Here is a 56,568-nt window from a genome sequence, read left to right as displayed (position 1 = left end):
CGCGGCGTCGTTCGGCAACGTGGCTGCGTTCTCGCCGACCGGCGAGGTGCTCGGCGTCGTCCAACTGGGTGCGTACCCGTCCGGCCTGGAGCCGGTCATGATCCAGCCCGCGATGGACCACGGGGGCATGGACCACAGTGAGATGGACCACGGCTCGATGGATCACGAGGGCATGGACCACGGCGACATGTAGGCCGCCGCCCGCCTCGGTCGTTCTCCCGGCCCCTCCGCCGCCCCGGCGAGGTGGGCCGACCCGCTGACTCTGCCTGACTTCATGCGCTTTCTCGTTCTCGCCCTCCTCGTCGCCACGCCGCTGGCCGCCCAGACGTTCACCCGGGAGGCGACCCCGTTCCCCGTCATGCTCGATGGCGTGGAGGTCGAGTCGCCGTTCGTCGGTGGCTTCTTCGAGCCGCGCCCGACGCTCCTCGACATCGATGCGGATGGCGACGCGGACCTGATCGTCAACGTCGGGGGGGCCGGGCTGCAGGTCTTCCGCCGCGACGGCGACCGGTGGGTCTGGCAGACCGACCGCCTGGGCGGCATCGAGCCCGGCAACTGGTCCACCTTCGCCGACCTCGATGGCGACGGCGACTACGACCTGCTGACGCGGGGCGACCCGGGGCGCGTCCGCTACTGGCGCAACGTGGGGACCCCCCAGGCGGCTCAGTTCGAAGTCGGCGCGGCGCTCCTGCGCGACGCGGCCGGCGAGCCGGTCAACATCGAGGACTCGTCCATCCCCGCGCTCGGCGACATCGACGGCGACGGCGACGCGGACCTGTTCGCGGGCAAGGCCGACATCGGCACCATCACGACCTACCAGAACGAGGGCGTCGACGCGAACGGCGTGCCGGTGTTCAGCTTCCTGACCGACCGGTACCAGGACATCGTCATCTACGAGGAGAACCCGCAGTGCGCCCCGGCGGCGGGCCGCGCCACGCCCAGCCGGGAGGCCGGCGGAGCCGACCTCCCGCAGCGGGGCTCCATGCACGGCGCCAACGCGATCGCCCTGGCCGACCTCAACGGCGACGACGCACCGGAGCTGTTCTGGGGCGACTTCTTCGCGCCGAGCCTCTTCTACTTCCTCAACCGCGGCACGCCGACCGACCCGCAGCTCACGCTCGCGTCGGAGCGCTTCCCGGTCGGCCAGCCGCTCTCGTCCGGCGGCTACAACGCGCCGACCTACGGCGACCTCGAAGGCGACGGCGACCTCGACCTGCTCGTCGGCGTCCAGCGCGGCCTCTGCTTCCAGGCGCGGACGGCCGTCTCCAACCTGATCGCGTTCGAGAACGAGGGCACGGCCGAGGCGCCCGACCTCCGGCTCCGCACCGACCGCCTGATCGACGGCCTCGACCTCGGGCAGCGCACCACCGTCGCGCTCGCCGACCTCGACGGCGACGGCGACCTCGACCTGGTGCTCGGCAACGAACTCGACCCCGACGACACGTCGCGCGCCAACCTCGTCCGCTACGAGAACGTCGGCACGGCGTCCGCTCCGGCCTTCGAACTGGCGGACGACGACTGGTTGGAACTGGCGTACGACTTCGGCGCCTACGCGCCCGTCTTCGGCGACCTCGACGGCGACGGCGACCTCGACCTGCTGGTCGGCGGCTTCAACGGGCGGTTCGCCTTCCTACGCAACACGGGCTCAGCCCGCGCGCCTGCCTTCGATCGCGAGGACGACCGCTTCGAGGGCGTCGACACGGGGCAGTACGCCCGCGGCACGCTGGGCGACCTCGACGGTGACGGCGACCTCGACCTGATCGGCGGGGCCTCCAGTGGACGCGTCCGCGTGTACCGCAACGTCGGCACGTCCGCGGTCCCGAGCTTCGCCACGGAGTCGAATGGCGCCCCGACCGCCGACGATGAGGCCTTCCGCGTCGCCGTCGGCATCCCCGAGCGCCTCGATGGCGACGCTGCGCCGGCGCTGTCCGACCTCGACGGGGACGGCGACCTCGACCTGCTGCTGGGCACGGCTCAGGGCGAGATCCTGGTGTATCAGAACGTCGGCACCCCGACCGCGCCCATGTTCGAGGCTGCCGAGTCGGTCGTCGCCGGTCGGCGCCGGACCACGCCCACGCTGGGCGACCTCGACGGAGACGGTCGGCCAGAGATCCTCGCGGGCACGTCGGCCGGGGGCGTTCTCTTCTGGCGCGGCAGCGGGGGGACGTGGGCCGAGCCCGCACCGTCTCCCGACCTCGGCCTGCGTGTGACCCCGAACCCCTCCACGGGCGCGGTCTCGTTCCGGGCGCCGTCGGCGCAGGGGGAGGTCGTCGTGTACGACGTGCGTGGGCGGCGCGTGGCGGACGTGCTCCTCTCGTCCGGCCAGGCGGCCTGGGACGGCACCGAGGCGGACGGCCAGCCCGCGGCCTCGGGCGTGTACCTGGCCCAGTTGCAGACGCGCCAGGGCGTCCAGACGGTGCCGTTCACGCGGGTGCGGTAGAGGAGAGAAGACGAACGAGACGAGGACGGCCCCGATGGGGGCCGTCGTCGAGACGTACGAGCCCTGATCCCTAGATCCACCCCTTGCGGCGGAAGTAGGCCAGCGTGCCGACGGCGATCAGCGCCATCACGCCGAGGAGCGCGAAGTAGCCGTAGCGCCAGTGCAGCTCCGGCATCACGTCGAAGTTCATTCCGTAGAGGCCCGTCAGAAAGCCGAGTGGGAGGAACAGCGTGCCGACGACCGTGAGCACCTTCATGACTTCGTTCTGGCGCATTCCGAGCGACGACAGGTACAGGTCCGACACGGAGCCGAGCACGTCGCGGAGGGACTCGACCACTTCCACGATTTGCACCAGGTGGTCGTAGGCGTCGCGCAGGTAGGGGCGTGTGGAGGGCTGGACGTACGGGACATCCTCGCGCTGGAGCGCCGCCAGCACCTCGCGGAGCGGCCAGATGGCGCGGCGCAGCACCGCGACCTCCCGGCGCAGGCCCGAGAGCGCAGCCTGGACCTTCGGGGAGGGGGTGTCGAGGGCGCGCTCCTCCAGCGTCTCGATGGCATCCCCGACGCGCTCCAGCGTCACGAAGACGTGGTCCACGATCAGGTCGAGCAACGCGTAGAGGAGGTAGTCCGCCCCGACGGTGCGGACGCGCCCGGCGCTCGTGCGGAGACGCTCGCGGAGCGGCTCGAACACGTCTCCCGTGACCTCCTGGAACGAGAGCACCCAGCCAGGGCCGAGCACCAGCCCCACCTGTTCGATCACGTGCCCGGCTGCGCCGGAGTCGACGTCGCAGTACGCCTCTGTCACGTCCGTCTCGGTCGCCTGGATCATCTTGGCGACGACGAACACATGCGTCACCTCGGGCGCCGCGGGCGAGTCGTAGAGCTCCAGCTTCGGGCGCTGCCCCACGTGGACGAGGTCCTCGATCACCAGCGGGTGCAGCCCGAAGGCGTGCCCGACTGCGCTGACCGTCTCCGCGTCCGCGACGCCGTCCACATTGAGCCACGTCACGCCGGACCCGTCGGCCAGCGCGCGCGCCTCGGCAGGCGAGAGGTCGTCGAACGCCTCGACGCGGTCGGCGTCGTAGCGGAAGGCCGAGAGTCGCGCCGGGGGAGTGTCCGGGTGGGCGGGGACCGGGACGCCGGGTGCGCGACCGAGCGTGTGCGAGGCCCGGTCGACGAGGCGGCTGCGGACGCGCGGGCCGGGCGGCGGCATCAGACGGTCGGCGGCGGCGGCGGGTTGGTCTGCTGGACCGCCTCGGTGCGTCGGGCGACCTCGTCGGCGAGTCGCTGCATTTCGTCCGCCTCGGTGGGCGCGGTGCCCTTGCGGGCCGTCGGCGCGGGCGACGCGGCGCCGCTCGCGGTCGGCGTGACGGTGCTGGTCTTGGGGAGTTGCTTCTCCAGCTTGCGCGCCTTCAGCGACGCGCCGACGCGGCCGGGCAGAGCGACGAGGTAGCCGAGCACCAGGCCCGCCCCGAAGAAGCCGCCGATCATCCACAGGACCGGTCCGGTCCAGTCGACATCGACGAAGGGCAGCGCGAGGCGGACCTCGTTGGTCAGGTTGGCGTCCTGCGTCGCCAGCAGGACGCCGAGGATGACGAGGAGGAACAGGAGGGCGATCAGCGTACGCATGACGGGCGGGCCGGGGTAAGGGGCCGCAGTCTACGCCGCGCCACGCGCCGGGTTGTGCCCTATGCGCCGTCGTTCATTCCCGCGGTCGGGTAGTAGAACCGCTCGTGGACCACCTTGCCGCCTTCCCAGCGCTGGACGGCGACCTCGTCGAACTGAGTCCGGGGCGCGCCCTTGAACGTCACGTCTGTGGTCGTCTCGGCGAACACGACGCCGGTCCCCTCGGCGGTCTCGTGGGCGGCGATGGCGGTCAGGCCGCCGCCGTGGATGGCTTCGACCGACTCGATCCACTCCTGGACGCGGCCCGCCTGGGTCTCGCGGCCGTGAAAGGTCTCGCCGGTGGCTTCGACGACTTCGACGTCGTCGGCGTAGTAGGTGTCGATGGCCTCGAAGATGGTCTCGCCGGAGGAGGCGAGGTCTTGGAGGTGCTGGGCGCGTTCGAGCAGAGTCATGGACGGGTGGGGGGTGTGGATCGCCAAGCTCGGGTGGCGTGGTGACGGCCCCGGGTCATGGGTGAGGAGCATGTGTTTGTTGGGATTGTCCACGAGCGAGAAGCGTGCGCGGAGGGCGAACCGCGACGCGGCGTCCCGGCGTTGACGGACAGGACTTCCCCCCGGCATCGTGCGTACCGCTCTCCTGCTCGCCCTTCTCCTCCCGGCGCTCTCCGCGTGCTCCGACGCGCGCCGTCCCGTGGGCGCGACCGTCTCCGTCGCCGAGGCCATGTCCGGCGACACGACGGGCTACGATCGGGCCGAGTTCGTCCGCGAGTTCGTCTTCCCCCAGGACCACGGCCCGCACCCGGGCTTCAAGGCCGAATGGTGGTACGTGACCGGCAACGTCCGCGCGACCGACGGCACGGACCGGCGCTTCGGGATCCAGTTCACCGTCTTCCGCTCGGCGCTGTCGCCAGACACCGTCGCCTCGGGCCGCGCGTCGGGGTGGGCGGCCGACCAACTCTACATGGCCCACGTCGCCGTCGGCGATGTGTCCGGCGAGCGGTTCTACGAGCAGGAGCGGTTCGCACGCGGGGCCGCCGGGCTGGCGGGCGCGTCCGCCGACCCCGTCTCGGCCTACCTCGGCCCGGTCCGCCTGACGGGCGTCGGCGACGCCACCGGGGCGGTGCCGCTGCGTCTCACCGGCAGCGCCGACGGCGCGACGTTCGACCTCACCGCGCGTCCCACCAAGCCGGTCGTGCTCCAGGGCGACCGCGGGCTGAGCCAGAAGGGCGTCGGCGCGGGCAACGCGAGCTACTACTACGCCCAGACGCGCATGGCGACGACGGGCACGATCACCCTCCCTGGGGGCGAGGCGGTCCCGGTGGAGGGCCTGACGTGGTTCGACCGCGAGTGGTCCACCTCGGCACTGGGTGCCGGGCAGGTGGGCTGGGACTGGTTCGCGCTCCACCTCGACGACGGCCGCGACCTGATGCTCTACCAGCTCCGCCGGGAGGATGGCTCGAAGGACCCGCTCTCCGAAGGATCCCTGGTCGCCGTGGACGGGACCAAGACGCGCCTCGACGCGGCCGACTTCGAGTTGACCCCGCTCGACACGTGGACGAGCCCGCGTGGCGGTGCTTACCCGACCCGCTGGCGCGTCCGCGTGCCCGAGGCGGGCATCGAGGTGGAGGTGACGGCGGCGTTCGAGGCGCAGGAACTCGACGCCACCATCCGGTACTGGGAGGGCGCGGTCGACGTGACGGGCGCGACGCCGGGCGTCGGGTTCCTCGAAATGACCGGCTACGCGGATGGGCAGGAGGGATCGGCACGGCCGACGCCCGGCGCCTAGTCTGCCAGTCCGACGGTCTCACGGACCCAGGCGACGACGCCCGTGTACAGCTCTGGCGGCCTTGTCCAGAGTCGCGTCCATCGCTGCGGCCAGTCGCCCTCGCCGACGACCGCTCCGGTCCGTCCGAGGGAGTGGTTGGCGCCCTCGAGCAGCACGACTGTGAGGTCCTCGTTGCCCGCCTCCGCGAAGGCCGCCCGCAGCTTGGGGATGTTCTCCGATGGTTTGACGATGAAGTCGTCGGAGGCGTAGACCGCGTACGTCGGGGCGGTGATGCGAGCGAGCGCGACGTCGGTCTCGTATGCTGCGTGGAGTCGGTAGTAGCGCAGGTCGGCGTCGTCGGGGCCCTCGGGGAGCAGGGCGAACTCGGCCCACGGCTGATCGCGGGCCTCGGCCACGAGGGGCTCCATCTCGGTCCACGGAGCGTCTCGCCACGCGAGGCGGACGAGGGCCGACTGGAAGTCGAACGCCGCCTGATAGTCGGCCTCGGAGAACGTCTGGTCCGACCGGCGCATCAGGCCCGTCGTGGTGTGCCCCTGCTGGTCGGCCAGCGACTCGGCCGGGCCGACGAGCGAGACCCAGAACGCCACGTCGTCGCGACCTGCGAGGGCGAGAGGCGTGACCCAGCCGCCCGCGCTGTTGGAGAGGACGCCGACGGCATCGGGACGGATCTCTGGACGTGCCCGGAGGAGGTCGAGCGCGGCGCTGAGGTCCTCGACGCGCTGGGCGCCGGTCGTGAGCGAGTCGTCCCCGGTCGAGGCGCCGGTCCCACGGGCGTCGAAGACGAGCGCGGCGATGCCGTTGCGGGCCAGTATCGTGCCCCAGGCAGCCCCGGCACCGCGTGTCTGCCCGAAGCCCCGGCCGGGGACGATGACGGCGGCCGGGTAGGGGGGCGGCGCGTCCGGCAGGATGAGAGCGCCCGCGAGGGTGTCGGCCCCCGCCACGAACGAGACCTCAGCGAGCGTGTACGTCGGCAGGTCGTAGTCGAGAATCCGCTGGAGGAAGACGGGCGACGCCGCCCCGTCGTCGGCGGTGACAGTCCCCCGAAGCGTCCCCTCGTCGAGATCGACGAGCAGGCGCATCTCGCCGAAGAGCCCGCTCGTGAGGACCCCGTCGAGCGGGCCCTCGGCAGCGAACGTGAAGTCGTACCCGAAGCGCTCGTGGCCGTTGTACGTCATCGTCAGGACCGTTTCGAGGCGGTCGCCGTCGACGGCGAACTCGAGGTCGAAGAGGCGCGGGGTGGTTCCATCGTAGATCGCGGCCCCGGACCAGCGCCCCGCCAGGCCGTCGGGTGGCTGGGCGGCTGCGGCTGAGGCGAGGAGAACGAGGAGAAGCAGTCGGCGCATGAGATGGGCCGTCGAAAGGAAGGAGGAGGCGACTCGAACGCCGTTCTGATGGCTTGCCAGGGGTGCTGCAGGTCGCGGGTGGGGACTGCGTCGTCCCTTCGGTCACGCCGTTGAGCCAGTGGGCGGAGGTGACGTAGCGCGCTCCCGCCCGCCGTGACGAGTGTATCGAGAACCCCACAGAGAAACCGCGGGACTCTCCCTACCGAGAGAGCCCCGCGTCGACGGGCCGAGGGGCCAGGGTCAGTGGTGCGAGGACCGGCGGCGGGCCGGGGCTGGCATCTCGCGCGGCATCAACACCCGGTCGATGACGTGGACGATGCCGTTCGACGCCCGGATGTCGGTCGCGACCAGTTCCGCGTCGTCGACCCGGACGCCGAGCGACAGCGACTCGCCGTTGACCGTCTCGAGTTCGTCGAGGGCGGAGATCCGATCCGCCGTGAAGCGGCCCGGCACGACGTGATACGTCAGGATGGCCGTCAGTTGGGCGCGGTTCTCGGGGCGGAGGAGCCGCTCGATGGCGTCGTCGCCGAGGCGGGCGAAGGCGGCGTTGGTCGGCGCGAACACCGTGAACGGGCCGTCGCTTTTGAGCACGTCGACCAGGTCGGCGGCCTGGACGGCGGCGACGAGCGTCGAGAAGTCGTCGTTGGCGGAGGCGATGTCGACGATGTCGTCGTGTTGGGCGGAGGCCGCCAGCGGAAGAGCGAGGAGGGCGAGGAGGAGACTGCGGAGGCGCATGGCGAAAGAAGGAGAGGGGAGAGGAGTCGGCGGGTGCCGAAGGTGGGAGCTCAACCGTGTGTCAGGGGCGGTTCGGTCCTTCGAATCGGCGAGCGGTGGGACGAGGCGGCCGAGCGGTGGCGTGGGCCGGTGACTCGGGGCAGCTCGGACCGGCCGGGTGCCGCTTCCAGCACCGTGTCGGCCCCGGCACCGAGGCGGGCGGGGTGGGGCCGTGCTCACGCCGGCTTCCTCTTGCCCCCATCTGGAACCGGGGCCAGCGGCCGAACATCCTGTGGCCATGGCGCTTCCGGCCTCCGCTCCGTCCGTCTCTGTCGCCCGCACGCTGGAGGAGCCACGTGCTCCGTGGCCCTACACCCGCGCGGCGGTGGTCGTGGCGGCGTTGTGGGCCGTCCCCGCCGTCATCGCGCTCGGCCAGATCTCGATCGAGCAGACGCTCGCGGGTGAGCCCGTCGCGTGGCGCCTCGCGCTGTGGACGACCCTCCCCAACTGGCTCCTCTGGGCGCTGCTGACGCCGCCCGTGGTGTGGCTGGCGGCTCGGGTCGGACCCCAGGAGCCAGTGTGGCAGATCGTCGCGGCTCACGTCGCGGGCGCCGCCGTCGCGCTCGGCGTCCACGCGGCCGGCAACGTGGCCGCGTTCCGATTCGCGGGGCTCCCGAGCGACTGGACGCTCGCGACGTTCGAGACGCACTACGCCTTGCGGTTTCCCGTCAACGTGGTCGCCTACGGGCTGATCGTGGCCTCGACGTGGGTGGCGTTGGCGATGGCTCGGGCCCGCGAGCGGGAGCGCCGCCAGGCCGTCCTCGAAGCCGACCTCGCGCAGGCCGAACTGCGGGCACTCAAGATGCAGGTCCGCCCGCACTTCCTGTTCAACGCCCTGCACGCCGTCGGCGCGACGGTGCGGAAGGGGGAGGCGGACCAGGCGGTCACGATGCTCGGGCAACTCGGCGACCTGCTCCGGTCGAGCTTCGAGACCGACGGCGCGACCGAGGTGCCGCTGGCCCGCGAGGTGGACATGCTGGACCGCTACCTCGCCCTGGAGAACGTCCGCGTGGGCCCGCGGCTGACGGTCATGTGGGAGGTGGACGAGGCCGCGCGCGCCGTCCGCGTGCCGGCGTGGACGCTCCAGCCGCTGGTCGAGAACGCCGTGAAGCACGCCGTCGCATCGCACTCGGGGGCGGCGCGCATCACGGTCCGCGCGGCCGTCGAGGGCGGGCGCCTCCGGCTGGCCGTCGAGGACGACGGGCCGGGGGCGGAGAGTGAGGCGAACATCGGGCTTCGCCCCTCCACGGGAGTCGGCCTCGCCAACACCCGCGCGCGGCTCCACGCGCTCTACGGGGACGCCGCGACGCTCATCCTCCGTCCGCGGGACGGGGGCGGGATGGTCGCGGAGGTCGTGCTGCCCATCGACCCGTGAGCGCCCTCCGCGCCCTGGTCGCCGACGACGAGCCGCTCGCCCGCGAGACGGTCCGGATGCTGCTCGACGGCGTCGCGGACGTGGACCTGCTGTGGGAGGCGGTCGATGGCCGGGCCGCGGTCGATGCCATCCACCGGCTCTCGCCGGACCTCGTGTTTCTGGACGTCCAGATGCCTCACCTCGACGGGTTCGGCGTGGTCGAGGCCGTCGGGCCGGACAAGATGCCCGCGACGGTCTTCGTGACTGCCTTCGACGACCACGCGCTCCGGGCCTTCGACGCGGCGGCCATCGACTACCTCGTGAAGCCGTACGACGACGCTCGATTCTTCCGGGCGCTCGATAAGGCCCGCGCGCACTGCGGCTCTCGGGAGCCGCTCCCGGAGCGCCTCCGCCAGTTGCTGGACGAGCACGCGTCGCCGGGCATCGACCGGCTCCTCGTCCGGACGGGCGACAAGCTGGTCGTGGTGCCGACCGAGGCCCTCGACTGGGCCGAGGCGGCGGGCGACTACGTCGCGCTCCACGTCGGCCCGCGCGAGCACCTGCTGCGCGACACGCTCTCGGGGCTGGAGGCGCGGCTCGACGGGCGTCGCTTCGTCCGCATCCACCGCTCGACGCTGGTCCAGGTGGACCGCGTCCGCGACGTGCGGCTGACGGCGGCGGGCGACGCGAGGGTCCGTCTGCGGGATGGGACGGAGCTCAGGGCGTCGCGCCGCTACTGGAAGGACCTCGAGAAGCGGCTGGGGGGGTGAGGCCTCCTCGCGCTCGACGGGAAAGGCCCGTGACATCGCTGGGACGAGGGGACCGTTATCTTGCGTTCGTACGCTCCCGACCTCATGGCCTCCCGCTCCACGCGCCGCTCCCCCTCCCCGACGCCCCGCACCACCACGCGCGGCGTCACGACGATGCCGTTCGACCGGCTCAACTACCGGATGCTGCTCGGCGCCGTCGGCCTGATCGTGCTCGGCTACGCGCTCATGATGGTCGACAACGCCACGAGCGCCAACCCGGTCGACAGCGCGCTCTCGCTGATCGTGGCGCCGCTGCTGCTGCTGGGCGGCTACCTGGGCGTGGCCGCGGCCGTGCTGTGGGGCGTTCCACGCGACGTGGCCCCCGAGCCCGCTGCTTCGACGGAGCCCGCCGAGGCGTGACGGTGCCGCGCGCCCTCCTCGTGCTGGCCGCGCTGCTCCTCGGCGGTTGCGGAGGCGACAAGCCGCAGGGCATCGAGGTCACCGAGGCCCCGGCGGATTCCGAACTGCTGCCCGGCGCGCGCCGAGGGGCGCCCCTCGACACCGTCTACGCCGACTCCGGCCTGTTCTCGGACCCACGGCTCCATCCGGACAGCCTCCGGGCCGACTCGCTCCGTCGCGACAGCCTCGCCCGCGACAGCGCCCTCCAGGCCACCGCGGCCCCGGTCGCGCCCGACTTCCGGACGGCCTTCCCGGCGTTTCTCGCGGCCGTCCGCGAGGGCCGGTCTGCCGTCCGGGCCAGGACGGCCTTCTCCGACGTGCTGCCCGAGGCGGACTTCCCCATGCTGTACGACGCGGCGTTCGGTGAGGGCCCCTTCCGCGACGGCATCCTGGCGCTGACGGCGCGGGACTTCCGCCGGGAGGGGACGGCGCGCGTCGCCACCGTCACGGTGGGGTACGACGGCGACGGCAACGTCGTGCGCGAGGACGAGGCACTGACCGAGTCGGCCGTCATCCTCACGTTCGACGTGGTCGAGGGAACCTATCGGCTCGTCCGGATCGACCTCGCGGGCTGAGCGCGGTTAGTCGTAGAGCCGGTACGGTGCCGCGGTCTGGTCGAACAGCGCTGCCTCGGTGCGCCACTGGGCGACGACCTCGGCAGGCGGCGTCCCGGACTGGAGCGCGCGGCGGAGGCGATGCGACCCCGTCAGCTTCGCCATCCAGTCGGCCTTGAAGAAGTCGCGCCGGGCTGACGAGCCGGCCTGCCGGTAGATCGCGTCCACGACGTAGACGCCGGTCGCGAGGGGGAGGAACGCCTCCGGGTCGGTGACGATGAGGCGCACGCCGCCGATCTCGCGGCCCTCCCACTTCGGGTTGGTCGCCTGGCCGGGGAGGTCGACCGGCGTGAAGCGCGCGGGCTCGAAGCGGACGCCCGCCAGGCCGGCACCGTTCAACTCCGCTGCCAGCACGTCGGCGTCGGCCCACGGGGCGCCGACGTGGGTGAACGGGACGCGCGTGCCGCGGCCCTCGCTCGCCGTCGTCCCCTCGAAGAGCGCCGTGCCGGGGTAGACGCGCGCCGTCTCCACGTCGGGGATGTTGGGCGACGGCGGTACCCACGGGAGCCCGGCGTCCTCCCAGGCCATCCCGCGGGCATAGCCCGCCATCTCGACCACGCGCAGGTCAAGGTCGCGGACGCCCCCGATCAACTCCTCGCCGACGATCATCCGGGCCAGCTCGCCGACCGTCAGCCCGTGCGTGACCGGGATCCGGAACAGGCCGACGAACGACTCGTGGGCGGTCTCCATCAGGAACCCCTCGACGCGGTCGCCGATGGGGTTGGGTCGGTCGAGCACGACGAACGGGATGCCCGCCTCGGCGGCCGCCTGCATGGCGTAGCCCATCGTCGAGATGTAGGTGTAGAACCGCGCGCCAACATCCTGCATGTCGAACACGAGCACGTCCAGGCCGCGGAGCTGCGCCTGGGTCGGCTTTTTCGAGCGGCCGTACAGGCTGTAGACCGGCGCGCCCGTCGTGGCGTCGACGCCGCCCGAGACGCCTGCGCCCGCCTCGGCGTCGCCGCGGATGCCATGCTCCGGCCCGAACAGCGCCCCGACGGTCACGTTCGGTGCCGCGTGGAGCCGGTCGATCAGGTGCCCCGGCCCACCGTCCGCCGTATCGACCCGCGCCGTGTGGTTCGTCACCAGCCCGACCCGCATCCCGTCGAGCGTCCCGAATCCATCGTCCACCAGCCGCTGGGCGCCGGTCGAGACGGGGGGGCTGGGGACGACGGACGGGGGGCGGGGGGACGGCTGGGGCGCGTCGCCGAGGCAGGCGGCCAGCGAAAGCAGCAGGAGGAGGGAGGAGAGCGTCATCGTCCGGCGTGTGGTGGTCAGCATGGACGGGCAAGATGCCGCATCCCTCCCGTCCTCTGCATCCCGCATCCCGCCCTAGTTCCGCAGCCGCGCCGTGTAGCGGACCGTCACGGTCTCGTCAGGCGCGAGCGGGACCGTGAACTGGGCCGTGCGGGCGTCGAGGCGGGTGGCCTCAACGTTCGAGTCAGTGATCTCCCAGTCGCCCCAGAAGACGCGCTCGACCACGTCCACCTCGGTGGCGGTCTCCTTCCGGTTGCGGACCTCCACCTCGACGGTGATCTCGCGCGTCCGGTCGTTGATGCGGCGGTTGCCCATCTCGCGCCGCGTGCCGACCACGTCGAAGGCGTCGCCCACGTAGAGGCGGACGGTCTCGTTGCGCGGCGTGTGGTCGATCTGGTCCTCGCCGAGGAACTGCAGGTTGCCGCGCCGGTCCGCCTTGTAGACGCGGACGATGCCCGCCGGGAGCGGCATCCCCATGTTGTTGGTCTCGGCGTTCTCGACCTCCAGCACGACGGCCGCGCTCATCTCGTTGCCGACGGCGCCGGGCCGCGGGGCGCGGTAGAACGGGAAGTACTGTCCGCTGCCGTCGAAGATGAGCCGGCGGCTCACGCCCACATCGGCCGCCGAGAGCAGCTCGAGCTGCTTCGTCTCCCGGTCCGCGATGGTGGTCGGGTTGGGGAAGCTGTACAGGTGGTACTCGAAGAAGGCCTCCTGCTGCGGGGCCGACTGCATGCGGGCCATGACCGGTGCGGCCTCGGCCATCGCGTCGTACATCATCTCGGGACGGTTGGGCTGGACGCGGCGCACGTCGCCCGCGATCAACTGGAGCGTGGCGTCCGGGTAGGTCGCGCCCGAGTTGTTCTGGAGCGTCACCCAGCCCGTCAGGTCGACCCGGTTCTCGGCCTCGTTGACCACAGCCACGTAGTCGGCCTTCCAGGTCATGCCGTTGGTGAGGTAGCGCGCCTCGACGCGCTGCTCGCCGGCGCGGTCGGACTCCAGCCGCCACAGGAGCGACGGGCGGCTCAGCAGCCCCTCGGGCAGCGTCAGCAACTCGATGGTGCCCTCCGGGTTGACCAGCACGCGCCCGTCGTCGGTTCGGATGATGCGGCCCTGGTTGGGCTGGCTCAGCAGCACGCCCGTGTCCACGACCGTGCTCTCGCCGACCTGCCGGATGATCCGGATGCGCTGCCCGACGGCCGCGTCGAGGACGGAGTTGGTGCCGATCAGGTTGTACTGGTAGTTCTGCTCCAGCACCGACAGCGAGCCGGGGTCGGTGAGCGAGGCCAGCGACAGGCTGGTCGCGTCGATCTGGGAGGGCACGCCCTCGAACCGCAGCGTCGTCACGCCCCGGCTCAGCATGAGCGGCCGGACCTCGCGCACGACGGCGAAGCCGCCGTTGTAGACGGTCAGCGAGACGGCCTCCCGGCTCTCGGGCGTCGAGATGACGGGCGACTGGGCGTCGGCAGGCACGGCAAGGAGGAGGGCGAGGGCGAGGAGGACGGGGCGCATGGGGGAGGGGGAAGGTCGCTCTACAAGACGCGCGGACCGGCCGAAAAGTCTCTCCGGGAGTGCGGGGCTCAGAGTTCAGGGTTCATGGTTCGGAGTTGAGGGAGCGGGTGACCGATCTTCTCCTACCCGACCCCGATCTCGATGAAGCCGCTCGCCGCCCGCACCGACGCCCTCCGCCAGTCCGACATCCGGGCGGTCACCTTCGAGGTCAACCGCGTCGGAGGCATCAACCTCGGGCAGGGGATCTGTGACCTGGCCACGCCCACGCCCATCGTGGAGGCAACGGTGGCGGCGCTCCGCGACGGCTCGCAGATCTACACGGCCTACAACGGAACGCAGGCGCTCCGCGAAGCCATTGCCGACAAGGCCATGTCGTTCAACGGCATCCCGGTCGAGGGGCCCGAGTCGGTGGTCGTGTCGACGGGCTCGACGGGCGCGTTCCTGGCGACTGTGCTGACGCTGTTCGAGCCGGGCGACGAGGTGATTCTGTTCGAGCCGTTTTACGGCTACCACGCAGGCATTCTGCGGCTCCACGGCATCCGCCCCGTGGCCGTCCCGCTGACGAAGGGCGGGGGGCGGTGGACGTTCGACCCCGACCGGCTGGCCGATGCCATCGCCGACCGCACCAAGGCCGTGCTCGTCTGCACGCCCGCCAACCCGTCGGGCAAGGTCTGGTCCGAGGATGAACTGGCCGCCCTCTACGCAGAGGTGGAGCGGCACGACCTGTGGGTGCTCACCGACGAGATCTACGAGCACATGGTCTACGACGGGCGCCGCCACTTGTCGCCCGCCTCCCGCGACGGCGCCTACGAGCGGACGATCACGCTGTCGGGCTTCTCGAAGACGTTCAACATGACCGGCTGGCGGCTGGGCTACGCCGTGGCCCCCGCCGAGGTGGCCGAGAAAATCGGGCTGGTCAACGACCTGACGACGATCTGCGCCCCGGCCCCGCTCCAGCACGGCCTGGCCGCCGCGCTCCCGCTGCCCGAGGCCTACTACACCCAGATGCTGGCCGACTACACGGCCAAGCGGACGCGCATGGTGGACGCGCTCCGCGCCTGCGGCTTCGACGCCGATCCGCCCGAGGGGGCCTACTACGTCTTGGCCGGCCTCGGCGACCGCCTGGGCACGCCCGGCTTCGAGAACGCGCGCACGGCCACGACGACGCTGATCGAGACCGCGGGCGTCGCCTGCGTCCCCGGCCCGTCGTTCTTCGCCGACCCGGCCGACGGCGACGGGCACCTGCGGTTCTGCTACGCCAAGGAGGCCTCCGTCCTGGACGAGGCCTGCGACCGGCTGGTCGACGCCTTCGGGTAGCCGGCCTCGGTGTCGAGGCGGGGGCAGTCAGCGAGTGATCTCGACGCGCCGTCCTTCCCGGAGCGACACGCGCGCGGCGTCCAGCACGCGGACGACCTCCAGCCCGTCGACGCCGTCCGTGCGGGCCGGGCGGTGCTGGCGGATGGCGGACAGGAACTCCTCCATCTCCAGCCGCAGCGGCTCGGCGGGGGGGAGGAAGGGGACCGCGATCTCGCCCGTGCGGACTGCGAGCGTCCCGGCGAGGTCGGCCGACCCGGCCACGGTGTCGACGCCCTTGTCGTAGACGCGGAGCTTCTCGGCCGGCTCCATGTCGTCCACGACGGCCATCTTCTGGCTGCCGACGAGCGTCGTCCGGCGGACCTTGTGGGGGTCGAGCCAGGAGGCGTGGATGTGGGCGAGGGTGCCGCCGCCGTACTCGACGGTCGCGAACACCACGTCCTCGACGCCCTCTTGGAGGAACGCCCGGCCCTGCGCCGTCACCGCGGTCGCCTCGCCCAGGAGGGCCCGCGCCACGGCCAGGTCGTGCGGCGCCAGGCTGTCGAAGGCGTTCTCCTTCTGCCGTACCACGCCCAGGTTGACGCGGACGCTGTAGAGGTAGCGCAGGTCGCCCAGGGCGCCCGCCTCGGCCAACTCCTCGACGTGGCGGAACGCCGGGTGGTAGCGCAGCAGGTGGCCCACCATCAGCGTCCGGCCGCGCTCGTCGGCCAGCGCCACCAGCCGCTCGGCCTGCGCGACAGTCTGGGCGAGCGGCTTCTCGACGAACACGTGCTTGCCCGCGAGGAGCGCCGCCTCGGCCATCTCGAAGTGGAGCGGCGTCTCGGTCGCGATCACGACCGCCTCGATGGCGTCATCTCCCAGGACAGCGTCCGCGTTGCGTGTGGCGCGGGCGTTGGGGACGAGCCGGGCCGCCTCGGCGAGGGCGGGGTCCGACGGGTCGCACACGGCGGCGACGTCGGCCGCGGGCAGCGCCGCCAGGTTGCGGAGCAGGTTGCGCCCCCACCGGCCGACGCCGATCTGGCCGAGGCGGACGGAGTCGGTGAAGGCGAACGAGGACACAGCGGGAGGGGCTAGGCCGCGACGGCGGGGAGGACCGACGCCAGCGACGCGCGGACGGCGTCGGCGACGCGCGTCACGTCGGCGGGGGAGAGGTGGGGGTGCATCGGGAGCGAGAGCACCTCGGCGCACGCGCGGTCGGTCTCGGGCAGGTGCACGTCGGCACGGTACGGCTCCATGACGTGGAGCGGCTCCGGGTAGTAGATCATCGTCGGCACGCCACGGGCTCTCAGGTCGGCCGCGATCGCGTCGCGGGCCCCGGCGGGGACGCGCAGGGTGTACTGGTGGAAGACGTGCCGCGCCTCGTCCCGGCGGACGGGACGGACGACCTCGTCCACCTCGGCGAACGCCTCGTCGTACAGGGACGCCGCCGCGCGACGGGCGTCGGTCCAGACGGGCAGGTGGCGCAGGTGGACGGACAGGATCGCGGCCTGCATCGCGTCCAGCCGGCTGTTCACGCCCACCGCCGTGTGGTGGTACTTCTTCGCCGCCCCGTGATTCGCGATCTGGCGGACGCGGTCGGCCAGCGCGGCGTCGGTCGTCAGGATGGCGCCGCCGTCGCCGAACGCACCGAGGTTCTTGGACGGATAGAACGAGAGCGTCCCGAGGGCGCCGAGCGTGCCCGCCGGGCGTCCGCTCCACGTCGCGCCGACCGCCTGGGCCATGTCCTCGACGAGGGGGAGGCCGTGCGCGTCGCAGACGGTCCGCAACGCCGTCATGTCGGCGCATTGGCCAAACAGGTGGACCGGAACGACGGCCTTCGTGCGCTCCGTGATCGCGGCCTCGACGCCCGCCGGGTCGAGGTTGAATGTGTCCGGGTCGATGTCCGCGAAGACGGGCGTCGCGCCGAGCAGCGCGGCGGCCTCGGCGGTGGCGACGAACGTGAACGCCGGGCAGATCACCTCGTCGCCGACGCCCACGCCGAGCGCCATCAGCGCGATCTGGAGCGCGTCCGTCCCGTTGGCGACGCCCAATGCATGGACCTCGTGTTCGGCGCCGAGCCCGGTGACGTAGGCCGCCAGTTCCTCCTCGAAGGCAGCGACGAAGGGGCCGCGGACGAAGGCGCCTCGGTCCAGCACGGCGGCAAGGGCCGCGTCGATCTCGGGGCGGGTGGCCTCGATCTGCGCGCGCAGATCGACCATCTGGAGGGACATTCCGTGGGGGGGCGGGTGGCGTCGGCTCGAAGGTAGCCGGTGCTCTGGGGACGCACGGTGAAGCGCGCCGGGGCCGCTCGGAATGCCCCCGCGTCAGCCCCCGTTCTCGCGCAACTGCTCCGGCGCGACCGCCCGCACGTCGCGGGCCGGGACGCCGACCGACACGCGCCCCCCGGGCGCCGTCCCCGTCAGCACCGCGCCCGCGCCGACGACGGCCTCGGCCTCGACCTCGCGGCCCGGCAGCACGACGGCCCCGACCCCGAGGCGGGCGCCTTGGCGGATCGTCGGCCCCGCGAACGCCGCCTTGCGCGCCTCCGTCCGGCCGATGTAGTCGTCGTTGCTCGTGAGCACGCCCGGCGCCACGAACACGTCGTCCTCGACGGTCGAGTAGGCTGTGAGGTAGGCGTTCGTCTCCAGCTTGCACCGCGCGCCGACCGTCGTGTCGTTCTCGATGGCGACGCCGCGCCCGACGATGGTCTCGTCGCCCACCGTGACCCGTTCGCGGACCGTCGCGTAGTCGGCCACGAGAACCCGAGCGCCCAGCGTCGCGCCCCGGTAGACGACCGCGCCCGTCCCGATCAGCGAGCCCTCCCCGACGACGGCGGGGCCGATCTCGGCTGCCGAGGTCGTCGCGCTCCGCAGCGACCGCATCGGCCGCTTGCCGATCACGGCGTGGTCGTCCACGCGGACGCTCGCGCCCACCCGGCTGCCGTCGTGGATCACGACGTGGTGGCCGATCACGGCCCCACCTCCGATCTCCACGTCGGCCCCGATCACGGCGAAGTGACCCACCTCGGCGTCGCCGGCGACCTGGGCGGTGGGGTGGATCTGGGCGGTAGAGGCGATGGACACGGCGGATCGTTGGCGGAGGTGGGGCGTAGCTTCTCCTCAAGCTACCCCCCTGCACCGATGCCCCTTCTCCTCGCCCTGCTCGCGCCCACCCCCGAAGGTTACGGGGTCGGTCTCGAATGGATGGTGATCGTCAGCTTCATCGCGCCGGTCTTGCTGCTGGCGGTGATCTGGTGGCTCGGCAACCGCCGGATCGTCTGAGCACTCCCTCCTGAACGACCAGCGCCGCGCCGGAGAGATCTCCAGCGCGGCGCTGTGGTGTTGAGCGGGTCGGTTCAGCCCTCAGCGTCGAGCTGACCGATGTAGTGCTGCGCCCAGCCGTGCCAGGACTGGCCCTCGGTGATGGCCTCGAAAGCGGCGCGGGCCTCGTCGCTGTTGCCGGCGCCCATGTGCGCGAGACCGAGCTGGATGTAGAGCCCCGAGTTGTCGCCGGTCGCGTCGGCGCTGTCGATGGCCGTCTGCGCGTAGGGCACGGCATCGGCACCGCGGCCCATGGCATTGAGGGCCTTGGCGTAGTAGAAGGCGACGAGGTTGGCGTCGTAGCCATCCATGCGAGCCTGCTCCAGGAGGGCGTACGCGTCGGTCGCCTGCGCCTCGGTGATGTCATTGCCCGAGAGCATCTGGGTCGCCTGCTGGACCTTGTCGGCCGTGGCCTGCGCACCGGCGGCGGCGGCGTTGGCCTGCTCGGCCGCAGCAGCGGCGGCGGCACGAGCCTCCAGCGCAGCGTTCACCTGCGCGAGTTGACGCTCGGCCGTCGACCGGACGTCGGCAGCCGTGGAGGCGCTCGAAGCGTTGGCCATCGCGATGGCCTCCTCGAAGGCGCCACGCGCCTCCTCGAGCCGACGCAGAGCGGCCATCGACTGGGCGCGGCCCAGACCCGCAGCGGCGTACGAGGGGTTGTAGACGAGCGCCTCCTCAAACTTGAGGAGCGACGCATCGTAGTCCTGACCACGGAGGGATGCGACGCCCTCGTCGTATAGCTCGCGGGCGCGCTCCGGATCGAGCTCGATGACCGCCTCGGTCGAGTCAGTGGCGACCGTGTCGACGGCCGTGGCAGGCACCTCCATCGGGTCGGTCTGGGCCGAGGCTGTGGCGGCGAAGCCGAACGCGAGGACGGCGAGCAGAGCGAAACGAGACATTCTAAAAGGGGGTGAGTGGCGGGGGGAGAACCAGTCGGGAAGCTACAGAGGCCGTGCCAGGCTGTGGGAACGGCAATGCGGGACGATTCGTGCGCCCCGGCGTCCGGCGGAGTGGACCTCACTGTCCGCCAGAGGCCGCGGTCCGACGGGTCAGAAGTTGGTCGAGATCCCCGCCTCGGCGCAGAATCGGTCGATCACGTCGACGGCCTCCACCGGGTCGTCGGTGAGCACCATCAGGTCGGGGTCGTCAACGGAGATGTAGCCGCCCTCCAGCAGGGTGCCGCGGATCCAGTCCAGAAGCCCGCCCCAGTACGCGGAGCCCATCAGGACGACCGGGAAGTGGGCCGTCTTGCGGGTCTGGATCAGCGTCAGGCTCTCGAACAGCTCGTCCATCGTCCCGAAGCCGCCCGGCAGCACGATGTAGCCCTGGGCGTACTTCACGAACATCGTCTTACGCGCAAAGAAGAACTCGAACGTGATGTCGTGCGCCGGGTCCACGTACGGGTTGACGTGCTGCTCGTGGGGGAGCGCGATGTTGAGGCCGACCGAGACGCCGCCCGCCTTGTGTGCGCCCTCGTTGGCCGCCTGCATGATGCCCGGCCCACCCCCCGTGATGACGGCATAGCCGCGGTCGGCGAGCTCCTTGCCCACTGCGATCGCGAGGTCGTAGTAGGGCGTGCCCTCGGGCGTCCGGGCGGAGCCGAACACGGACACGCTCGGGCCGATGGTGCCGAGGCGCTCGAAGCCCTCGACGAACTCGCTCATGATGCGGAAGACCCGCCACGTGTCTTTGATCCGGCTCTCCTGCCAGCGCGCCATGTCGCGAGGCGACATCGGGCGGTCGGCGGAGAACGGGGTGTCGGTGGGGGTGGAGTCAGGCATCGGGGCGGGAGGGCTGAAACGGACGCGGCCCCCGACGCCGGAGCATCGGGGGCCGCGAAGCTAGCGCCGGGGGCGTCGGGGACGCCCGGACCGGCCGGCCGAAGCCTACTGGAGGCTCTGGCGGTACGACTCGCTCGGGTAGATGGCGATCTCGACGCGGCGGTTCTCGGGCGACTCGCCCGGGATGCCAGCGAGGGGCTCGTTCTCACCCCGACCGTAAGCCTGCAGGCGGACGGCAGAGACGCCCTGGCCGACCAGGAAGTCCTCGACGGCCGCAGCGCGGCGCTCCGAGAGGCTCATGTTGGTGGCAGCCGAACCGTCGGTGGACGCGTGGCCCACGATCACGGCATCGTGATCCGGGTAGTTGCGGAGGCTGGACGCGAGGTCCGTCAGGTCCGCACGGACGCCGGAGCGGAGCGTGGCCTGGCCGAGGTCGAACAGGAGCGCGTTGTCGAAGCGGATGGCGATGCCAGCCGTCTCACCGTCCTCGCCCGGGATGGGCGTGACGTCGGCGTTCTCGAGCTCGTCGTCGAGTTCGCCCGCCTGCTTGTCCATCTGGCGACCGATGATGGCACCAGCAGTGCCGCCGACGGCCGCACCGATGATGGCGCCGCGCGCCGTGTTGCCGGTCGCCCGGCCGATGACGCCGCCGACGACGCCGCCGACACCCGCGCCGCCGACGGCGCCGCGAGCGGTGTTGTTGCAGCCGGTCGTGGTCAGGCCGAACGCGAGCATCAGGCCGGCGGCCAGCGTGTATTTGAGAGAAGAGAGCTTCATCGTGGTGGGGGAGTGAGAGGGGGGACGGGGACGGGATCGAGTGGAAGCCCGTGTACTGCTCCCAGTCCCCGTCAAGTTCCGTTCCGAGCCGTTCTGAACCGAAAATGGGCCTTCCGAGGCAGCACGGCGGAGACTTTCCTAGACGGAGCGTCGCCCGCGGTGGGCGTTTCTCAGGCCGCGCCTGCGCGGCGCGAGGTCACACCGCCTCGCAGGCTGGGCGCACGTGCATGGGATCGAGAGCGCGTGCGCCTCGTAGGTAGACCCTCGCCGCCGTCCTCGGCGGACTCCTCCTCACTCGTTCGACTCCCCCCGATGAAGCTGATCGTCCCCATGGCTGGCCGCGGCACACGCCTGCGCCCCCACACCCACGTCACCCCGAAGCCGCTGCTCCCCGTCGTCGGGCGGACGATGGTCGAGCGCATCGTCGAGACGTTCGCTGAGGCCATCGGTGATTTCGAGGAGGCCGTCTTCGTGCTCGGCCCCGACTTCGGGGACGAGGTCAAGGACCAACTGACGGCGATCTGTGAGCGGTTCGGCATCGCGGCGTCGTTCGGCGTCCAGGACCGCGCCCTCGGTACGGCCCACGCCATCGCGCAGGCGGGCGACAAGCTGGACGGCGAGTGCGTGCTCGTCTTCGCCGACACCCTCTTTGTGATGGATCAGGCCCCCGACCTCGACGCGGACGCGGTCGTCTGGGTCATGGAGGTCGACGATCCGTCCCGCTTCGGGGTCGTCGTGAAGGACGGCGAGCGGATCACGGACTTCGTCGAGAAGCCGGACACGCCCATCTCCAACGAGGCCATCGTCGGCATCTACTACGTCAAGGAGGGCGAGCGGCTCGCGCGCGAGATCCAGTACCTCATGGACAACAACATCACCGGCAAAGGCGACGAGTTCCAGCTCACCGACGCCCTCGACCGGATGCTGAAGGACGGCGCGACGTTCAAGACGGCGCGCGTGACCGAGTGGCTCGACTGTGGCACCATCCCCGCGATTCGCGAGACGTCCCAGATCGTGCTCGGCAAGGAGGGCGAGAACCGCAAGGAGGGCACGTTGGAGAACAGCCAGGTCATCGAGCCGGTGTTCATCGGCGAGGGCGCGGTGATTCGCGACTCGGTCGTCGGGCCGTACGCGGCCATCCACGCCGGCTCGACGATCTCGGAGTCGGCCGTGCGCAACACGATCGTGTTCCCGGATGCGTCCATCGAGGGCTCGGCGCTGGATGGCTCGCTGGTGGGCCACCATGCGGACGTGCGTGGCTTCGCGGGCATTCTCAACATCGGCGACCACGCGACCGTCGGACCCGAGGTGTAGGCGCCGACAGCCAGCGAGTCGGAGGGCCCGCCTCGATGCCGAGGCGGGCCGGGTCGGCAGGGCGGTTTTGGCGTGAACGCACCCGCCTCGGCGGCACCGCGGACCGACTCGCGCGTTGGCTCGCCCATGCCCGATGTGCTCCTCACTCCGCCCGACGCCGACCGACGGCTCGGCTTCGACACCGTTCGCGACCGCCTCGTGGGGCTGGCGCGCACGCCCTACGGCCGCGACCGGCTGACGACGCTGGCCGCCTCGTCCGATCCCGAGATCGTCCGCGGGCGGCTGGGGCGGGCAGGGGAGATGACCGACCTCGTCCGCTCCGGCGAGGCGCCGCCGGTTCGCGAGATCGACCGGCTGGAGGGCGTGCTGCGACGCGTCCAGCCCAAGGACGCCGCCGTCGACGGGGACGCGCTGCTGGCCGTTGCCCGCGTGCTGGAGGTCGGGCGGGGGCTGCACGACCACCTCCACCGCCGCCGCGCCGAGGCCCCCGCGCTCTGGGGCATCGCGGCGCGCATCTCCGTGTTGAAGGCACTGGAGGACCGCATCCGCCAGGCCATCGGCGACGACGGGCACGTCCGCGACGACGCGAGTCCGGAGCTGCTCCGCATCTCGCGCGAGCTGGCCAGTCGCCAGGGACGGTTGCGGTCGACGGTCCAGGCCGCGCTCCGGGAGGCGATCTCGCGGGGCTACGCGACCGAGGAGCAGCCGACCATCCGAGGCGGGCGCGCGGTGATTCCGGTCCGCGCCGAGGCCAAGCGGAAGGTGGAGGGCTTCGTCCACGATGTCTCGGCGACGGGGCAGACGGTCTACATCGAGCCTGCGTCGGTGCTGGCGCTCAACAACGAGATCCGCGAGATCGAGCTGGAGCGGGGGCGCGAGATCCAGCGCATCCTGCAGGGGTTGAGCGGTCACGTCCGCCACCACCGTCGCGACATCGAGCGGTCGCTCGATGCGGTCGGCCATCTCGACGCGCTCGCGGCCGTCGGCCGCCTCTCCGCCGACCTCGACGCCATCGTGCCCGAGGTGGGCGTGGGCGGCGCGCTCCGGCTCCTCCAAGCGCGGCACCCGGTCCTCCAGCTCCGCGTGGCCGAGGCTGCTCGCCTCCCCGAGGCCGAGCGCCCGGCGGGCGTGCCCCCCGCGGTCGTGCCGCTGGACCTGACGTTGGGCGAGGAGGCCCACACGCTCGTCATCACCGGTCCGAACGCGGGCGGCAAGTCGGTCGCCATGAAGACCGTCGGGCTGCTGTCGCTGATGGTGGCGCACGGACTGCCCGTCCCCGCCGCGCCCGGCACGCGCCTGCCGCTGCCGACGGCGCTGTTCGTGGATCTGGGCGACCAGCAGTCGATCCAGGACGACCTTTCGACCTTCACGAGCCACCTCACCAACGTCCGCAAGATGATGGAGGCGGCCGACGACCGCTCGCTCTGCTTGATCGACGAGGCGGGCACGGGCACCGACCCGGCCGAGGGCGGCGCGCTGGCTGAGGCCGTGCTCGCACGCCTCACGAAGCGGAAGGCGCTGACCGTCGTCACGACCCACATCGGCGCGCTGAAGGCGTTCGCGCACGACACCGACGGCGTCGCCAACGGGTCGATGGAGTTCGACCGCGCCGAGCTCCGCCCCACGTACCGCTTCCGGGCGGGCGTGCCGGGCTCGTCGTACGCCTTCGAGATCGCCGACCGCGTCGGCCTCGACCGGCCCGTCGTCGCCGATGCCCGGCGTCTGGTGGGGGAGGGCAAGAGTCGCCTCGAAGACCTCATCGCCGAGTTCGAGACCCGGACCGCCCAGGCGACCCGTCGCGCCACCGAGGCGGAGGCCAAGCTCGCGGAGGCCGAGCGCATCCAGGCCGACTACGCGCAGCGGCTCGACCGCCTCCGCGCCGACGCTGAGAACCGCCGCGCTCAGGCGCTCGCCGAGGCCGACCGCATCCTCGCTGACGCCAACGCGGCGGTCGAGAACACCGTCCGCGAGATCAAGGAGGCGGGTGCGGAGCGGGAGGCGACCAAGGAAGCACGCGAGAAGCTGGAGGAGGCCCGCGAGGTCGTCCGTCGGCGCAAGAAAAAAGTTGAGCGCAAGGTCTCCGGCCGCGCCCGCCGCCAGTCCGGCGACGGTGCCACCGAGGCGGGGCCGATCGCGGTCGGCGACCATGTCCGCCTCGACACCGACGGCCCGGTCGGCGAGGTGCTCGCGCTCGACTCCGGCGAGGCCCTGATCGCGCTCGGCGCGCTCCAGAGTCGCGTCGACGCGAAGCGGCTCACGAAAGTCGGGGGGCCGATGAAGCCCGGCAAGGCGTTCGCGCGGACGCCCGGCAAGGCGCGGCACGGCGAGTCCCGGACGGCCGCCGTCTCGACGGCTCGCATCCGCATCGACCTGCGCGGCCAGCGCGTCGACGAGGCGCTGTCGGAAGTCCAGCGGTTCGTGGACGAGGCGCTGGTCGGTGGCGTCCCGTCCGTCGAGATCCTTCACGGCAAGGGAACGGGCGCGCTCCGGGCGGCCATCCACCGGCAACTCGCCGGGCGTCCCGACGTGGCAGCCTACGCCGTCGCGCCCCCCGACCGCGGAGGCGATGGCGTCACGGTGGTCGACCTCGCGTGACCACCGCACGCGACAGGGTGTCCGGCTCCGGCGTCGGCGCTGGCGGGCGACCGGCTTCAGGAAGGGCGTTGGCGGGGGCACAGCGCGCGGCCTACCTTTTGCTTCGTCCGGTCGTCGGGTCCCCCTTGTCCGCGTCTATGCGATTCGCTCCCCTGGTCACACGCGCCGCCGCGCTCCTCCTGCTGACCGTCTTCCTCGGCGGTGGTGCCCCGGTGCCTTCTCAGGACGATGTGCTGGAGCGAGTCGTAGCGGGCCTCGAGCGCGCCGACCCGGACGCCGTGCTCGTGGACGCGCCCGGCCGGGTCGAGATCGTGCTGTTCGGGCAAGGCGGCATGTTCCGCCGGGCCCAGGCCGAGCACGTGCTGCGCGACTTCTTCCGCCGCTACCCGCCGGACCGCGTCGCCTTCTCATCGCCCTCGTCCAGCGACGACGGGCAGAGCGCGACAGGCCGCTACTGGCCTCGGTCGGGTGGTGCCCCGCTCAACGTGCGGGTCCTGCACCGGCTCGTGGGTGAGGACTGGGAGCTGTCCTCGATCCGCATCGACCAGCGGCCGGTCGTCCGCACGAGTGGGCGGTAGGCACACGTGAGGCCGGACGTGCGGGCCGACTGGCTCTAGCTTCGCGGCACCTCCCGCCTCGTCCTTGGCCCGTCCTCGCGTCCGCTCCCGCCGCCTCGTCGTGTTCGTCGGCGTGGCTCTCGTCCTCGCGGCGTTGCTGGCCGCGACGCTGGGCGTCGGCGAGATCCGCGCCACCTCCGTCGGACCGTCGGACGTCGCGCGGGCACGGGCGGAGACGGCGACGTACGTGCGGGGCGAGATCGCAGCGCTCGTCGACGGAATGCGGCGGCAGGCAAACGCCGTCGCGGCCCGCCCCGAGGTGGTCGCGGCGCTGACCGAAGCGGGGGTGGACCCCGCGGCCCTCGACGCACTCGCGCGCCAGCGCCGCCCAGACCGTGTCTCGATCGAGGTCGTCGCCCTCGACGGCCGCGTCGTCGCCTGGGACGGTCCCGACTTCCCCCGCCTCGGTGGCGTCCCGCCCGACACGCTGCGGACGCGCATCGTCCGGGACGACGCCAACCGGAGCGCGCTCGTGGTGTGGGTGCCCGTGCGTGTCGACGGCGCTCTCGCGGGCGCCGTGCGCGTCGTCCAACTCGTCCAGGCGGCCGTGCCTGTCCGCAACCGGTACCTGCAGGATTACGACATCGCGGACTCCTGGAGGGCCTCGGCCCCCGTTCCGTTTCTCGTCCGCTTCGGGAGCACCCCGCCGGGAGCGGTGCTGACCGGTCCGGATGGGACCCCTCTCGGGGTCGTCGAGGTGGGGGTGCCGTCGGTGGAGGCACTGGCGTCGGAACGGCGGCGTGAGGCGCAGAGCGTGGCCGCGGTCTGGGGAGTGCTGATGGTGGGGTGGCTGCTCGCCGGTCTCGTCGCGGTGTTCCTGCGGGCGATCCGCAATGCCGAATCGGGCACGGCCGGGTGGGGGCGCCCTGTCGCCGCGTGGGGCGCGCTGCTGGGGGCGACGGTCGCCGTCCGCTACGGGCTCCTCGCCGTCGACGTGCCGGTCCGCTGGCTGGATGGGACCCGTCGCCCGGCGCTGCTCTTCGACCCGGCGCTGCTCGCCTCTGACTTCGGGTGGGGGGCGCTCCGGTCCCCTGGCGACCTCGCGCTCTCGGGCCTGCTCGTGCTGGCCGTGGCGACGGCGACGCTGACCCTGGCGTCCCGTGCTGCCGCCTCGCGACGAGCACCTCGCCCTCGGTGGATGCCGGGCGCGTCGGTGTTCGGGGTGGCCCTCGTGACGCCTGCCGCACTGTGGGTCGCCGCGCGCTGGGTCCGCCAGGCCGTTCTCGACGCCACGATCCCGTACGCCGATCAGGCCGGGCCGCTTGTGAGCGGCCCGATGGTAGCGGTGCTCGCCGGTCTGGTCGCGGTCCTCGGTGCTGCCGCGCTCCTCATCGCAGCTCCGGTCCGCCTCGCGCTGGGGCGTAGACGCGGCACGGCCGCATGGCTCGCGGGTGGCATCGCCCTCGGGGTCGCCGCCGCGCTGGGGGCGCTGGCGCGCGTCCCTCTCGTTCCGATGGTCGCGCTGGCGGGCGTCGGCGTGGCCCTCGCCGTGTTCCTCTCAGGCGGCTCCACGCGGTGGGCCTCGCCCGTGACGTTCCGTGGCGTCCTGTTCGGCGTGCTCCTGCTCGCGCCGATCCTCTACGGGACGATGCAGGAGCCGCTGCGCGAGCGCACGGGCCTGCTCCTCGCCGATGCCGCCTTCGCGTTCTCCGACAATCGCGACGACCGCGTCACGGCCGCCATCGACCAGGTGTTCGACGAGGCGCAGGCCGACGACGCCCTCGGCCCGGCCCTGCTCGATGCCGTCGCCCTGGCCGACTCGGCCCGCGGCGCCGACCCCGTCGCAGCCGACTCGTCGCGCCGTGCGGTCGACGCCATCGCGTCGGGCCTCGTGTCGAGTTCGCTTCTCGGCTCCCTCGCTGACGTGGCGACGGAGCTCCGGATCGTGGCGCCCGCGGGCGATACGCTGGGGAGCTACGTCGAGCGCGGCGCGACCGGTGGCAACGACGGGCTGGGGTACGCGGCCACGCGCCGGGCCTTCGCCGACCGCGAGGAGCAACCTCGTTTCCTCCGCCTCCAGGTGCCCGTCGCCGAGCGCCGGGGCCTGCGCCGGACCGCCGCCATCGGCCCGATCCGCGACGGCGACGAGACGGCCGCGTGGCTCTACCTCCGCGTCACCCCTCGCACGACCCGCTTCCCGACCGAGACGCCCTTCCCGCGCGTCCTCGCCCCGACCGGCCTGTTCGGGCTGGACGACGAGGCGCTCGGCTACGCCGAGTACGACGACGGCGTGCTCGTCCGACAGCGCGGCCCGGCGCCGCTGCGCATCGACTCGACGGTCTACGCGGCGCTCTCGGAGCGGGCCCGCGCCTACCGCCGCCCCGAGATGCTCGACGGCCGCCCCACGCTGGCCTACTACGAGCGCCAGGGCGACGACGCCCAGGACGTAGTCGCCGTCCGCGCCCCCGCGCCCGACCGGCTGGACGCCCTCTTCGTGCTGCTCCGCCTGAGTCTCGCCGGGCTGGCGCTGGGAGCGATCGTGTTCGGCATCGGCCTCGTGGCGCGCCGCCGGGCCGGGTTGTTGCCGGTGTCGCGGACCCGCTTCCGCGACCGCGTGCTGAACCGGTTCCTCGTGGTCGGTGTGGCGAGCGTGGCCCTGACGGGCGTCGTCGGTCAGTTCGTGATCGTGGAGCAGAACCGAGAGGCGGTGCGAGACGCCCTCCGCCAGCGGCTGACGCGCGCCGCGGCCGTGTTCGCCGCCGAGCCCGAGGCCCCCGAGGGCACCCGCCTCGACGCCGTCTCGGCTGCCCTCGGCGTCGACGTGCACCTCTACCGCGGGGCCGACCTCGTGGCGTCCAGCCGCCGCCAACTCGTCCGCCAGCGCCTCATCGAGCCGCGCCTGCCGGGCTCGGTGTACCGCGCCCTCTTCCTCGACGACCAGCCGTTCTCGTTCTCCGACGACCGCATCGGCACGTTCGCCTACACGACGGGCTACCTCGCCCTGCCCGACGCCGAGGGCCGGCCGGCCGAGGCGCTCGCCATCCCGACCCTCTCCGAGCAGGCGGGCATCGAGGCGGGCCGGTCGCGCTACGTGGCTTACCTCTTCGGCGGCCTGCTGGCGCTGATGGCCGCCATCCTCGCCATCGCCTACGTTCTCGCGAGCCAACTCACCCGTCCGTTCGGCCGTCTCCGTGAGGGCTTGCGGGCGGTCGGCGCCGGAGAGGCCGAAGAGCCGATCCCGGTCGAGACGCGCGACGAGGTCGGGGAGCTGGTGGAGACGTTCAACGGGATGCAGAAGGCACTCGCGGAGAGCCGCCGCCAGCTCGCCGAGCAGGAGCGCGAACTCGCCTGGAGCACGATGGCGCGGCAGGTGGCGCACGAGATCAAGAACCCGCTCATGCCGATGAAGCTGTCCGTGCAGCACCTCCAGCGGGTCTTCCACCGCCCCGGCGACGAGGCGCCCCCGGAGGATGTCCGCTTCGCGGGCCAGTTCGAGCGAACCACCGGCATGCTGATCGACCAGATCGAGACGCTCGACCGCATCGCGTCCGACTTCTCGCGCTTCGCCCGCATGCCGATGCGCCACCCGGAGCCGCTCGACCTGTCGGACGTGGCGCGTGAGGCGGCGGCGCTCTTCGAGGGGCCTCTGGCAGACAGCGGCCGGGCCGCCTTCGAGGTCGATCTCTCACCCGACCCGCTCCCCATCCGCGCCGACCGCGAGGAACTGCGGCGCGTGCTCGTCAACCTGCTCACCAACGCCCTCCAGGCCATCCCGGACCGCCCCGAGCCCGGCCGCGTCGTCCTCCGCACCGTCCTCGTCGACGGCGCAGCCGAGGCGCGCGTGATCGACGACGGCACGGGCATCCCGACGGAGATCCAGGACAGCGTCTTCCAGCCCAGCTTCTCGACCAAGACCAGCGGCATGGGGCTGGGGCTGGCAATCTCGAAGCGCGCCGTCGAGGCAGCGGGAGGAACGATCTCGTTCGAGACTGGGGACACAGGCACCACCTTTACGGTCCGTCTGCCGCGGGCGGAACCGGAGGGTTAAGAGGAGAGGGTGAGGCCCCAGGCGATCCCCTCCGCCGTCCCCTGAGATGCATGTGCGACCTGCCCCGAGGGGGGGGTGGGGGAAGGCTTGATCGGGGCCCCTGGAGGAACTGGAGGCGCGGTTTGGCCCTTTCAGCACTCCCTTTCTCACTCCCCCTCTCATTATGTCTGACTACAATGACCGCCCGCTCCTGACGGGCTCCTACCGCGACTACGAGACCGCCGACCGGGCGTACGCCGACCTCCGCGAGCGCGGCTACACCGACGACGACATCCACGTCATCATGTCGGAGGACACGAAGAAGCACTACTACGACCGCGATGTCGACCAGATCGAGATCAAGGAAGGCTCGAAGGCTATGGAAGGCGCGGGCGTCGGCGCGGCCGTCGGTGGCACGGCGGGCGGCGTGATCGGTGCCATCGCAGGCATCGGCGGCGCCGTCCTGATCCCGGGCATCGGCGCCATCGCCGGTCCGCTGGCCGGTGCGCTGGCCGGTGCCGGCGCGGGTGGTGCAGGTGGCAGCCTGCTCGGCGCCCTCGTCGGAGCCGGCATCCCCGAGGAGACCGCTCATGCCTACCAGAAGGACATCGAGGACGGCCGCGTCGTGATGGGGGTCCACCCCCGCGACGAGGACCGCGACTACGTTCGCCAGCAGTACGACACGTACGGCGCGGAGAACGTGTACTACAACGACCCGGTGACGCGCTAGCGACCACGGTCGGATTCAGGAGGGGCGTCGGGCATCGGCTCGGCGCCCCTTCTCTGTGTTGCGCGACGCTCCGCGAGCGGGGCTGAGCCCCGCCTCGGCGCCGAGGCGGAGACCCTGGACGGTGCCGCGGCGCGCGAACCGTGATTCGGTCCGCGGGGTTGGCGCCCTCTTTCTCCACTCCCTGTGTCCGATACGCCCCGCCCTTCTGACGCTATCCTGCAGGGTCCCATCGCTGGGGCGCTGATGCGGTTGGCCGGCCCGGTCGTCCTGGCGAACGTGTTTCAGACGTTCTACCAGCTGACCGACACGTTCTGGGTGGGGCGGCTGGGGGCGGACGCGGTCGCCGCAGTGTCGTTCAGCTTCCCGGTCATCTTTCTGTTCATCGCCGTCGCGGGCGGCATGACCATCGCAGGGACGATCCTGGTGGCGCAGGCGGAGGGCCGCGGCGATGCCCGGCAGGTCGACTACGTGGCCGGGCAGACGTACGCCATCGTGCTGATGCTGTCCGTGCTCCTCGCCGGGGCCGGGTTCGCGCTCGCCGAGCCGCTCCTCCGCGGCATGGGCGCCGAGGTGGGCGTGCTCGCCCCGGCCACCGCGTACCTCCGCTTGAGCTACCTCGGCCTGCCGTTCGTGTTCGGCTACTTCGTGTTCCAGGCGCTCTTGCGAGGCGTGGGCGACGTCAAGACGCCGCTCTACATTGTCGGCGGGACAGTGCTGCTCAACCTGGTCCTGGACCCCCTGTTCATTCTGGGCTGGGGGCCGGTCCCGGCGATGGGCGTGGCCGGGGCGGCGGCGGCGACCATCGGCACGCAGGGGCTGGCGGCGATCGTGGGCGCGTGGCTCCTCTTCACCGGGCGGCGCCCGGTCCGCATTCGCTGGGCGGACCTCACGCCTGACCTCGACATCGCCCGGCGGATCGGGCGGCTCGGCTTCCCGGCGTCCGTGGACCAGGCCATGCGCGCCCTCGGGCTGACGGTGCTCGTGACGCTCGTGGCTGGGTTCGGGAGCGACGCTGTGGCGGCGTACGGCGTCGGCACGCGGATCTTCTCGTTCGTCCTCATTCCCGCGCTCGGGCTGGGGATCGCCACGTCCACGGTCGTCGGGCAGAACGTGGGGGCTGGGCAGCGGCTCCGGGCTCGGCAGACGACCACCGTCGGCGCCTGGATCGCGTTCGGCACGATGACGGCGGCGGGCGTGCTGGCGTTCGCGTTCGCCGAGCCGCTCGTGGCCGCGTTCGTGCCCACCGAGCCGCAGGTCATCACCGACGGCGCGCGCTTCCTCCGCATCATGGCGCCCGCGTGGGGCCTGATCGGCGTGCAGGTGGTGATCGGCGGCGGCTTCAGCGGCGCCGGGCGGACCTACGTCTCGATGCTCATCTCCATCGCCAGCCTGTGGGTGCTGCGCTTCCCGGTCGCGTGGCTCCTGTCGTCGTCCGCCGGGCTCGGCACCGACGGCATCTGGTGGGCCTTCCCGATCTCGTACGCGGGCGGCGCGGTCGTCGCAGTCGTCTGGTTCCTCCAGGTGCTCCGCACGCCGACCGGGGACGAGGGCGTCGAGGAGCAGGCGGTGACCGAGTCCACCGTGGGACGCCGCTTCGACCCGTAGCGGCACGCGAGAGGCGTCTCGGGCTACGTTGAGGCCGTCTCCCCCCGCCCGCATGTCTGTCGCCCGTGCCGTCGTTCTCGCACTGAGCGTGCTGCTCGGAGCGTCCGCCTCGGGAGCCCAGCCGGGGCGGACGGCGAGTCGCACGCCGACGATCGCGTTCGCCGACTCGGTCCACGCACTCGTGGTGTTCGTCCGCTTCTCCGACGACACGGCGGGAGCGCCCGAGTGGCCCATCGATGGACGGCGCGGTGCCGAGCGCATTCCCGACTGGGGCCACGCGCTCGTCGAGGCGGACCCGGCCGACGTGACGGCCGCGCTGAGGCTGGATCACCCGTCGCTCTCGGCCTACTTCTTCTGGCAGTCGCACACCGGGCCTGCCGGTCCGCACATCCTGACGGGCGAGGTCTGGCCGCGCCGCCGCCGCGAGCCGGTCGTGTACACGCCGTCGCGACCGTCCACGGCCTACCGCGCGGGGCAGGGGAGCGGCTACGGCTACCTCGTGGCCGAACTCTTGGATGCGCTCGTCGCCGACCGCTCCTTCGACATCACCCGGTTCGATGCCAACCGAGACGGCGAGTTGGATCACCTCATGCTGATCGTCCGACGCGACCCCGGCGTGAACGTCACGGGCGGCGTCGCCAGCCTGAGTGGCGTCAACAGCCCGGCCGCACGGACGTTCGGGCGCCCGGCGCCCACGCTGACGGTGGGACGTGGCGACGCCACGCTGACGGTCGACATGGGGAGCCGCGGGTCGGGAGCCATCAACTGGATCGGCGGCCAGCGGTCAGTGGCAACGCTGATCCACGAGTACGGCCACATCTTGTTCGACATGGGTCACACAGCCATGATCACACCGCCTCCCGCGCGGGGCCGCGTGGCCGTGAGCAACGATGTGCCGTTCGAGGTGCCGGAAGGTGGGGGGGCGTTCGCCTGCATCTACAACCGGATGTGTGGCGGCGGCGCCCGGGGCGGGCGGCCCTACGAGTCGTCCAACTACGACCTCACGCTGACGCTCTCGGGCCACGAGTTGCGGCGCATGGGCTGGGCGCGGCGCACGGTGATCGACCCGTCGCGCGACACAGTGGGGGTCGTCGTGCGTCCGCTCTACGGCTCGGGCGAGGTGGTGCTGATCGCGCTCCGGCCGGGCTCCGGGGCCGACACGCTCTCCATCGAGAACCGCCAGCGGACCAACTTCTTCGACCGCTTCCCGCCCTGGGATCTGGAGGACCCGTTCTACGGCCTCGTCTGGCGCGACCTCCCCGCGACGGGCCTGCTGGCGACGCTCAGCCACGGCTCGCCGACCGGGCCGGCAGGGAGCTACCGCTACGACGTCGCACCGCCCTCGAACCGGTTCCTCCGCAGCGGGACGCGGTGCGACGGCACCTCGGAGGGCTGCGCCGACCCGTACGCGACGTGGTCCCGGGACATGCTGACGCCCGAGGGCTCGGCGGTCCAGATGACGCCGTGGACGCGGCCGAACGTGAGCGGCTACACGCTCTACCCGCAGGGCGTCGAGCCCCACTGGTTCGCCCTCACGAACGTCCGCTACACGGGTGACGCCGACCGCTCGATGGCCTTCGACGTGGTCGCCGATGTGCGCCAGCAGCCCGAGGTGGTGCTCTCGGCCGACTCGTGGATGGGCGCGGAGATGTCAGGGTGGACGTTTCGACAGCCGGTGCGCGTTACCGCCGGGGCGACGCTGCGCGTGTGGCAGGGCGCGACGGTGACCTTCGCGGGCGGGCTGGTCGTGGAGCCCGGCGCGTCGTTCGTCTGCGAGCCGGGGGCGACCTGCGTGGGGGCAGAGACGCGTTGAGGGGCTGGGCTACCGCGCCTCCCGGATCGCGTCCACGGCCGCCTCGTCCTCCAGCGCGGTCACGTTGCCCAGGTCGTCGCCGAGGTGGGCGGCCCGGATGACGCGGCGCATGACCTTCGCGTTGCGCGTCTTCGGCAGCGCGTCCACGAACAGCACCGCCTTCGGGCGGAGCGCCTTGCCCAGCGCCTCGGTGATGCGGTCGACCAGTCGGGCCCGCAGATCGTCCGACTCCTCGGCGCCGTCCGCCAGCACCGCGAAGGCGACGACGGCCGAGCCCTTGACCTCGTCCGGCACCCCGATGGCCGCGGACTCCAGCACCTCGGGCGCGGCGTTGAGCGCGGCCTCCACCTCGGCCGGACCGAGGCGCTTCCCGGCCACCTTGATCGTGTCGTCCGAGCGGCCGAGCAGGAACCACTGGCCCTCCGAGTCGACCGCCGCGAAGTCGCCGTGGATCCACAGGTCCGGGTGCCGATCCCAGTAGGTGGCGTGGTAGCGGGCGTCGCCCTCGTCGCCGCGGAAGCCGCGCGTCATCCCGATCCACGGCTGCCGGATCGCCAGCTCGCCGACGAACCCGCGCACGGGCCGCCCGACATCGTCCACCACGTCGGCGTCCATGCCGAGGACCGGCCCCGAGAACCCGGTCGGCTTGAGGGGCTGGACGTGGTTGCCGCACACGATCCCGCCCGAGATCTCCGTCCCGCCCGAGTAGTTCAGGATCGGCTTCTCGGCCTGGAGGACGTGCTCGAAGAGCCAGCGCCAGCTCGACGGGTCCCAGGGGCTGCCCGTGGAGCCGACCGCTCGGAGCGCACGCAGGTCGTGCGCCTCCACCGGCGCCGTTCCGTGCGGCATCAGCGCACGGACGAGGGTGGGGGAGAGGCCCAGCAGCGTCACGCCGTGGCGCTCGCAGATCGCCCACGTCCGGTCCGCCTCGGGGAAGTCGGGGGCACCGTCGAAGAGCACCATTGTGGCGCCGTTGAGCAGCGTGCCGAAGACGAGCCACGGGCCCATCATCCAGCCCATGTCGCTCATCCACCAGACCACGTCGCCCGCGCGCACGTCCATCGGGTGCCGCATGTCCTGCGCCGCCTTGATCGGGAAGCCGCAGTGGGTGTGGACGGCCCCCTTCGGCGTGCCCGTGGTGCCGGACGTGTAGATGAGCATCACCGGGTCCTCGGCAGCCGTGTCGGCGCAGCGCCCGGCGTCCGCCCCGGCGGCCCGTCCCGAGGTCATCAACCGGTCCCAGGGCACGTCCCGGCCAGGCACCGAGGCCGTGCCGATCAGGTCGTCGCCCATGCGGTTGACCACGAACACATGGGTCACGCTGGGCACGTCGGCCAGCGCGGCGTCGGCGGTGGCCTTCATGGGGACCGCCCGGCCGCGGCGCGGGGCGCCGTCCGCCACCACGAGGGCTTTCGCGTCGCCGTCGGCCAGCCGCGTCGCGACGGCCTCGGCGCCATAGCCGGAGAACAGCGGCAGAATCACGCCCCCGATCCGCGCGACGGCCAGGAAGGCGATCACGATCTCGGGCGTCATCGGGAGGTAGAGCCCGACCGCGTCGCCCGCGCCCAGCCCGTGCGCCCGGAGCCCGGCCGCGCAGGCGACCACCTCGGCGTGGAGCTGAGCGTAGGTGAGCGTCCGTACGTCCCCCTCCTCGCTCTCGTAGCGGACCGCGTCGCGCGCCCACGTCGCCGTCCCCGTGTACCGGTCCAGGGCGTTGTGGACGATGTTCATCCGCCCGCCGACGCACCATCGCGGACGCTCGATGCCGCCGCTCGCGTCCAGCACCTGCGTGTAGGGTCGGCTGAACTCGATGTCCAGGTCCTCCATCACGGCGTCCCAGAACCGCCCCACATCGTCCAGCGCCCAGCGTTCGAGGGCCGCGTAATCGGCGAGCCCGAGGCGGGTCCAGAGGCGCGCGAGGTTTGTGTCGGCGACGTGCTCGGGGGTGGGGGTCCAGGCAGCGGACTGGCCGAAGGGGAACGTGTCGGTGCGCATGGGGAGCTGAGGAGGGAGACTCAAGCTAGCGGGCGACGACAGAGCCTGAACGGGGTGGACTGAAGGGCAACGTGACTGCCGGCTCGGAGCCTCCCCAGTCCCGCGACATGCAACTCCGCATGAGCCGCAATCCTCTTTCAGGAGCACGTGCTGGCGGCCGATCTATAATGTGTACAGAGACTTGCGGGGACAGGGCGCAGCATGCTATTGTCGGCGCATGATCCACTTACTGTACGGCTCCATGATCGGTAGGGCTCGCACATCTGTATTGGGTCTGCTCATGGCATGTCTTCTCGCGGGCGTTCCGATGTCCGCGAAGGCTCAGTCCGTCAAGCAGCTTGAGGAGGCAGCTCGGAGCGTCGGCAACGAAGGTGTGCCCGAGGCGGCCCCGGATACGGCGAGGGATGCCACCTTGCGACCCCTCATCGTCGTGTCTGGCGGAGGCATTAGCAAAGGAGCGTACCAGGCGGGGGTCAACTGGGCCGTTCTCAACCTGCTGCGGTTGCAGCGCGACGGTCGCGATCTGGGACTTGATCCCCACGAACTCATCATCGCGACGGGGGCGTCGGCCGGCGGCGTGAACTCCCTGCTCGCGGCGGCGGAATGGTCCCTCTCCAGCGACTCGCTCGCGCCGCCACAAAACAGTCTGTACTGGCGGGTGTGGACGACGGTGGGTCTTCGGGAACTCCTGCCTCCATGCCGGGACGGCACCGGGTGCGTGCCGGACGTCGAGTCGGCGCTGAGCAGGCGGTACATGCGCGACAGCGTCTTTGCGATGGTCAGGGCATCGTTTCGCGACAGCAGTGCGACGCTTCAGCGGCCGGTCGCCACGGGGTTTATGCTGACCGAGGTGGTGCCTCGGGATGTCGACCTCTCCGAGGACGGGCGGCTCACGGTCGAGTCGGTCCGAAGTGCGTTGTTGATGCAGGCGGCGCCGCTGGCTGGCGGAGGACTGGCCTATGAGCCGTTCCCGTTTCCTTCCGACACCTCTCTCTCCGCGAGTCGGCGTGGGTTCGGGTCCCTTGTACACCCCAGGCTCGCAACCCTCGCCACCCGTGGCAGGGCTCCGGTCGACTCGACGCGAGCATCGGTGTGTTGGGAGGGCGCTGAGGAGGTCCGCGACGCTCGGGAGCGCGCGGAGGAGAACATGAATCGCGTCCGAGACATCACGTTGGCGTCGGCGGCCTTCCCCTATGCCTGGGCGCCCATGGAACTCGACATCTCCCTCGCTCTCGACGCCCACGGATGGCCTTCGGAGCATTCCCGTGACCGGGACCGGAGGTGGTACGTGGACGGCGGCGTGTTCGACAACAACCCGCTCGGAGTGGCCCTGAACCTGCGCGAGCATCTGGAAGAGCGGGAGCGAAAGGCCACCAGCTACGCGCCATCATGTTCAGGGCAGAGGCCCGAGTCGCTCGCCTGGGATCGTACCGTGATCCTCTTTACGGATCCCGACGACACCCGGGTCGCGTGGTACGAGAATCAGATCCAGCCGCGGCCTGTGGAGCCCGCCAACGCGTTCGACAACCTCGTCCGCCTCGGGACCAACTTCCTGACGACGGGGCGACAGTACGAGATCGAGAGCATCGGCCGGGATCTCGAATCCCAGGAGCAGGCCTGGATCGTCAACACCGACCGGGCATTTCCGATCGTCGGCTCGACGCTCGGCGCCTTCGGGGCGTTCCTGGCACGTCCGTTCCGTGAGTTCGACTTCTACGTCGGCGTCTACGACGGGTACGTCTTCGCCGCCCGCGCGCTCGCTTCAGAGCGAGAGCGCTCGCAAATCGCCGACGTGGGTGGGCGGGCACGCACCCTCATCAAGAACTCCGGCCTCTGGGCCGCCGACTCCGTCGCCGGGGCCGTCGCCAGTCGGCTGCTCCAGGAGGAGTTTGGGGATGTGGGCCGAGGGGAGCCACAAGGCGATGGCGGATCCATGCGGAGGGATCACCGGGCACTCATCATCGACGCGATTCTCGACATCGCGATCCGGCAGCGAGGGACAGACGCGTGGTTCGACAGTCTGGTAGTGGGCATCCGCCGCGACTCCGTTGCGATGAGGGCGGTCGAGGCGGTGGCGGCCGAATGCGACGACGAGCCGTGCGATGCTAGGCACCTGCGAGACCTCGTCGGCGCCCCGACACCGTTTCTGCAGGGGATGATGTCAGAGGTTCTCAACTTCCGGCGTGTCTACGAGACAGGCTACGGGAAGAAGGCGACGAACGCAGCCATGGCGGTGCTCAACGTGTACATCGCGGAGCGGCGTCGGGGTCTCCAGGTGAATCGGTCTGCAGTGCCTGAGTACGGAGACGGGCTCCACGGCGGCACCTACAACGGCCGCCACCGCTTCGGGCGGCTCGCATACCGCCTGGGGCTGCCCACACGGGCCGTCCTGTCGACGGGAGCCCAGTATGCCACCTGGGGTGCGTCGTACCGGATGCCCTGGGCTCTGTTGTCCCTCGAACTAGCCCCTCTCCGGAGCACTCGCGTCGATCGGGAGGGCGACCAGACGCTTCCGTCGATGAGCGCCCATGTGGGCGTCGAGTTTCCCCTCAAGGCGCCCTGGGTCGCGCTCGGGTTTCGGGCCCACCACGTTCGCGCGACGCAGGCATTCGACCAGGGGTACGGGACGGGTGGAGAGGCGTACCTGCGGCTCGGCCACGTCCTGTCGGTGGGCGTCGAGGCGACCCCGTTCGCGCCGCAGTGGGCCGGTGCGTCAGACGTTCCGACGAGGATGCTCCGGCAGCCGTACCTCACGATCGGGCTCCACGATGTCGGCGGGTTGGTGTACTGGGGGATTCGAATGCTCAAGTGAGGCCACCCAGGCCGTCGCGTCCAGAGCGCATCGTGCGTGCAGATACCGGGCACCCGACCCAGCCGCTGCCGTGGATCAGATCGAGACGATCCGACGAGAGGGCGTTTCACTGTCGTCCCATGTCGTCCCAGGATGACCCAGGGCTGGTCCGTATGGTGCGGGCACGGACTGGCACGGGGCTGGGAATGGCACTGATCAGCCGAGGCACTCGCTGCTGCCCGCCCGGCCCTACTGCTCGCCCGTCCCGGCTTGGTACCCCGGGACGGGCGAGTCTCGTTTCGGAGGATCAGGTCGCTGCCAGTCCCTCGCGGATCGGGGTCGGGCCGGCGGTCATCTCGATGACGGCGTGCTCGGTCTCCGAGATCGTCACGATGGCGGCGAGTGCCGCAGCCACGTCCTCCCGAGCGACCTCGCTGGAGCCTTCTTTCAGATCGAGGGACGCTGCGAACGTAGCCGTGCCGACTCCCGCGCCGTTCGTGAGGGTCGTCGGGCGCAGGATGGTGTAGGTGAGCCCGCTGTCGAGAAGGTGCTGGTCCGCCTCGTGCTTGGCGCGGAGGTAGTCCTGCAGCTGGTCGGCCTCTTCCGGAGCATCGGCGCCGATGGAACTCAGCATCACGAACCGGCGGACGCTGTGCGTCACGGCGGCGTCGATCAACTGGATGGCACCGTCGCGGTCCACCGCTTCCACGGCGTCTCCGCCAGAGCCAGCCGCGAAGATCACCGCGTCGCATCCCGAGGGGGCGTCCGACACGTCGCCGGTGAGGTCGCCCACGATGGGGTGGCCGCCGAGGGTGCGGAGCAGCGCGCTCTGATCGGCATTGCGGATGAGGGCCAGCACGTGGTGCCCGGCCTCAGCGAGGATCTGGACAACGTGCTGTCCGACGGCGCCGTGGGCACCTGCTACGAGAACGGTCATGGAGAGGAGGGGAGAGGGAGCCGTCTCACGGAGGGCGGCGCGGCGCGGTGCCCGCCACGCCGCGTCTCCTTGGGGAGCAGACAAACGGGCGCGGGCCGCTCCCCGGAGGAAGCGGCCCGCGCGGGTCCGTCAGCGTTCGTGCCGAGGCGGTCAGCCGCGCGCGGCGTCGAGGGGCGGCGAGTCGGGGAGCGCCCCCGCGGCGCCGTCGCCCGAGATCGTCGCGCCCGGCGGGATGGGGGCCGCGTCCGGGAGCGGGTGACCGTGCTTCTCGGGTTGCCAGGACAGCACGTAGTCCGGCGACTCGATGGCGAGCGCCTGCTTGGTCAGCTTGAGCGGCGCGAAGGTGTCCACCATGACCGCCAGCTCGTGCGTCTCTCTGGCGCCGATGCTCGCCTCGGTGGTGCCGGGGTGCGGGCCGTGCGGGATGCCACCGGGGTGGAGCGTGAAGCTGCCCCGGCCGATGCCCTTGCGCGACATGAAGTCGCCCTCGGCGTAGTACAGCACCTCGTCCGAGTCGATGTTCGAGTGGTTGTACGGCGCCGGGATCGAGTCCGGGTGGTAGTCGAACAGGCGGGGCACGAAGGAGCACACCACGAACCCGCGCGCCTCGAAGGTCTGGTGGACCGGCGGCGGCTGGTGGATGCGCCCCGTGATGGGCTCAAAGTCGTGGATCGAGAAGGCCGTCGGGTACATGTAGCCGTCCCACCCGACGACGTCGAACGGGTGGTAGCGGTACACGAATGGGAAGAGCTTGCCGTGCTTTTTAATCTTGACCGTGAACCGGCCCTCCTGGTCGATCGCCGGCGGGTCGCCGGGCGGCCGGAAGTCGCGCTCGCAGTACGGGCTGTGCTCCAGCAGCTGGCCCATGTCGTTGCGGTACCGCTTCGGCGGGCGGAACTCGGTGGGCGACTCCATCACCAGCAGGCGCGGCTGGACGTCGCCGGTGAAGGACCACCGGTGGATCAGTGTCCGCGGCACGTGGACGTAGTCGCCCTGCCGAAACTCGACGTCGCCCAAGACGGTGTGGAGCGTGCCCTCGCCGTCGTGGACGTAGATCAGCTCGTCGTGGGTCGCGTTCTTGTAGAACGTGTCCTCGGGCATGCCGTCCGTCGGCACGCACATCGACATCACGATGTCGTTGTTGCCCATGATGGGCACGCGGCCGGTCAGCCAGTCGCCGCCGGGCTCGACCTTCGGTCCCAGAAAGTGGCGGTGCGCCAGAAACGCCTCCTCGGCGTACTCTACCGTCACGTCCTCCGGCTCGCCGACCGCTTCGACCAGCGTCGGTGGGTGGATGTGGTAGGCGATGCTGCCGATCCCGTGGAAGCCCTCCTCGCCGAGGACTTCCTCGGTGTACAGGGCGCCGTCGGGGCGCTGGAACTGGGTGTGACGCTTCGGCGGGATCTGCCCGCGCTGGACGTAAAAAGACATGGGTTCAGAGTTCGTGGTTCAGGGTTCGCAAGGGCGAACGGGAGGAGCGATGCGAGACACCGCGGCACAGCCCCGCCGAGCGGAGTCCAGGTCGCCGGGCGAGAGGTCAGAGCACTTGAACCCTGAACCCCTCAACCCCGAACCTTAGAGGTTTCCTCGGCGCTCCTGCTCGCGCTCGATGGCCTCGAAGAGCGCCTTGAAGTTGCCCTTGCCGAACGAGCGGGCCCCCTTGCGCTGGATGATCTCGAAGAACACCGTCGGGCGGTTGCCGATGGGCTTGGTAAAGATCTGCAGCAGGTAGCCGTCCGGATCGCGGTCGACCAGGATGCCCAACTCGGCGAGCTCCGACAGGTCCTCGTCGATCTCGCCGACGCGCTCGGTCAGCTCGTCGTAGTAGGTCGTCGGGACGGTCAGGAAGTCGACGCCGCGGCTGCGGAGCTTGGAAACCGTCTCCAGGATGTTGTCGGTGGCGAGCGCGATGTGCTGCACGCCGGGGCCGCGGTAGAAGTCGAGGTACTCCTCGATCTGGCTCTTCTTCTTGCCCTCGGCGGGCTCGTTGATCGGGAATTTGACCCGCTCGTTGCCGTTCGACATCACCTTCGACATCAGCGCCGTGTACTCGGTGGAGATGTCCTGGTCGTCGAACGAGATGAGGTTTTTGAAGCCCATTACGTCCGCGTAGTACTGGACGTACCTGTTCATGTCGCCCAGGTCCACGTTGCCGACGCAGTGGTCGACGTACTTGAGGCCGACCGGGTTGGGCGTGAAGTAGTCGTCCTGGATGGCCTCGTAGCCGGGCAGGAAGGGGCCGTCGTAGGCAGAGCGGTCCACGAACGTGTGGATGGTGTCGCCGTAGGTGCCGATGGCAGAGACGGTGACGGTGCCGTGCTCGTCCTCCAGTACCTCGGGCTCGCGGACGGGCACGCCGCCACGCTTGGTCGTCTCCTCGAAGGCCGACACCGCATCGTCGACCCAGAGCGCGAGGTCGCGCACGCCGTCGCCGTGGAGGCGGACGTGGTCCGCGATCTCGCCCTCGGGGCCCATGGGCGAGGTCAGGACGAAGCGGACCTTCCCCTGGGTGACGAGGTAGCTCATCCGGTCGCGGTGGCCCGTCTCGGGTCCCAGATAGGCGATCACGTCAAAGCCGAACGCATGGGCGTAGTAGTGGGCCGCCTGGCGGGCGTTGCCGACCCAGAACTCGACGTAGTCGGTGCCCTTGAGAGGGAGGAAGTCGTCGCCAGGGGCGACGGCGTCGGGGGCGGTGGTGAGGTCCGGCAGGCCCGAGCCGGGCATGGCGGCTTCAGTGGTGACGGCGTCGAGGATGTCGACGGTGCTGTCGGAAGCGCTACCGGCGCCATCGCCGGAGGAAAGATGCGTGCTCATCGGAGGTCGTGAGATCGTCGTACCGTTGACGGGGGGCGCGGCTCACTCCGGCCCCTCGTTCCGGGCTGCTTCTAGATACGTCGCGCAGCCGGAGGCGTTTCCGGTCGCGCGTGCTCGGCGTCCCGGAACAGGGGGGGAGGGCGGGTCGTGGAGAGAGCCCCCGAGCACCCCGCCCATGCCCCAGTTCGAGATCGAGCCGACCGGCCAGCCGTCCGTCATGGTCCGCGCACGGGCCGACCTGGACGCGGTCACCCGCCACCTCGGCGACGCGTCGGGCGAGGTGGTGCTCGGGGACGCCGAGGCGGGCTCGGGCTGGCGACAGGTGGCGGTAGACAGGAAGCCGTGGGGCCGCGTCCGCCCGCGCGACCGCATGCGGTTCCGGCGCGATTGAGGCCGGTAGTCCTGGCGCACTAGCAGAATGGCCGTCGGGGGTCATGGAGGCGGCGGCGGCCATGCCTACCCTTGTGCAACGGCTCCGGCCGTGGCTGGGAGTCTCTCGCCAACGGCGAACTCCGATTCAAGGCAGGCCCACTCCGATCCGTGTCCGGGGTGGGCCTGCTGCCGTTCGGGCGCGGCGCGTCTACAGGGTCGCCAGCGTGACGTTCGAGAAGTGCTGGGTGTAGCGCCCCTTGGCCCGCACCTTGCGGTCGATGGCCTCGATGATGGCCGGTGCGAAGTCCACGCCGGTCGTCTTCTCGATGCCGCCGATGCCGCCGGGGCTGAACACGTTCACTTCGAGCAAGATGCCGCCCGCGATGTCGAGGCCGACCAGGAACATGCCGTCCTGGACCAACTGGGGACGGACCATCTCGGCGATCTCGAGTTCGCGCTCCCCGATCTCCGCCTTCGCGACCTGGCCGCCCGCGCTGATGTTGCTCCGCACGTCGTCGCCCTGACCTTCGCGGCGGAACGCCGCATAAACGCCGTCCTGCACGAGGGGCTCGCCGTTGACGAGGTACATCCGGGTGTCGGCCCCGGCCGCCTCGGCGAGGAACTCCTGGACCACCATGTAGCCGCTCGTGCAGACCGCATCGATGATCTGGTTGAGGTTCGCCTTGTCGTCGCCCCGGACCACGAACACGCCCTCGCCGCCCGAGCCCTGGAACGGCTTGATGACGGCGTCCCCGCCGTGGTCGTCGATGAACCGCCGCACGTCGTCGGCGTGACGGGTGACGAGCGTCTTGGGCCGCACCTCCTGCGGGAAGCGCTGGAAGTAGACCTTGTTGACGGCCTTCGCCAGCCCGTCGGGGTCGTTGAGCACGATCACGCCCCGGCGAGCGAGCATCTGCCCGAACACGATGCCGGCCGACTGGGCCCACGGGCGGGCGGAGGCGTCGTCGGCAGGGTCGTTGCGGAGCAGGAGCGCGTCGATCTCCTCGACCGCCATCCGCTCCTCGACGCCGTCGTCGTGGACGCCTGCCCAGAAGGTCTTGGTGGTCTTATAAGTCCCGCCGGGTCGCCGCACGCGAACGCGCATGGTCTCGTCGGGGTCACAGATGAAGTCCTCGACCGATAGATAGAGCACGTCGTGGCCGGCCTTGTGGGCGGCGAGTGCGAGGCGCGTCGTGGTGTAGACGGCTTTCTCCGTGTCGTAGGAGTTGATCAGGAAGGCGATGCGCATGGGCGTGGGGAGGGGGCCGCGAGGAGGTCCTACGCGTCTGGGGAGAGGAGGTCGGTGACCGTCAGTCCGTCGCGGGCACGGCCGAGGCGGGCGACCGCAGAGGGGTCGTCGAGGTGAAGGGGAAGAAGTCGTGGGGGGCGCAGGATGCCCCGGTCGGTCAGGTCGGCGACGGCGTCGAGGTGGCGGAGGGCCATCTTGCCCGCGAACAGCGCCCGGAACGGGCCGCCCTCGGCGAGGTGGCGGAGCAGGTCGCGCAGGCCGCGCAGGTACACCATGTCCTTGGTCAGCCCGCCGCCGCGGTGGAGCCGGACGGCCACGCCGAACGCGCCGCGCTCGCTCAGGCCCGCGTCACGTCTCAGCAGCCGGTACGTGTCCACGAACTCGGCCCCGTCGGCCACGGCGCGGGCACCGAGCACGCGCGCAGCCAGGGTCCGGAACCGCCCGCCGGTCAGGCCGCCCACGAGCCACTCGGCGAAGACGGCCAGCCCCTCCTGAAGGTCCTCGTACCCCGCCAGCCCATGGCGGAACTGCTCGATCGACTGGGCGCAGCCGTTGGCGTACGTCAGCACGTGCGTGCCGATCTCGTGCGCCAGCAGCGGGGCGACGCGCGCCTCGGAGACCTGGTACCGGGCGCCGATCAGCAGCTCGCCGCTCGACACCATCAGGCTGCTCGGCAGATCCTGGCGGATGTCGACAGTGACAGGGACGTGCTCGGAGAGCGTATGGTAGGCCTCCAACTGAGCCCGCGCCTGAGCGGCGAACACGGTCGCGCCGACCGTCTCCTGGCCCGTCGTGCGTCGAGGCCGGGCGTCGACGGCCGAGACGACGCGGTGCGCCAGGTCGATCAGGTCGTCGTCGGGGGCGCCGAAGACGCGCAGGCTCTCGGGCAGGAACTGGGGCGTGTCGATGTCGAGCACCATCCGGACGTGCGACGCGAGCTCGTCGCGGCACTCGCGCAGCAGACCTTCCACGACCGGGTCCTCCACGTCGTCGAGAGGCAGAGCGAACAGGTCGCGCCGGGCCTGGTCGGGGTCGAACGTGAGCGGACGATAGAGCAGCTCCGGGGCGTGCTCGCAGCCCCCCCCCTTGAAGTCGTCCCAGGCAGCGTCGGTGTTGACGGGCGTCACCTGGAGGAGGAAGCCGAACGAGCGGGCGACATCCGAGAGGCCCCGGTCCACCTCCACGGCGGCAGGCTCCAGCGCCGTGCGCGCCAGCATGGTCGGGGAGACCTGAGTCGCGTCGGCGGCAGCCTGGCGCAGCGCCGGCGCGATCCTCTCGCGCAGGTGGGCCAGCACACGCGGGTAGAACTCGTCGTCGCGAGCGTTGTGGAAGATGGCGTCGACGGCGAGCCCGATGGTATGGGGCCGGTCCAGGGGCGGAAGGCCGGGCGGTGCCACGGTCGGGGTCACCACGTGGTCCACGCTGGCTCCCTGACCCGCTTCCTCGATCCCCGACAGCGCGTCGCACAGCGCGTCGACCGCCTCGGCCGGTGGGCCATCCTCGGAGGTGTAGATCGTGAACCCCGGCGCGCGGTCGAACGGGTCGACGTCGTCGTCGTGGGCATCGTCGAGCGGCGACCAGACCTCGACCAGCAGGAGCCCGCCACAGGCAGCCTCCAGCGCCTCGGCGACGATGCGGACGGTCTCGCGCGCAGCGCCGGGGTCGGGGTCAGAGGTGAGGACGTAGGCGGGCTGGGTCGTGACGAGTTGATGAGCCTGGTCGCAGGCCGCGCGGGCGTCCAGGGCCGGGTCGCCGGTGGCACCGCCGGGGCACCGGTGGACGGCCAGGATCGGGACGGCGTGATCCACGAACACGGTCCCGAGGCCGCCCAGGTCGAGGCGGACGGGCCTCCCCGCGTCCAAGCCGGTACGGAGCACACGCCGGAGGGCGTCTGCCGTCACGACGCCGACCGGGCGGCGAGCACGCCGGGGACGGTGTGGGCGAGGGCCTCGCGAAGTTGCCCGAGGTGGCCCTCGTCGAGCTCCCCGCTCCACTCGTCCATGAACGTCTTTTTGAACTCCACCGCCAGCACGCATGCATCGCTCCCGAACGTCTCGTGGATCCACTGTGACACGTGACCCCCCTCGAACTTGACGTTCTCGCGTACGTCCAGGTCGGGGAGGCCGGCCTGGGCGGCACCCTCTCTGAGGTCGGCCATGAACCCGTCCACCAGGGCGCCCCAGCGCTCCCGGTCGAGCGTCCCCGTGCCGAGGTTGACCTCGGGATTCCCCTCCGGCTTGGCTACGGGGCCATCCGGGCCGTCCCGGCGGTGGTTGTAGGTGTGGAGGTCGTATACGACGACCGACCCGTGCTCCTCGATCTTGAGCCGGAGCAGGTCGCCCAGGGCGGTGTAGAACGCGTCGTAGAGAGCCAGAGAGCGGGCGACGACGGCGTCTGGGACGGTGTCCATCCACACCTGCAGGCCCCAGGCGTCGTCGGGGGTGCGGTAGACGGCGCGGTCGCGGGGGCGGTTCAGGTCGACCTCGAAGCGGGAGCGCCCGCCGACGACGCGCGTCGGCGCGACGTCCGTCAGTCGGCCCGTGAACGGGTCTTCCTCGCGGAGCCGCTCGGCGTCGGGCAGGGAGACGTGGGGGAGCGTCTCCGGGTGGATCGCGTGGCCGTCGTGGACGGCGGTGGCGACGAGGGCGCCAGGGCCGACGGTGATCGAGAACGGGGCAGACATGGTGTCGGAGAGGGGCTGAGGCCTACGCGGCCGGGCGGCACGGGTTCGTGGGCCCTCCCCGGTCGGGGAGCGGGCTACCTTGTGCGACGCCATCGATCGCACATGACTCCAGCCATGCTCCCAGTCGGCCTCCGGTCGATGTCCTGGCTCTGGCCAGCGATGGCGTGACGGCGTCGGTGCTCCCGGTCGGGCTGACGGTGGTCGCCGTGCTCGTTACGCTGGTGCTGACCCTGGTCGCGCTGCGTCGGCTCCAGGTGGTGCGTCGGCTGGCGCCGGAGGTGACGCGCGAGATCCTGCACGCGTCCATGAGCGCGGTCGCGCTCACGTTTCCGTGGCTGTTCGATGCCGACTGGCCGGTCATCGCGCTCGCCGTGCTCGGCGTGGGGACGATGCTGGCGATCCGGATGGTGCCGACGGTCCGCGACGCGCTCGGGGGCGTCCTCCACGTCTCGGACCAGCCGTCGGTGGGGGACCTCTGCTTCCCGGTCGCCGTGTGTGGCCTGTACCTGTTCGTGGGCGACTCGCCGGTGCTCTACACGATCCCGCTGCTGCTGCTCGGCGTCGCGGGGCCGCTGGCTGCGCTCGTCGGCGTGCGGATGGGGCAGACTGCGTACTCGACCGTGGAGGGGCCGAAGAGCCGTGAGGGCACAGCGGCGTTCGCGGTGCTGGCGTTTCTGTGCGTCCATGTGCCCCTGGTGCTCTTCACGCCTGTCGGTCGGGTAGAGGGGCTCTGGATCGCGGCCATCGCGGCGGCCCTGGCGACCATCGTGGAAGCGGTGTCGTGGCGCGGGCTCGACAACCTGTTCCTCCCGCTCGGCACGGTCGCCATCCTGATGCGTCTGCTGACGTTCCCGGCGCCGCTGCTGGCGGGCCACGCCGTGGTGATGCTGCTGCTGATCCTGCTCGCGTCGTCGATGCGGCGCGAGACGACGGTCGGCGGCGCGGGGGTCTTCGGGGCCGTGCTGGTCGGCTACCTCGCATGGGCGCTGGGGGGGACGGCGTGGCTGCTGCCGCCGGTGCTGGTGTACCTCCTCTACACGCGCGTGTGGCCCGCCGCTCGCGAAGCGGATGGCCTTCCGCACGATCCCAGCCGGCGCCCGCACACGGCGCACAACGTGTTCAGCGTGTCGTCGGTGGGGGTGTTGTGGCTGCTGGTGTCGAGCGCGCTGGACCTCGAACTGCTCTTCCCGTACGCCCTCGCCTGGGCCGTCACGTTCTCCTTTCTGGGGGTCGACCGGATGCGGGTCGCGCGGCCGGAGTGGAGCGTCGGGCAACTCGCGTGGCGCGCGGCGTGGCGCGCGACCCTGGTGGGCGTCGGGCCGGTGCTGCTGGTGGTGTGGCTCCGCGTTTGGGCGGTCCGCGTGGCGGGGGAGGCCGAGGGCGGGGCGCCGGTCCCCGATCGGCCCATCCTGCTGACGCTCGCCATCGTGGCGCTCGCGCTGCTCGCGACCGCCGCCTCGGCGGCCATCCTGGCGCGGTGGAAACAGCGGATCGACCTCGACACGACGGACTTCGAGGGGCGCGTCTTCCGCGCGGGCATCGTCGGGCCGCTCTCCGCGCTGGGGCTGCTGGCGTTGCTGGTGCCCTGAGGCGAGTCAGGCGTCCCCGGGGCACGGAATCCGGCCGTGGGGCGTACACTGCATTCAACGGCCCCCTGCCTCATGCTCCGACGTCTCCGCCTCCGCCGTCGCGCGCGCCGTCTCGCCGCGCTCACTGCCGACGCCGCGCGCAGCCGTGCCGCGCGAGGCGCGGCGCTCCTCGACGACCGCGACCCCGGCTGGGCCGCTCGCATCGACACGGACGGGCTGGCGCTGGGGGACGGCGCGGCGTGCGTCCTGGGCCAGCTCTGGGGTGAGTACCGCCTCGGCCTCGGCCGAGCCCGCGTGCTGGACCTCTCCAGCGCCCCGACGCGGTTCGTCTCGCCGGTCGACCTCGGGTTCCAGGCCGTCGGCGACCTCGGCGAGGCGGCCGAGGATCTCGACTACGCCTTCCTCACGCGGGCGTGGCGAGCGGAGGTCACGGAGCGACAGGCCCGTGGTGCCGTCTCCGGAGCGCGCCCCGTGCGTCCCACCGCGTCGCGGTTCGGGTAGCGAGGGAGGTCAGGTCGTCGGGCGGGCCTCCACGAGGAGCGGCTCGCCGCACCACTTGCAGTAGCTCGCGTCCGTGTCGTGTTCGCTGAGGCCGCAGCGCGGGCACGTCGAGAGCTGGACGGTGACCGCCTGGACGGCAGCCCCGGCCAGCGTCTCCGCCATCGATGTCGCTCGCTCCTTGCCCAACTCGACCGTCACGATGCCCGTGGGCACCGCGATGATGCCGTAGCCGACGATCACGAGCGCCACCGTCAGGAGCTGCCCGACGGGCGTCTGCGCGGCGATGTCGCCGTAGCCGACCGTCGTGACCGTAATGACCGCCCAGTAGACGCTCCGCGGGATCGAGTCGAAGCCGTTCTCGCCGCCCTCGATCAGGTACATCATCGACCCGGCGATGGTGACCAGCGTCAGCACGACGAAGATGAACACCAGGATCTTGCGGCGGCTGGCGGCCAGCGCGCGTCGGAGCTGGTCGGCCTCGTCGAGGTAGTTGGCCAGCTTGAGGACGCGGAAGATGCGGAGCGCCCGCAGGATGCGGACCGTGAGCAGCACCTGGGCCCCGGGGATGAGCAGGCTGAGGTACGTGGGCAGGATCGAGAGCAGGTCGACGACGCCGAAGAAGCTCCGTGCGTAGCGGAGGGGCGTCTGGAGGACCCACAGTCGAAGCAGGTACTCGGCCGTGAAGAGGACCGTGAAGAACCACTCCGCGGCGAGCAGCTCCCTCGCGTACTGCGACTGGATCGAGGCGACGCTCTCCAGCATCACCACGAGGACGCTCGTCAGGATGGCGACGATCAGGACCACGTCGAACCCCTTGGCCGCCGGGTCGTCGGCGTGGAAGACGATCTCGAAGAGGCGGCGCCGGATGCCCTGCCCGACAGGTCGGAATCCCTCGGGCGTCGGGCGGTCGGGGTCGAGGGCGGGGACGGCGTCGGGCATGTCGAAAACTAGCCGATGCGCGTGAGTGCGTTCTGGAGCACCGCCTCGATGCGCTCGGCGACGGCGTCGAGGTCGAAGGCCCGCTCGGCGTAGGCGCGTCCGGCGCCGCCCATCCGCTCGCGCTGTGCCGGGGCGGCCAGAAGCGACAGGACCGCCTCGGCCAATGCGTCGGCGTCGCCGGGGGGCACCACCACCCCGGCGTCCTCGCGCGTCACGACCTGCGCGGCGAGGTTGTCGGCCGGGACCGACAGGACGGCCGGGCGCCCCGCACAGAGGTACGCCAGCACCTTCGACGGCACCGAGACGGCGCTCGCGTCGGGCTCGAGGATGGCCACGAACACGTCGGCCGCACCGAGCACGTCGGGAAACACATCGAACGGCTGGAAGGGGAGGAGCACGAGGTTCGGGAGCCCGGCCGCCCGCTCGGCGAGCCAGTCGGCGCCCTGGCCGGACGACACGACGACCATGCGCGCCTCCGGCATCCGGTCGGCGAGGACGCCCGCGACGTGGCCGAGGCTGGCCGGGTCGTGCTTCATGCCCAGCGTGCCGGAGTACAGCACGACGGGGTGCGCATCCAGCCCGTGCGCTCGCGCCCAGGCCGTGTCGCGCGGGCGCTGGGGCAGCTCGGCGAGGGGCGCCCAGTTCTCAATGATGGCCACCCGGGCCGGGTCGACGCCCCAGCCGTCGAGCAGCGGACGGAACGCGTCCGTGATGCCGATCACAGCATCGGCGCCGCGCAGCATCCGGCCCTCCTTCGCCTCGAACGTGCGGCCGAGCAGGTCGCCGGGCAGGCCGAAGCGCCGGGCGAGCACGGACCGCGTGCCGACCGACAGCACGTCCTGGAGCCAGTTCACGAACGCGGCGTCCTGGTCTCGCGCCGCGGCCATGAGCGGGGCGATCACGTCGAGCGAGCCGTTCGCACACACCACGACGTCGGCGTCCCACCGGCGGAGGTGCGCGGCGGCGGCCCGCCCGAACCGCGCCTCGGCCCGCTTTCGCTTCACCAGCCCCATCAGCGACCGTGCCCGCTTGTCGACCGGCGGCGTCACGACCGGGTCCAGCGAGAACGTTGGCGGGTCGTCGGGGCGGGGGGCGAGATCGCCCTGGGGCGCCTCGTTGGTCGCCGAGAACCCGTAGCGGACGGTGTGCCCGCGTCGCGCGAGGTGCCGCGCGAGGCCGACGAGGAAGGCGTGGCCGCCGTAGTCGTGGAGGTAGATCCGCATGACGGGCCGAAACGAGTCGCGCCCGGCGGGAGGGCCGGGCGCGGGAGCCGGGGGGCATCGGTGGCGTGGGAGAGACTTGAACTCTCGACCTCACGATTATGAGTCGTGCGCTCTAACCAGCTGAGCTACCACGCCGATGGCCCACAGGATACGCCGGGCGTCCGGGCGGCGACAATCCAAGGTTTGTCGAGGAAACCCGGGTTGGGACTCAGGCGACGGGCGACGCAGCCTCGGCGGCGTCGGGATCCCTCAGCGCGAATCGCCACGCCGCCTCCACCATCTCCGGCGGCACACCGTCGGCCAGCCGGGGGACGCCGACGGCATCGAGCACGACGAACCGCAGCCCGCTCGCCGTGCGCTTCTTGTCGGTCGCCATGGCGGCCGTGAGCGTCGCCGGGTCGAGAGCGGGCGGGGCGGGCGCGACGCGCCGGACGAGACGGTCCGCCTCGGCGAAGTCCCCGAGGTCGTCGGCGACGCGGTCGAGGCGGAGCGAGGCCGAGAGGTGCAGGGCAGCTCGCATCCCGAGGGCGACCGCTTCCCCATGCGTCAGCGTGCCGTAGCCCGCCTCGCGCTCCAGCGCGTGCCCGAACGTGTGGCCGAAGTTGAGGAACGCCCGCTCGCCCGCCTCCAACTCGTCGGCCTCCACGACGGCCGCCTTGACCGCCGCCGCGTCGCGGACGAGCGGCCCGAGCACGGCCGGGTCGTGGGCCATCAGCGCGTCCCAGTCGCGGGCCAGTCGCGGGGCGAGGTCGGTGTCGGAGATCAGCGCGTGCTTGACTGCCTCCGCGAGGCCGCTCCGGAAGGCGCGGTCAGGGAGCGTGTCCAGCGTCGCCGGGTCGGCCAGGACCAGGAGCGGCTGGTGGAAGGCCCCGAGCAGGTTCTTGCCCGTCGCGTGGTTGATGCCCGTCTTGCCGCCGATGGCGCTGTCGACCTGCGAGATGGTGGTGGTGGGCAGGTGGACCAGCGGCAGGCCGCGCAGCAGCGTCGCCGCGGCGAACCCGGCCAGGTCGCCCACGACGCCCCCGCCGAGCGCCAGCACCGGCGTCCCGCGGTCGATGCCGAGCCCGAGCGCCCAGTCGTAGAGCGCCGACAACTGGTCGAGCGACTTCGACGCCTCCCCGGCCGGGACGGACACGGTCTCGACCTGCCACTCGCTGGCCCGGAGCGCGTCCGTCAGCGTGCCGAGGTGGAGCGGGCCGACGGTGTCGTCGGTCACCACCAGCACGCGCGACCCGGCCACCCCCGCCTCGCGGAGGTGCATCGGCGTCGCCGCGAGGGGCTCGAAGTGGACGGCGTAGCTCCGTCCTCCAGACAGGGCAACGTGGACGGCGGGGGGCGAGTGGGACACGGCGGCAGGGCGGGCGGGCTGGCCAAGATCGCTCTGCCCGATGCACCAGAACGCAACACGGGGACGCCAGTCTCCCGACGCCCCCGCGCGATCCGTGCCGTCCCGACTCCGCTACTTGATCTGGATGCCGAACGTCGGCCCGCTGGTCGGCGCGTTGTCGGCGTAGAACCCGTCGAAGGCGCTGAAGAAGACGTGGGTCGCTCCCGCCGGGATCGTGACGCACGTGTTGGTCGCGTCGAAGTCCTCGGCGATGTCCGTCGTGTACTGGTCGACGCCTGTGACTGGCGTCACCACGTCGGGGTCGACGTCGAGCGCACCGGGGACGCGGTCGAGCTGGTCACTGCCGAGGAGGCGGTCATCGGAACTGAAGACGGCCGTGATGAGCGGGCTGCCTGTGCTGCTCGCCAGGACCCCACCTCCCGAGTTGAAGTCGCCGACCGCGAAGCCGCAGACCTGCTCGCCGGGCTCCGCGTTGAAGTCCGACAGGCGGACGGCGGGCGCGTCGAGCGCGTTGTCCTTGAAGGTGCGGAGGTAGGTCTGGCGCGGGTTGACCGGGATAAACGTGGCGTTCGAGGTCCCCCCACCCGTCGTGCCACCACCCGTCGTGCCACCTCCAGAGGCACCTCCACCAGTGTGGTCACCGCCGGAACAGGAATAGCAGGTGCCAGGATCGTCGAGTCCGGTCGTGTCGCATCCAGTGAGGGCGAGACCCAGGCCGATGGTGAGGCCAATGACAAAGTGGAGACGCATGGAGGAGGGGAGTGGGCTCCCGTGGGTGTGGACAACCCCCTGCCGTCTCTCAGCACTCCTCGATCTGTCGCGCTCATTGTCCTGACTTCATACCCGGACGGGGAATTGAATGCCTTCGGTCTCCTCTGCACGCCAGTGGGCTGCCCCTCCGGCGGAACAGCGGGGCGGCCGCTGGCGTGGCAGAGAGGCGTCCCTCTGACGCTTCTTCACCAACCACTACCCTGACCATGGGACTCCTCGATTTTCTGAAAGACACCGGCAAGGACCTCTTCGGCGGCAAGTCCGGCAACGAGGCCGAGACGATCAAGAGCGAGATCGAAAAGGCGCTCGGTGACAACGTCTCCAACCTCGGCGTCCGCTTCGACAACGGCACGGTCACGCTCCAGGGCCAGGCCAAGAGCGTCGCTGCCAAGGAGAAGGCGGCCCTCATCGCGGGCAACGTCAAGGGCGTCGCCAGCGTCCACGACGACGGCCTGACGGTCGCCGGTGCTCCGGCTGCCACCGCCACTGCGGGCACGGCCACCGCGAGCCGGTACTACACCATCAAGAGCGGCGACACGCTCTCGAAAATCGCCAAGGAGCAGTACGGGGACGCCAACCAGTACAAGAAGATCTTCGAGGCCAACCGCGAGGTCATCGGTGACCCCGACAAGATCTACCCGGGCCAGCAGATCCGCATCCCGGCCTGACCCCATCGGTCATTGGACCGTTCGGCAAGCGCCCCGTCGGCTTTCGAGTCGGCGGGGCGCGTCGTGTCTGGGACCTCGTCGAACGTGAGCCCATGCAACGGCTCGTCTGGTGTCAGCCGGCCAGTCGCGCGGTCATCCAGAGCACGAGGCCACCGCGGAGCGTCCACGCGAGCGTGCGGATCCAGTTGGTCGCCACGAGACGCCCGTGCGCGTCGGCGTCGAAAGCACCGCCGAGGGCACTGTGAAGCGGCACCTGGACAAACGCCGTCGACAGCCAGATCACGCCGACCAAGACCACGCCGGCCAGGGGCGCCCACGCCGGGAGTGCCGCCGGGCGCGCGGCCACGAGCCAGACGGCCGTCGCCAACTCGGCCAGCATCAGCGGCCCGACGATGAGCGTGATCCGCGATTGGTGCGCCGCCTCGTACGCCGCCCAGCCCTCGGCGCCCACCCCTGAGAACAGGGGGTAGTGGACCATCTGGATCACCCAGATGACGCCCACCATCAGGAGCGTCGCGCCGAGGTGGACGAGGAAGGGAAGCGGCATGTCAGACCCCGAGGTCAGCCAGGATCGCTTCCGCGGCATGTCGGCCTGCCGTGAGCGCCCCATTGATAGAGCCGTTGCGTCGCCAGTCGCCGGTGACGTAAATGCCCTCACGCACCCACGGCGGGCGCTCCGGTGGGTCGAGGGAGGGGAGGTCGGGGAGCGCGTTCGGGACCCGGTCCACGCGCAGCGTCCGCCACCCGTCGACTGTGTCGCCGAACCATCCGCGGAGCTGGGTGCGGGCGGCGGCGTCGAGCGCGTCGTCGCCCAGGGACGGCGTGCCGAGCACGCTGCCGGTGACGAGCGCCTGTCCGGCAGGCGCGTACGTCGGCTGCACGGCACTAACGACCTGCACGTTGTTGAGCGGGCCGCCGGCCTCCCCGTCGAGCAGCAGCACCGGCGCGTCGACCGGCGCAGCGTCTGCTGCCCAGGCGATCTGGACGGTGCCCTTCCAGGCTGGCGTCTCCTGCCCGAGCAGCGCGCCCGCGCCAGTCGCGTCCGCCGCCACGACGACGGCGCGTGCTGGGATGGCGTCTCCGCCCTCGACTCGCACCTCGCCACGCGTCACCCCGCTCACGCGAGCGCCGAGGCGGACGGTGCCGTCGGGCAGGGCTGCGGCCAACTGCTCCGGCAGCGCCTGGATGCCCTCCGCAGGCAGAGCGGCATCGCCTTCGGAGAACCGCCTGAAGTACATCTCGAAGGCCCGGCTCGACGCGCCGAGCGACGCGTCCAGCAGCACGCCGCCCAGAAACGGGCGGAAGAAGCGCTCAATCATGCGCTCCGAGAACCCGTAGCGCTCGCGCAGGGCCGCCTCGGTCGTCATCTCGGGACGGCGCCACAGGTCGTCCACCGTCCCCGCGCGGACGGACTGGCGGAGGCGGAGCACCTTCAGCTTGTCAGCCAGGGAGCCGACGCCGGCGAGCAGCGTCGGGATCGCCTGCGACGGGCGCCGGAAGGGGTCCCCGATGGTCTGAAACTGGCCCCCGACGCGCACCCAGGCGCCGGGCGCGAACGCGCCGAGACGGAGGGCGTCGTAGTCGAACACGGCCTGCGCCTCCGGATAGGCAGTCAGCAGAACCTGGAAGCCGCGGTCGATCAGGAAGCCGTCCTGGCGCTGCGTCCGTACCCGCCCCCCCACGGCGTCGTCAGCCTCCAGCACGACGGTCTCGACGCCGCGTGCGGTCAGGGCGCGAGCACACGCGAGGCCCGACAGGCCCGCGCCGACGATGACGATGGGCGCGCTCATCGGCTGCCCTCCTGATAATAGACGGGCGTGTCTCCTCCCAGCGGGACGACACGGACCGTCAGTGGCTGCGGGCCGAGGGTGCCGGGCGTGTTGGTGTAGGTCCCCGCAGCGAGTTGCTCGCGGACGGTCGCCACGTCGACGCACGCGGTCCCGCTGGCGAGGTCGACTCGGTAGCGGCCTGCGGTGTCGTAGGGGAGCGTCCGCCCGCCATCGTCCGGGTCGGCCCGGCGCGTGATGCGGTACGCTCCTGAATAGGTGCCGTCGTCATCTCGCGTGATGTCGAGCGTCACCACCTCATCGTCGCGCGTGTACGGCGCGATGGGAAGCGGGACGTAGCGGACGGCGACCCCGTCGCCATCGCGCGACACCGAGATCTCCGACAGCGAAGCGGCGCGAAGGCCTGTCCGGCCAGCTTCCGCGCTGCCGAGCAGGGCGTAGGGCGTGCTCGGGAACGTGCCGCTCGCATCGTGGACGAGAGCCGCCGTGGCCAGCACGGCTGTCACCGTGGTCAGGTCGGCGCGGAACCGGTCGGCCGTCGGCGCCAGCGCGGGATCCGACTGGGCGAAGGCAGGAGTGGTGAGGAGGGCCGCGAGTACGAGGGCGCGAAGCATCAGAGGGTGTGGCTGTCGAGGTGGCCGGTCAGGTGCGCGAGCGCGAGCCGGAGGTCGGGTGTGGCGAACCGGAATCCGCGATCCAGAAGAGCGGCTGGGCGCATGCGGACGCTCTTCAGCGCCTCCTTGCGGACCAACTCGCCGCCCACCAGGCGGAGGAGCCCCTCGGGCACACGCAGCACGGCCGGTCGGTTCTGCACCGACGCCAGCGTCTTCACGAACGCCTTCGAGGTCGCCGGGGCCGGGGCCGAGAGGTTGACCGGCCCCGCTAGCTCGTCGTCCAGGATCGCGTGGTGGATCGCGTAGAGGACATCGTCGAGGGCGATCCATGGCATGTAGCTGGCGCCGGCGCCGGGCCAGCCGCCGAGGCCGAGCGTGGTGATCGGGAGGAGCATCTGGAGGAACCCGCCCGCAGGCGTCGCCACCAGCCCGATGCGCGTGTGGACGACGCGGATCCCGGCCGCCTCGGCCTCGGCAGTCGAGGCCTCCCAGGCCTGGCAGACCTCGGCGAGGAAGCCCTCGCCCGGCAGCGAGGCCTCCGTCAGCACCTCGTCGCCCCGGTCGC

Annotated in this window: 49 protein-coding genes and 1 tRNA gene (2 of these 50 running past the window's edge); 21 read left to right on the top strand and 29 right to left on the bottom strand. The window is 71.5% G+C overall.

Annotated features, from left to right (window positions below):
- Together B1759_RS20085 and B1759_RS18680 are read left to right on the top strand one after the other, a co-directional pair.
- On the top strand, positions 1-193 hold the 3' portion of the coding sequence (locus B1759_RS20085) for a hypothetical protein (RefSeq protein WP_095516589.1). It extends 1,451 nt beyond the left edge of the window; 193 of the gene's 1,644 nt are visible here — the last part of the coding sequence; its start codon lies beyond the left edge, outside the window; the stop codon is at positions 191-193.
- Between the two features lie 81 nt (positions 194-274).
- Positions 275-2,440, top strand: coding sequence for an FG-GAP-like repeat-containing protein (locus B1759_RS18680; RefSeq protein ID WP_095516588.1), 2,166 nt, complete (start codon positions 275-277; stop codon positions 2,438-2,440).
- A 70-nt stretch (positions 2,441-2,510) separates the two neighbouring features.
- Here the strand turns inward: B1759_RS18680 and corA are convergent, their stop codons facing one another.
- Genes corA through B1759_RS18665 form a run of 3 tightly spaced genes read right to left on the bottom strand, consistent with a single transcriptional unit; the run spans position 2,511 to position 4,518 of the window.
- Entirely contained in the window at positions 2,511-3,653 is a 1,143-nt protein-coding gene (corA, locus tag B1759_RS18675) for a magnesium/cobalt transporter CorA (RefSeq protein WP_095516587.1), read from the bottom strand.
- Positions 3,653-4,069 carry a LapA family protein gene (locus tag B1759_RS18670; RefSeq protein WP_095516586.1) on the bottom strand — a complete coding sequence of 139 codons (417 nt, stop codon included), beginning with the start codon at positions 4,067-4,069 and terminating at the stop codon, positions 3,653-3,655. The genes corA and B1759_RS18670 overlap by 1 nt, the downstream gene beginning before the upstream one ends.
- Before the next feature lie 59 nt (positions 4,070-4,128).
- The gene (locus tag B1759_RS18665) at positions 4,129-4,518 is read right to left on the bottom strand and encodes a nuclear transport factor 2 family protein (RefSeq protein ID WP_095516585.1); all 390 of its coding nucleotides are present in this window, start codon (positions 4,516-4,518) and stop codon (positions 4,129-4,131) included.
- Positions 4,519-4,687: 169 nt separating this feature from the next.
- Between B1759_RS18665 and B1759_RS18660 the strand changes: the two genes are divergently transcribed.
- Positions 4,688-5,851 (top strand): lipocalin-like domain-containing protein, encoded by a 1,164-nt coding sequence (locus B1759_RS18660; protein ID WP_198949026.1) that lies wholly within the window; start codon positions 4,688-4,690, stop codon positions 5,849-5,851.
- On the opposite strand, the gene B1759_RS18655 is transcribed toward B1759_RS18660, so the two are convergent.
- Positions 5,848-7,194: a S9 family peptidase gene (locus B1759_RS18655; protein WP_095516583.1), complete on the bottom strand. Its 1,347-nt coding sequence runs from the start codon at positions 7,192-7,194 to the stop codon at positions 5,848-5,850. The genes B1759_RS18660 and B1759_RS18655 overlap by 4 nt on opposite strands.
- Before the next feature lie 240 nt (positions 7,195-7,434).
- Positions 7,435-7,929: a fasciclin domain-containing protein gene (locus B1759_RS18650; RefSeq protein ID WP_095516582.1), complete on the bottom strand. Its 495-nt coding sequence runs from the start codon at positions 7,927-7,929 to the stop codon at positions 7,435-7,437.
- A gap of 277 nt (positions 7,930-8,206) precedes the next feature.
- Here B1759_RS18650 and B1759_RS18645 point away from each other — a divergent pair, with 277 nt between their 5' ends.
- The 4 genes from B1759_RS18645 to B1759_RS18630 all read left to right on the top strand — a co-directional run bounded on the left by B1759_RS18645 (position 8,207) and on the right by B1759_RS18630 (position 11,105).
- Positions 8,207-9,343 (top strand): sensor histidine kinase, encoded by a 1,137-nt coding sequence (locus B1759_RS18645; RefSeq protein WP_095516581.1) that lies wholly within the window; start codon positions 8,207-8,209, stop codon positions 9,341-9,343.
- Positions 9,340-10,092, top strand: coding sequence for a LytTR family DNA-binding domain-containing protein (locus B1759_RS18640; protein ID WP_095516580.1), 753 nt, complete (start codon positions 9,340-9,342; stop codon positions 10,090-10,092). The genes B1759_RS18645 and B1759_RS18640 overlap by 4 nt, the downstream gene beginning before the upstream one ends.
- A gap of 84 nt (positions 10,093-10,176) precedes the next feature.
- Positions 10,177-10,491, top strand: a complete 315-nt coding sequence (locus tag B1759_RS18635) for a DUF3098 domain-containing protein (RefSeq protein WP_095516579.1) — start codon at positions 10,177-10,179, stop codon at positions 10,489-10,491.
- Between the two features lie 2 nt (positions 10,492-10,493).
- Positions 10,494-11,105 carry a hypothetical protein gene (locus B1759_RS18630; protein ID WP_143537493.1) on the top strand — a complete coding sequence of 204 codons (612 nt, stop codon included), beginning with the start codon at positions 10,494-10,496 and terminating at the stop codon, positions 11,103-11,105.
- Positions 11,106-11,111: 6 nt separating this feature from the next.
- On the opposite strand, the gene B1759_RS18625 is transcribed toward B1759_RS18630, so the two are convergent.
- Positions 11,112-12,425 carry an exo-beta-N-acetylmuramidase NamZ domain-containing protein gene (locus tag B1759_RS18625; protein WP_095516577.1) on the bottom strand — a complete coding sequence of 438 codons (1,314 nt, stop codon included), beginning with the start codon at positions 12,423-12,425 and terminating at the stop codon, positions 11,112-11,114.
- Positions 12,426-12,476: 51 nt separating this feature from the next.
- A complete protein-coding gene (locus B1759_RS18620) occupies positions 12,477-13,910 on the bottom strand; it encodes a DUF4139 domain-containing protein (RefSeq protein WP_095516576.1) in 1,434 nt (477 codons plus the stop codon).
- Between the two features lie 141 nt (positions 13,911-14,051).
- Between B1759_RS18620 and B1759_RS18615 the strand changes: the two genes are divergently transcribed.
- Positions 14,052-15,227: a pyridoxal phosphate-dependent aminotransferase gene (locus tag B1759_RS18615; RefSeq protein WP_095516575.1), complete on the top strand. Its 1,176-nt coding sequence runs from the start codon at positions 14,052-14,054 to the stop codon at positions 15,225-15,227.
- Between the two features lie 27 nt (positions 15,228-15,254).
- On the opposite strand, the gene B1759_RS19500 is transcribed toward B1759_RS18615, so the two are convergent.
- The 3 genes from B1759_RS19500 to B1759_RS18600 form a co-directional block, all read right to left on the bottom strand.
- Complete coding sequence (locus B1759_RS19500) at positions 15,255-16,283, bottom strand: Gfo/Idh/MocA family protein (protein WP_158225347.1); 1,029 nt, start codon at positions 16,281-16,283, stop codon at positions 15,255-15,257.
- Positions 16,284-16,294: 11 nt separating this feature from the next.
- Positions 16,295-17,434: a DegT/DnrJ/EryC1/StrS aminotransferase family protein gene (locus B1759_RS18605; RefSeq protein WP_233134445.1), complete on the bottom strand. Its 1,140-nt coding sequence runs from the start codon at positions 17,432-17,434 to the stop codon at positions 16,295-16,297.
- A gap of 93 nt (positions 17,435-17,527) precedes the next feature.
- Positions 17,528-18,286 carry an acyltransferase gene (locus B1759_RS18600; RefSeq protein WP_198949025.1) on the bottom strand — a complete coding sequence of 253 codons (759 nt, stop codon included), beginning with the start codon at positions 18,284-18,286 and terminating at the stop codon, positions 17,528-17,530.
- Between the two features lie 57 nt (positions 18,287-18,343).
- On the opposite strand from B1759_RS18600, the gene B1759_RS19880 reads away from it, so the two are divergent.
- Entirely contained in the window at positions 18,344-18,484 is a 141-nt protein-coding gene (locus tag B1759_RS19880; RefSeq protein ID WP_158225346.1) for a hypothetical protein, read from the top strand.
- Positions 18,485-18,558: 74 nt separating this feature from the next.
- Here the strand turns inward: B1759_RS19880 and B1759_RS18595 are convergent, their stop codons facing one another.
- From B1759_RS18595 to B1759_RS18585, 3 genes are all read right to left on the bottom strand, one after another.
- Entirely contained in the window at positions 18,559-19,422 is an 864-nt protein-coding gene (locus B1759_RS18595; RefSeq protein WP_095516574.1) for a hypothetical protein, read from the bottom strand.
- A 150-nt stretch (positions 19,423-19,572) separates the two neighbouring features.
- Positions 19,573-20,256 (bottom strand): TIGR00730 family Rossman fold protein, encoded by a 684-nt coding sequence (locus tag B1759_RS18590; RefSeq protein WP_095516642.1) that lies wholly within the window; start codon positions 20,254-20,256, stop codon positions 19,573-19,575.
- Positions 20,257-20,409: 153 nt separating this feature from the next.
- Entirely contained in the window at positions 20,410-21,081 is a 672-nt protein-coding gene (locus tag B1759_RS18585; RefSeq protein ID WP_198949023.1) for an OmpA family protein, read from the bottom strand.
- Between the two features lie 312 nt (positions 21,082-21,393).
- On the opposite strand from B1759_RS18585, the gene B1759_RS18580 reads away from it, so the two are divergent.
- The 7 genes from B1759_RS18580 to B1759_RS18550 all read left to right on the top strand — a co-directional run bounded on the left by B1759_RS18580 (position 21,394) and on the right by B1759_RS18550 (position 33,722).
- The gene (locus B1759_RS18580; protein ID WP_095516572.1) at positions 21,394-22,395 is read left to right on the top strand and encodes a sugar phosphate nucleotidyltransferase; all 1,002 of its coding nucleotides are present in this window, start codon (positions 21,394-21,396) and stop codon (positions 22,393-22,395) included.
- 126 nt (positions 22,396-22,521) lie between these two features.
- A complete protein-coding gene (locus B1759_RS18575) occupies positions 22,522-24,990 on the top strand; it encodes an endonuclease MutS2 (RefSeq protein ID WP_095516571.1) in 2,469 nt (822 codons plus the stop codon).
- Positions 24,991-25,127: 137 nt separating this feature from the next.
- The gene (locus tag B1759_RS18570; RefSeq protein ID WP_095516570.1) at positions 25,128-25,568 is read left to right on the top strand and encodes a DUF4783 domain-containing protein; all 441 of its coding nucleotides are present in this window, start codon (positions 25,128-25,130) and stop codon (positions 25,566-25,568) included.
- A 64-nt stretch (positions 25,569-25,632) separates the two neighbouring features.
- Positions 25,633-29,595 carry a HAMP domain-containing sensor histidine kinase gene (locus B1759_RS18565; RefSeq protein ID WP_095516569.1) on the top strand — a complete coding sequence of 1,321 codons (3,963 nt, stop codon included), beginning with the start codon at positions 25,633-25,635 and terminating at the stop codon, positions 29,593-29,595.
- Positions 29,596-29,758: 163 nt separating this feature from the next.
- Positions 29,759-30,304 carry a hypothetical protein gene (locus B1759_RS18560; RefSeq protein ID WP_095516568.1) on the top strand — a complete coding sequence of 182 codons (546 nt, stop codon included), beginning with the start codon at positions 29,759-29,761 and terminating at the stop codon, positions 30,302-30,304.
- A 243-nt stretch (positions 30,305-30,547) separates the two neighbouring features.
- Positions 30,548-31,909, top strand: a complete 1,362-nt coding sequence (locus B1759_RS18555) for an MATE family efflux transporter (RefSeq protein ID WP_095516567.1) — start codon at positions 30,548-30,550, stop codon at positions 31,907-31,909.
- A 52-nt stretch (positions 31,910-31,961) separates the two neighbouring features.
- Positions 31,962-33,722 (top strand): hypothetical protein, encoded by a 1,761-nt coding sequence (locus tag B1759_RS18550; protein ID WP_095516566.1) that lies wholly within the window; start codon positions 31,962-31,964, stop codon positions 33,720-33,722.
- Positions 33,723-33,731: 9 nt separating this feature from the next.
- Here the strand turns inward: B1759_RS18550 and B1759_RS18545 are convergent, their stop codons facing one another.
- Positions 33,732-35,717 (bottom strand): AMP-binding protein, encoded by a 1,986-nt coding sequence (locus B1759_RS18545; protein WP_095516565.1) that lies wholly within the window; start codon positions 35,715-35,717, stop codon positions 33,732-33,734.
- Positions 35,718-35,997: 280 nt separating this feature from the next.
- Between B1759_RS18545 and B1759_RS18540 the strand changes: the two genes are divergently transcribed.
- On the top strand, positions 35,998-38,529 hold the full coding sequence (locus B1759_RS18540; protein WP_233134444.1) for a patatin-like phospholipase family protein: 2,532 nt from the start codon (positions 35,998-36,000) through the stop codon (positions 38,527-38,529).
- Between the two features lie 286 nt (positions 38,530-38,815).
- Here B1759_RS18540 and B1759_RS18535 read toward each other — a convergent pair whose 3' ends face one another.
- From B1759_RS18535 to hppD, 3 genes are all read right to left on the bottom strand, one after another.
- Positions 38,816-39,445, bottom strand: a complete 630-nt coding sequence (locus B1759_RS18535; RefSeq protein ID WP_095516563.1) for an SDR family oxidoreductase — start codon at positions 39,443-39,445, stop codon at positions 38,816-38,818.
- A gap of 150 nt (positions 39,446-39,595) precedes the next feature.
- Entirely contained in the window at positions 39,596-40,876 is a 1,281-nt protein-coding gene (locus tag B1759_RS18530; protein ID WP_095516562.1) for a homogentisate 1,2-dioxygenase, read from the bottom strand.
- Between the two features lie 144 nt (positions 40,877-41,020).
- Positions 41,021-42,169 carry a 4-hydroxyphenylpyruvate dioxygenase gene (gene hppD / locus B1759_RS18525; protein ID WP_095516641.1) on the bottom strand — a complete coding sequence of 383 codons (1,149 nt, stop codon included), beginning with the start codon at positions 42,167-42,169 and terminating at the stop codon, positions 41,021-41,023.
- Positions 42,170-42,434: 265 nt separating this feature from the next.
- Here hppD and B1759_RS18520 point away from each other — a divergent pair, with 265 nt between their 5' ends.
- On the top strand, positions 42,435-42,650 hold the full coding sequence (locus B1759_RS18520) for a hypothetical protein (RefSeq protein ID WP_095516561.1): 216 nt from the start codon (positions 42,435-42,437) through the stop codon (positions 42,648-42,650).
- Between the two features lie 189 nt (positions 42,651-42,839).
- Here B1759_RS18520 and B1759_RS18515 read toward each other — a convergent pair whose 3' ends face one another.
- The 3 genes from B1759_RS18515 to B1759_RS18505 are packed head-to-tail and all read right to left on the bottom strand — an operon-like array spanning position 42,840 to position 46,563.
- A complete protein-coding gene (locus B1759_RS18515) occupies positions 42,840-43,880 on the bottom strand; it encodes a glutathione synthetase (RefSeq protein WP_095516560.1) in 1,041 nt (346 codons plus the stop codon).
- Between the two features lie 29 nt (positions 43,881-43,909).
- Positions 43,910-45,781, bottom strand: a complete 1,872-nt coding sequence (locus B1759_RS18510; RefSeq protein WP_143537491.1) for a flavohemoglobin expression-modulating QEGLA motif protein — start codon at positions 45,779-45,781, stop codon at positions 43,910-43,912.
- Positions 45,778-46,563 carry an N-formylglutamate amidohydrolase gene (locus B1759_RS18505; protein ID WP_095516558.1) on the bottom strand — a complete coding sequence of 262 codons (786 nt, stop codon included), beginning with the start codon at positions 46,561-46,563 and terminating at the stop codon, positions 45,778-45,780. Before B1759_RS18505 ends, B1759_RS18510 begins: the two co-directional genes overlap by 4 nt.
- A gap of 164 nt (positions 46,564-46,727) precedes the next feature.
- Between B1759_RS18505 and B1759_RS18500 the strand changes: the two genes are divergently transcribed.
- Together B1759_RS18500 and B1759_RS18495 are read left to right on the top strand one after the other, a co-directional pair.
- Positions 46,728-48,152 carry a hypothetical protein gene (locus B1759_RS18500; protein ID WP_095516557.1) on the top strand — a complete coding sequence of 475 codons (1,425 nt, stop codon included), beginning with the start codon at positions 46,728-46,730 and terminating at the stop codon, positions 48,150-48,152.
- A gap of 72 nt (positions 48,153-48,224) precedes the next feature.
- Positions 48,225-48,653 carry a hypothetical protein gene (locus B1759_RS18495; RefSeq protein ID WP_095516556.1) on the top strand — a complete coding sequence of 143 codons (429 nt, stop codon included), beginning with the start codon at positions 48,225-48,227 and terminating at the stop codon, positions 48,651-48,653.
- Between the two features lie 9 nt (positions 48,654-48,662).
- Here B1759_RS18495 and B1759_RS18490 read toward each other — a convergent pair whose 3' ends face one another.
- From B1759_RS18490 to B1759_RS18470, 5 genes are all read right to left on the bottom strand, one after another.
- On the bottom strand, positions 48,663-49,592 hold the full coding sequence (locus tag B1759_RS18490) for an ion transporter (RefSeq protein ID WP_095516555.1): 930 nt from the start codon (positions 49,590-49,592) through the stop codon (positions 48,663-48,665).
- 8 nt (positions 49,593-49,600) lie between these two features.
- Positions 49,601-50,815 carry a glycosyltransferase family 4 protein gene (locus tag B1759_RS18485; protein WP_095516554.1) on the bottom strand — a complete coding sequence of 405 codons (1,215 nt, stop codon included), beginning with the start codon at positions 50,813-50,815 and terminating at the stop codon, positions 49,601-49,603.
- Positions 50,816-50,876: 61 nt separating this feature from the next.
- Positions 50,877-50,950: transfer RNA gene (locus B1759_RS18480), tRNA-Met, on the bottom strand.
- Positions 50,951-51,023: 73 nt separating this feature from the next.
- A complete protein-coding gene (aroB, locus tag B1759_RS18475) occupies positions 51,024-52,163 on the bottom strand; it encodes a 3-dehydroquinate synthase (RefSeq protein WP_095516553.1) in 1,140 nt (379 codons plus the stop codon).
- 111 nt (positions 52,164-52,274) lie between these two features.
- A complete protein-coding gene (locus tag B1759_RS18470) occupies positions 52,275-52,913 on the bottom strand; it encodes a hypothetical protein (RefSeq protein WP_095516552.1) in 639 nt (212 codons plus the stop codon).
- A gap of 227 nt (positions 52,914-53,140) precedes the next feature.
- Here B1759_RS18470 and lysM point away from each other — a divergent pair, with 227 nt between their 5' ends.
- Positions 53,141-53,602: a peptidoglycan-binding protein LysM gene (gene lysM, locus B1759_RS18465; RefSeq protein ID WP_095516551.1), complete on the top strand. Its 462-nt coding sequence runs from the start codon at positions 53,141-53,143 to the stop codon at positions 53,600-53,602.
- A gap of 112 nt (positions 53,603-53,714) precedes the next feature.
- On the opposite strand, the gene B1759_RS18460 is transcribed toward lysM, so the two are convergent.
- The 4 genes in view from B1759_RS18460 to B1759_RS18445 are tightly spaced (at most 1 nt apart) and all read right to left on the bottom strand, a layout consistent with a single transcriptional unit that may run on beyond the window.
- A complete protein-coding gene (locus B1759_RS18460; RefSeq protein WP_095516550.1) occupies positions 53,715-54,149 on the bottom strand; it encodes a hypothetical protein in 435 nt (144 codons plus the stop codon).
- Position 54,150: 1 nt separating this feature from the next.
- A complete protein-coding gene (locus B1759_RS18455) occupies positions 54,151-55,392 on the bottom strand; it encodes an NAD(P)/FAD-dependent oxidoreductase (protein WP_095516549.1) in 1,242 nt (413 codons plus the stop codon).
- Complete coding sequence (locus tag B1759_RS18450) at positions 55,389-56,003, bottom strand: hypothetical protein (RefSeq protein ID WP_095516548.1); 615 nt, start codon at positions 56,001-56,003, stop codon at positions 55,389-55,391. Before B1759_RS18450 ends, B1759_RS18455 begins: the two co-directional genes overlap by 4 nt.
- A protein-coding gene (locus B1759_RS18445; RefSeq protein ID WP_095516547.1) for a TIGR01777 family oxidoreductase crosses the window boundary here: on the bottom strand, positions 56,003-56,568 show its 3' end. 853 nt of this gene lie beyond the right edge of the window; the window shows 566 of its 1,419 coding nt (coding positions 854-1,419); its start codon lies beyond the right edge, outside the window; its stop codon occupies positions 56,003-56,005. The genes B1759_RS18450 and B1759_RS18445 overlap by 1 nt, the downstream gene beginning before the upstream one ends.

It is taken from the genome of Rubrivirga sp. SAORIC476 (genome assembly GCF_002283555.1).
Taxonomy (GTDB): domain Bacteria; phylum Bacteroidota; class Rhodothermia; order Rhodothermales; family Rubricoccaceae; genus Rubrivirga.
Note: the sequence above shows the minus strand (reverse complement) of the source record. Positions and strands in the feature narration are given on the sequence as shown.

Bases quoted from the DNA above. Each gene is read 5' to 3' on its own strand.
- B1759_RS18645 (WP_095516581.1), top strand. From the start codon at position 8,207: ATGGCGCTTCCGGCCTCCGCTCCGTCCGTCTCTGTCGCCCGCACGCTG.
- B1759_RS18595 (WP_095516574.1), bottom strand. From the start codon at position 19,422: ATGTCTCGTTTCGCTCTGCTCGCCGTCCTCGCGTTCGGCTTCGCCGCC.
- B1759_RS18540 (WP_233134444.1), top strand. From the start codon at position 35,998: ATGGCATGTCTTCTCGCGGGCGTTCCGATGTCCGCGAAGGCTCAGTCC.
- B1759_RS18580 (WP_095516572.1), top strand. From the start codon at position 21,394: ATGAAGCTGATCGTCCCCATGGCTGGCCGCGGCACACGCCTGCGCCCC.
- B1759_RS18585 (WP_198949023.1), bottom strand. From the start codon at position 21,081: ATGAAGCTCTCTTCTCTCAAATACACGCTGGCCGCCGGCCTGATGCTC.
- B1759_RS18620 (WP_095516576.1), bottom strand. From the start codon at position 13,910: ATGCGCCCCGTCCTCCTCGCCCTCGCCCTCCTCCTTGCCGTGCCTGCC.
- B1759_RS18670 (WP_095516586.1), bottom strand. From the start codon at position 4,069: ATGCGTACGCTGATCGCCCTCCTGTTCCTCCTCGTCATCCTCGGCGTC.
- B1759_RS18680 (WP_095516588.1), top strand. From the start codon at position 275: ATGCGCTTTCTCGTTCTCGCCCTCCTCGTCGCCACGCCGCTGGCCGCC.
- B1759_RS18555 (WP_095516567.1), top strand. From the start codon at position 30,548: ATGCGGTTGGCCGGCCCGGTCGTCCTGGCGAACGTGTTTCAGACGTTC.
- B1759_RS18545 (WP_095516565.1), bottom strand. From the start codon at position 35,717: ATGCGCACCGACACGTTCCCCTTCGGCCAGTCCGCTGCCTGGACCCCC.
- B1759_RS18460 (WP_095516550.1), bottom strand. From the start codon at position 54,149: ATGCCGCTTCCCTTCCTCGTCCACCTCGGCGCGACGCTCCTGATGGTG.
- B1759_RS18625 (WP_095516577.1), bottom strand. From the start codon at position 12,425: ATGCTGACCACCACACGCCGGACGATGACGCTCTCCTCCCTCCTCCTG.
- B1759_RS18520 (WP_095516561.1), top strand. From the start codon at position 42,435: ATGCCCCAGTTCGAGATCGAGCCGACCGGCCAGCCGTCCGTCATGGTC.
- B1759_RS18470 (WP_095516552.1), bottom strand. From the start codon at position 52,913: ATGCGTCTCCACTTTGTCATTGGCCTCACCATCGGCCTGGGTCTCGCC.
- B1759_RS18505 (WP_095516558.1), bottom strand. From the start codon at position 46,563: ATGTCTGCCCCGTTCTCGATCACCGTCGGCCCTGGCGCCCTCGTCGCC.
- B1759_RS18490 (WP_095516555.1), bottom strand. From the start codon at position 49,592: ATGCCCGACGCCGTCCCCGCCCTCGACCCCGACCGCCCGACGCCCGAG.
- B1759_RS18650 (WP_095516582.1), bottom strand. From the start codon at position 7,929: ATGCGCCTCCGCAGTCTCCTCCTCGCCCTCCTCGCTCTTCCGCTGGCG.
- B1759_RS18495 (WP_095516556.1), top strand. From the start codon at position 48,225: ATGCTCCGACGTCTCCGCCTCCGCCGTCGCGCGCGCCGTCTCGCCGCG.
- hppD (WP_095516641.1), bottom strand. From the start codon at position 42,169: ATGCCCGGCTCGGGCCTGCCGGACCTCACCACCGCCCCCGACGCCGTC.
- B1759_RS18485 (WP_095516554.1), bottom strand. From the start codon at position 50,815: ATGCGGATCTACCTCCACGACTACGGCGGCCACGCCTTCCTCGTCGGC.
- B1759_RS18550 (WP_095516566.1), top strand. From the start codon at position 31,962: ATGTCTGTCGCCCGTGCCGTCGTTCTCGCACTGAGCGTGCTGCTCGGA.
- B1759_RS18530 (WP_095516562.1), bottom strand. From the start codon at position 40,876: ATGTCTTTTTACGTCCAGCGCGGGCAGATCCCGCCGAAGCGTCACACC.
- B1759_RS18665 (WP_095516585.1), bottom strand. From the start codon at position 4,518: ATGACTCTGCTCGAACGCGCCCAGCACCTCCAAGACCTCGCCTCCTCC.
- B1759_RS18615 (WP_095516575.1), top strand. From the start codon at position 14,052: ATGAAGCCGCTCGCCGCCCGCACCGACGCCCTCCGCCAGTCCGACATC.
- B1759_RS18535 (WP_095516563.1), bottom strand. From the start codon at position 39,445: ATGACCGTTCTCGTAGCAGGTGCCCACGGCGCCGTCGGACAGCACGTT.
- B1759_RS18605 (WP_233134445.1), bottom strand. From the start codon at position 17,434: ATGTCCCTCCAGATGGTCGATCTGCGCGCGCAGATCGAGGCCACCCGC.
- corA (WP_095516587.1), bottom strand. From the start codon at position 3,653: ATGCCGCCGCCCGGCCCGCGCGTCCGCAGCCGCCTCGTCGACCGGGCC.
- B1759_RS18575 (WP_095516571.1), top strand. From the start codon at position 22,522: ATGCCCGATGTGCTCCTCACTCCGCCCGACGCCGACCGACGGCTCGGC.
- B1759_RS18635 (WP_095516579.1), top strand. From the start codon at position 10,177: ATGGCCTCCCGCTCCACGCGCCGCTCCCCCTCCCCGACGCCCCGCACC.
- B1759_RS18515 (WP_095516560.1), bottom strand. From the start codon at position 43,880: ATGCGCATCGCCTTCCTGATCAACTCCTACGACACGGAGAAAGCCGTC.
- B1759_RS18560 (WP_095516568.1), top strand. From the start codon at position 29,759: ATGTCTGACTACAATGACCGCCCGCTCCTGACGGGCTCCTACCGCGAC.
- B1759_RS18590 (WP_095516642.1), bottom strand. From the start codon at position 20,256: ATGTCGCCTCGCGACATGGCGCGCTGGCAGGAGAGCCGGATCAAAGAC.
- B1759_RS18570 (WP_095516570.1), top strand. From the start codon at position 25,128: ATGCGATTCGCTCCCCTGGTCACACGCGCCGCCGCGCTCCTCCTGCTG.
- B1759_RS18450 (WP_095516548.1), bottom strand. From the start codon at position 56,003: ATGCTTCGCGCCCTCGTACTCGCGGCCCTCCTCACCACTCCTGCCTTC.
- lysM (WP_095516551.1), top strand. From the start codon at position 53,141: ATGGGACTCCTCGATTTTCTGAAAGACACCGGCAAGGACCTCTTCGGC.
- B1759_RS18455 (WP_095516549.1), bottom strand. From the start codon at position 55,392: ATGAGCGCGCCCATCGTCATCGTCGGCGCGGGCCTGTCGGGCCTCGCG.
- B1759_RS19880 (WP_158225346.1), top strand. From the start codon at position 18,344: ATGCCCCTTCTCCTCGCCCTGCTCGCGCCCACCCCCGAAGGTTACGGG.
- B1759_RS18655 (WP_095516583.1), bottom strand. From the start codon at position 7,194: ATGCGCCGACTGCTTCTCCTCGTTCTCCTCGCCTCAGCCGCAGCCGCC.